The organism is Cribrihabitans pelagius (genome assembly GCF_048820915.1).
Classification (GTDB): domain Bacteria; phylum Pseudomonadota; class Alphaproteobacteria; order Rhodobacterales; family Rhodobacteraceae; genus Cribrihabitans_A; species Cribrihabitans_A pelagius.
Window position 1 is genome coordinate 53,663 of record NZ_JBMERR010000004.1, and the last position, 47,653, is coordinate 101,315.

The window sequence follows — 47,653 nt, forward strand, 5'->3', positions numbered from 1 at the left end:
CGCGGCAGGAACCGGCACAGCGCCAGGAACCGCCACGGACCGCCCAGCTCCCGCAGCACCGCCGCCACCGCATCCAGCCGCTGAAATACCCGGCCCTGCGCGGCCACCAGCATGGTGTCGAACGACTCCGTCGCCAGTCCCTCCGCCCGGTAGAGCCGCTGCCCGGCGGGCGACTGCGCCAGCGCGAAGGAGAATCGCTCCGCCCGGTCATGGCGCAGCACGAAGCGGAAGAAGCCGCAGCAAAGCACGCAGTCGCCGTCAAAGACGATGAGGCCGCCCGCGTCATTTTTTGGCTTCCACATCGGCCTAGCTCTCCAACCGAACCCTCAATCTTCGAGTTTGACCGAGCGCCAATCGAATGCGAGCACGCGAGCTTGCGCAGCTCTCAATCCAGGCCAGCCGCCGTACTTTTCCAGTGCCTTAGGAGAAGGACTGATTTCGCCGGTTCTTAGACTTTGCTGATCAACCACAACAGTTGTTACGTCAGGAAGGTTTGCCTGCTCGCAAATTGCGCGAACCAAGTCGAGTGGGTTCCCAAGCAACCGATGCTCGCCCTTGCGTCCAATACTCTCAGCCAGCTCGCCGTATGTCACGAGAACCTTGTCACTAGACTGCCGTAGCTTGACGTATTCCGAAATTATCCGCTTTGCCCAATACTCGTTCGTCGCCATGAACTTCCCTCTAGTAGAATGAACTCCTTGCGCCAACCTACCGCAATTTGGGAAGCGTCAGGAAACCCTGCTGTAGCCGGTAAATCCTTCCCTGCGCGGAACAAAGCAGCAGGCCGCCGCGCATCGCCGGCGCGCCTCCACACCGTGGCGATTTGGCTGAGGCTGGGCGGTCCCCCGAGAGGACAGACGGATTTGGCGGGCATGAACTGCCAGCCGCTCAGGTCAAGATCGCCCGCGCGCGTCTTCGGCGCACGGCTTCGCTCTGTTGTTGGAACACCCGCCTCGATTTCCGACCTAAGAAAAGAAATGGCCGCGCACAGGGCGCGGCCATGGCTATCCGGATCAAGCCGGATCACTGGTCCAGGAACGATCGCAGCTTGCGCGAGCGGCTCGGATGCTTGAGCTTCCGCAGGGCCTTCGCCTCGATCTGGCGGATGCGCTCGCGGGTCACGCTGAACTGCTGGCCAACCTCTTCCAGCGTGTGGTCGGTGTTCATGCCGATGCCAAAACGCATCCGCAGCACCCGTTCCTCGCGCGGGGTGAGCGATGCCAGCACCCGGGTCGTGGTTTCCTTGAGGTTTTCCTGGATGGCGCTGTCCAAGGGCAGCACCGCGTTCTTGTCCTCGATGAAATCGCCGAGCTGTGAATCTTCCTCGTCCCCGATCGGGGTTTCGAGCGAGATCGGCTCTTTGGCGATCTTCATCACCTTGCGGACCTTCTCCAGCGGCATCTGCAGCTTTTCGGCCAGCTCCTCGGGCGTCGGCTCGCGGCCGATCTCGTGCAGCATCTGGCGGCCGGTGCGGACCAGCTTGTTGATGGTCTCGATCATGTGCACCGGGATCCGGATGGTGCGCGCCTGATCCGCGATCGAGCGGGTGATCGCCTGGCGGATCCACCAGGTCGCATAGGTCGAGAACTTGTAGCCGCGGCGGTATTCGAACTTGTCCACAGCCTTCATCAGGCCGATGTTGCCTTCCTGAATGAGGTCAAGAAACTGCAGCCCGCGGTTGGTGTATTTCTTGGCGATCGAGATCACCAGCCGGAGGTTGGCCTCGACCATTTCCTTCTTGGCCTGGCGGGCCTCTTTTTCGCCCTTCTGCACCTGCTGCACGATGCGGCGGAATTCCGAGATATCCAGACCGACATACTGGCCGACCTGGGCCATGTCGCCGCGCAGCTCTTCCACCTTTTCGGTGGAGCGTTCGATAAACATCTGCCAGCCGCGGCCCGGCTTTTCGCCCATCTCGCTGAGCCAGTTCGGGTCCAGCTCGCGGCCGCGGTAGGCCTCGACAAATTCCTTGCGGTTGATGCGGGCCTGGTCGGCCAGCTTCACCACGGCGCTGTCGATCTGCATGATCCGGCGGTTGATGCCGTAAAGCTGGTCAATCAGCGCCTCAATCCGGTTGTTGTGCAGGTGCAGACCGTTCACCAGCTCCACAATCTCGGACCGCAGCGACTGGTAGCGCACCTCGTCATCGGCGCTGAAGGAGCCATCCTCGTTCAGCGTCGCCGAGATCCGGCTGTCCTGCATCTCGCTCAGTTCGGCAAAATCAGTGGAGATCCGCTCCAGCGTGGTCAGCACCCGGTCCTTGAGCGCGGCCTCCATCGCGGCGAGCGACATGTTGGCCTGCTCGTCCTCGTCCTCGTCCTCCTCGCGGGAGATCGGGTTGCCGTCCGCGTCGAGCTCGGGGCCTTCCTCCTTGGCGGGCTTGGCCGCCTGCACCGCGGAAGTGTCGACCACCGGCTCCTCGACGCCGCCCTCTTCATCGAGCTGGTTGCCGAAGGTGGCTTCCAGGTCGATGACATCGCGCAGCAGGATGTCCTCGGACAACAGTTCGTCGTGCCAGATGGTGATCGCCTGGAAAGTCAGCGGGCTTTCGCAAAGCCCGGCGATCATCGTGTTGCGGCCGGCCTCGATGCGCTTGGCGATGGCGATCTCGCCCTCGCGGCTCAGCAATTCGACCGAGCCCATCTCGCGCAGGTACATGCGCACCGGGTCATCGGTGCGGTCCAGCTTCTCGGCCGCGGCACCGGCCAGGGCAACCTCGCGCGGGCCCTCGGTGGTGACCAGATCGGTCGAGCCCTTGTTGTCTTCTTCCTCGGCTTCCTCGTCCTCGATGATGTTGATGCCCATTTCGCTGAGCATCGACATCACGTCCTCGATCTGTTCCGAGCTGACCTGATCCGGCGGCAGCACCTGGTTGAGCTGATCATAGGTGATGTAGCCCTTCTCGCGGGCTTCCGCGATCATCTTCTTGACCTGAGTCTGGCTCATGTCGAGGGAGATTTCGGGCTCCTGATCGTCAGGCTTGCGGTCGTCGGTGTCTTTGGCGGCCATTCATTGCTCCTCATCAGGGGCTGCGGGGCGATTCGGGTCGCGCGAATCATTAGCGCGATGTTCTGATTCGTCACCCGGTTTACTCAATTTTCTTTTGCTCTTCCTTAGCAAAACGCAGAATCACGCACTGCATGTCATTTGCCGGAAAAGCCGATCCGGTCCAGAAGGGCGCCAAAGGCATCGCGTTCCTCGCGGTTGAGGCGCGCGCCGTTTTCACCCACATCATACTGCGCCTTGTCCTCATTTTCGCTGCGCACCGCCCGGTTGCGGGCCTCCGCGGCCTGACCCAGGCGCCAGGTCAGGGCTTCGTCGGCCAGCCCGCTCAGATCCTCCGTGGCCTCCGCCAGTTCCGCATCCAGCCCGCGCCCGGCTTCCAGTTTCGCGAATTCTTCCGCCAGGGTCATGGCGGCCAGTTCGGTGTCGCCGGGTTTGCGCAGGCTGGGGATGATAGCCACATGGCGCAGCGCATAGAGGTTTTCAAGAGCGTGCGGGCCCAGCGCCCAATCTATTTCCTCGCGCAGCCGCTCCGGCGCCTCGATCCCCACCCGCAGCGCCAGGTCGCGCAGCGCCGCCAGATCCGGGTCGGCGCACTGCAGACGCTCCAGCCGGGGTTCAAATTCCACGATCACCGCGGGCGTGGTAATGGCAGTCGCCAGGATCACCGCCTCGCGCATGCGGGCAAAGGCGCCCTCATCCGCCGCCGCCACCAGCGAGGCACGGGTGGTGGCGCGCGGCTGCGGCACCGGGCCGGCAAAGCCCTTGCCGCGCCAGGGCGCGCGCACGCCATCGCGGAATCCGCCGCCGCCGCCGGGCTTCAGCTGGTAGCCGCCCTTGCCGCCGCCGCTGGCATTTCCCCCGCCGCGATTGCTGCGGAACAGCTGCCAGCGCAGCTCCTTGATGTCGTCGCCGTAATGCTTTCGGATCGAAGGATCGCGGATCAGCCGGATCTTGTCGCGCAGGCTCTTGTCCAACGCCGCCTTGCGCTCGGGGCTGTCAAAGACCTTGCCCGCGGTCTCGCGCTGCCACAGCAGCTTCACCATCGGCATCGCCTGGTCCAGCACCGCCTGCACCGCCTCCGCGCCTTCGCTGCGGATCATGTCGTCGGGGTCCTTGCCCTCGGGCATCAGCGCAAAGCGCAAACTCTTGCCCGCCTCCAGCAGCGGCAGCGCCAGGTCGATGAGCCGCATCGCCGCGCGCAGGCCCGCGGTGTCGCCATCCAGCGCGATGACCGGCTCGTCCGAGATCCGCCACAGCATCTGCAGCTGGTTTTCCGTGATCGCGGTGCCGAGCGGCGCAACGGAGGACTGGAAGCCGCCCTCGGCCAGGGCGATCACATCCATGTAGCCCTCGGCCACGATCAGCGGCGCACCCCGCCCGGAGGCCGCCCGCGCGGGCCCGTGGTTGTAGAGGCTGCGGCCCTTGTCGAACAGCTCGGTCTCGGGCGAATTCAGGTACTTGGCGTTGTCATTCGGGTCCATCGCCCGGCCGCCAAAAGCAATCGCGCGCCCGCGCGCATCGCGGATCGGGAACATGATCCGGTTGCGGAAGGTGTCGTAAGGCTTGCCGCCCTTGTTCGAAGGCTTGCCGAGGCCCGCGCCGAGGATCAGGTCCTCAGCCACCCCCTTGCCGCGCAAATGGTCCCAGAGGTTCTGCCAGCCGTTCGGGGCAAATCCGATCTCCCAGCGGTCCAGCGCCGGCGGCATCAGCCCGCGGCGCTGAAGGTAGGCGCGCGCCTCCTGCGCCGCACCGGTCTTCAGCTGCAGGCGGAAGAACTGCACCGCCTGTTCCATCACATCGGCGAGCAGCGCCCGGCGGTCCTGTTTCTCCTGCGCCCGGGGATCGCGTTTGGGCATCTCCAGCCCCGCCTCCCCCGCCAGGATCTCCACCGCTTCCATGAAGCTGACGTTTTCCGTCTCCTGCACGAACTTCAGCGCATCGCCCTTCGCATGGCAGCCGAAGCAGTAATAGAACCCCTTGCGGTCCTCGACGTGGAACGACGCCGTCTTCTCGTGGTGGAAGGGGCACGGGCTCCAGTAATCCCCCTTGCCCGGCTGCGACTTGCGCTGATCCCACATGACCTTGCGCCCGACAACGTCAGACAGGCTGACCCGGGTGCGCAGTTCATCAAGGAAGCCGGGCGGCAGGGACATGTCAGTTCGACTTCAGCTGTTTTTGCATTTCCTGGATCCGGTCCCAGTTCTCCAGGCACTGCTGCTCAAAGACCGCGCCCAGATCGGTGCCGCGCAGGTCGCGCCGCTTCATCGCGTAGACATGCGCGGAAAGCTGCGGGATCGCGCGGGTGTAGACTTCCGGCCATTCCGGCTCACTCGCCAGAATCGCCTGCTCCACGTCGTCCTGCGGCACCCGGTCGAGGCGCGCCTGCTGGACCGCGGCCATGACCTGGCCCTGATACTTGCAGCTTTCTTCTTTGGTTTCGGATGCATAGGCCGGCGCCGCCAGCAAGGCAGCGGCGAGGAAGATGCGGATCATGGATCAGCTCCGGGAATCAGTTCGTGATCCACGGAGGTTACCCCCGCGCCGCCAGAGCTTCCATCGCTGTTTTCAGATCATGCACCAGCGTCTGCGTCATCGAGCGGAACACCATGATGCGGAAAGCATCCGGGCCCACGCGCGTAACCGAGGCCATCATGTGCTTCAGTTCACTGCGCAGGGTGCGGCCTTGCGCAAACTGCCGCGCCCTCAGATCCACCGGCACCAGCCGCGCCAAGACATCTTCGGCGCCCGCCCCCTCCAGCCGCACCACCGCCCAGGCGTCGCTCTGATCGGTGAGTGCCGCATGTTCCGCAAGGCTTGCGTCCGGCGCCGCCCCGATCAGGAGCGCCATCTCCCGTCCAAACCACAGCGCCTCCACGCCCTGGCCCTGCAACGCGCGGTTCGGATCGGGAAACCCAACACCATGCGCCGCCTCCATCGCCGCGCCCAGCGCCTCCCGCCGCCCCTTGTAGGGCGCGATACTCCACATCGTGCCCAAATGTTCCTCGCTCAGGCGCATCCCGCCAATTGCGGCGGGCAGCAGCCCCAAGCAAGCACTCTTAGCCGTCAGCTCAGCCACGCGCCCTCCCTCCCTCAGGGTCAAAGAATACCGGCGGCACCACCTCGCACAGCGTGTCCGCCCCGCGCATGTGATCGACCAGCCGCACCGTTTCGCCAATCCGCTCCGGCCCCTCCTTCAGGAAGCCAAGCCCGATGGGATGCCCTAGCGCGGGCGAGAAACAGGCGGAGGTCACATAACCCTGATCCGCCGCGCGCTCGACCGGATCGCCGGGGGTGAAGAGATGCGCGCCCGCGGTGATCTCTTGCGCCGCGCCCGCGGGCTTCAGCCCGACGAGCCGCATCCGGTCCTCTGCCACCAGGCCCTCACGCGCCGCCATCGCCTTGCCGATGAAAGGCTTCTTCTGCGACATCATCCCCTGCAGCCCAAGGTCGTGCGCCGTGACCGTGCCGTTGATCTCGGCATGGGTGATCAGCCCCTTCTCGATCCTGAGCACATTGAGCGCCTCCATCCCGTAAGCTCCGCCGCCCAGCGCCTCGGCCCGCTTCAACAGCTCCCGGTACAGGCTCTCGCCATAGCGCGCGGGCACCGCGATCTCATAGGCCAGCTCGCCCGAGAAAGAGATCCGGAACAGCCGCCCGTTGACGCCCAGCACGGAGACCTCTCCACAAGCCATGAAGGGCCAGCTTTCACTGCCGAGCTCCTGCTCCAGCAGCGCACTCAGCAGCTCCCGCGATTTCGGCCCGGCCACGGCAAACTGCGCCCAGTGCTCGGTGACCGAGGCAAAACGCACGTCCCACTCCGGCCGCAGCACTTGGGAAGCAAACTCCAGATGCGCCATCACCTCCCCCGCCGCGGCGGTGGTGGTGGTCATCACGTAGTGGGTGTCCCCCAGCCGCGCGGTGGTTCCGTCATCCATGACAAACCCGTCCTCGCGCAGCATCAGCCCATAGCGCACGCGCCCCTGTTTCAAGGTGCTGAAGGTGTTGGTGTAGACGAAATCCAGCAGCCTGCCCGCGTCCGGCCCCTGGATGTCGATCTTGCCGAGGGTGGAGACATCGCAGATCCCCACCGCACTGCGCACCATCGCCGCCTCGCGGTCGCAGGACTGGCGCCAGTGGGTCTCCCCCGCCTTGGGGAACCAGGCCGCCCGGTACCACAGCCCGGCCTCTAACTGCTCGGCGCCCCGCGCCTCGCTCTCCCGGTGCGAGGTGAGGAAGCGCTGCGGCTTGAACCCCGCCTCCGTGGCCCCCGCCCCCATCGCCCCGAGCGCAACCGGCACAAACGGCGGACGGAAAGTGGTGGTGCCGGTCTCGGGGATTGTCCGGCCCGTGGCATCTGCCAGCACCGCCAGCGCCGAGACGTTCGAGATCTTGCCCTGATCGGTCGCCATGCCTTGCGTGGTGTAGCGCTTCATGTGCTCGACCGAGCGGAAGTTCTCCGCCGCCGCCTGTTTCACGTCCTTCACGGTGACATCGTTCTGGAAGTCGAGCCAGGCGCGCCCGCGGCCCGGCACTGCCCACAGCGGCGTGATGCGGTAGGGATCATCCTCCGCCTCGAGCAGGTCCGCTGCGGGGGAGTGCCTGCCCAGCGCCTCCAGCACCTGCCCCGCCGCCGCCGCGCCCTCGCGCAGGCAGGCGGCGGTGGAGAAGGCGCCATTGCAGGCCCCCGCCGTCACCATTCCCGGCACCGCGCCTTCCGCTGGCACAAAAGCCGCCAGCTCGCGCCGCCAGACCGGCCGCGCGTTCAGGTGGCAGGTCAGATGCACCGAGGGGTTCCAGCCGCCAGACATCGCCAGGCAGTCGGTCTGTATCCTCTCCTCGCCGCGGACCGAGCGCAGGGTGATGCTCTCCAGCCGCCGCCGCCCCGCCGCGTCGCAGACCTGGGCGCCACGGATCACCGGCCAGTCACCGTTTTCGGGGCCATCATGGCGGCTGTCGATCACCGCCGCCACATGCACCCCCGCCGCCGCCAGATCGCGCGCGGTGCGGTGCGCCTGGTCGTTGTTTCCAAAGACAGTGACCCGCTCCCCGGGCGCCACCCCCCAGCGGTTCAGATAGGTGCGCACCGCGCCCGCCATCATGATCCCCGGCCGGTCGTTGTTGCGGAAGGCAACGGGCCGCTCGATGGCCCCCGCCGCCAGCACTGCGTGTTTGGCCGCGATGCGCCAGAAACACTCGCGCGGCAGGAGGCTCCCCTCCGGCGAAGCACTGCGCGGCAGATGGTGCGAAACACGCTCCAGGGCGCCATAGGTGCCCTGGTCGTAGGCACCGGTGACGGCGGTGCGCGGCATCAGGCGCACGTTCTCCATTGCGCGAAGCTCCGCCACAGCTTCCGCCGCCCAGAGATGCCCCGGCTTGCCGCCGACCTCCTCGCGCTCGGCCAGCAGCCGCCCGCCCATCTGGCTGTCTTCCTCGCAAAGGATCACATCGGCGCCCGCCCGGCCTGCCTGCAAGGCCGCCATCAGCCCCGCAGGCCCGGAGCCGATCACCAATACGTCGCAGAAGGCATAGGCCTTCTCGCAGGTGTCCGCGTCCGCCTCACCCGAAAGCGCGCCCAGCCCGGCCGCCCGGCGGATCACGGGCTCATAAAGCTTCTCCCAGAACCCCGCGGGCCACATGAAGGTCTTGTAATAAAACCCGGCGCCAAGGAAGGGCGCGGCGAGGTCGTTCACCGCCAAGAGATCCCTCTCCAGCGACGGCCAGCGGTTCTGGCTGCGCGCCTCCAGCCCCTCGTACAGCTCCTGCCGGGTGGCGCGCACATTGGGGTCCTGCTGCCCGCCGCGGCCGATGGTGACCAGCGCGTTCGGCTCCTCGCTGCCCGCGGTCAGCACGCCCCTCGGGCGGTGGTACTTGAAAGACCGCCCCACCAGATGCACCCCATTGGCCAGGAGCGCCGCCGCCAGCGGCTCGCCCTCCAGCCCCATCATGTGGCGCCCGTCAAAGGAAAAGCTCACCGGCCGCGCCTCCGGGTTCAGCCCCTTGCCTGCCAGCCTCATGCCGCCCCTCCCAGTCCGGCATCCGCTGCCAGCCGCACCGCCAGAACCGCGTGGCTCACGGTATCGCGCGTCACCACCAGCCAGGCGCCGCAGCCCATTTCGTGATACCACAGCTCCTCCAGACGCCCGGCCGGGTTCTCACGCAGGTGCAGATAGCCGTGCCAGGCGTCCAGCCCCGCGCCATCCGGCGGCCGCAACGCTGCCGCCCCCTTCACGGTAAACTCCCGCCGGTCCCGCTCGCCGCAGTGCGGACAGCTGATCCTCATGTTTCCCGCTCCTTCATCTTGCCGGAAATACTCCGGGGGTGAGGCCGCCAGGCCGAGGGGGCAGCGCCCCCTGCCACGCCTGCCACAAAGTCAATGCAGGTTGTGCTGGGCACCGGTGCCCTCCTCGTCCATCAGCCCCCGGCCGGTGCGGAACCTGTCCAGCCGGAACTTCTCCGCCGACGGGTGCGGGCGGTCCGTGGCAATCAGATACGCATACGCATGACCCGAACCGGGCGTCGCCTTGAAGCCGCCGTAACACCAGCCGCAGTTCAGGTAGAGCCCGTCGACGGGTGCATGATCGATGATCGGCGAGCCATCCGGCGTCATGTCCATGATGCCGCCCCAGCTCCGCAGCAGCCGCGCCTTGCCGATGGCGGGCAGCATCGCCATGCAGGCCTCCATCGTGTGCTCCGCCATCGGCAGGTTGCCCCGCGCCGCGTAAGACGCGTAGAAATCCAGGTAGCTGCCAAACACCAGCCCGCCCTTGTCGGACTGGCTGATATAGAGATGCCCCTCGGCAAAGGTGATCACGTGGTCGATCAGCGGCTTCAGCCCTTCGGTCACGAAGGCCTGCAGCACGTGGCTTTCAATCGGCAGGGTGAGGCCGGCCATCGCCGCCACCTGGCCGGAGCGCCCGGCCGCCGCCAGCGCCACTTTTCGCGCGCGGATCACCCCGCGGGAGGTCTGCACGCCGGTGACCCTGCCGTCCTCCACGTTGATGCCGGTCACCTCGCAGTTCTGGATCAGGTCCACCCCGCGCATGTCCGCGCCGCGGGCATAGCCCCAGGCCACTGCATCATGGCGCGCGGTGCCCGCCCGGCGCTGCATCAGCGCGCCCCTGATCGGGAAGCGGTTGCTCTCGTAGTTCAGAAACGGCGCCAGCCTGCGCAACTGTTCGCGGTCCAGCAGCTCGGCATCGTCGCCCTGGTTCACGATGGCATTGCCCCGCCGCACCGCGGCGTCTCGCTGGCCGTCGTTGTGAAAGACGTTGAGGATACCGCGCTGCGACATCATCGCGTTGTAGTTCAGATCCTGCTCCAGCCCCTCCCAGAGCTTCAGCGAATGCGAATAAAACTCGGAATTGCCGGGAAGGTAGTAATTGGCGCGCACGATGGTGGTGTTGCGCCCGACGTTGCCGCCGCCGAGATAGCCCTTCTCCAGCACCGCCACATTGGTGATCCCGTGCTCCTTGGCGAGGTAATAGGCGGTCGCCAGCCCATGCCCGCCGCCGCCGATGATCACCACGTCATAACTGCGCTTGGGCTCCGGGTCGCGCCACTGCGGCCGCCAGCCCTTGTTGCCGGTCATCCCCTCGCGCAGCACGCGCCAGCCCGAAAACCGCATGCCATTTCTCCCCGTTAGACAGCCACCCGCCCCGCAGCGCGGCTGGCGGCAGGACATACGAACTGCGAATATCTGTCCAGTCCAAAATCACCGCCCAGCGCACGCGGCGCAGCAAACAGGGCACACTCAATAAGCAGGCAGCGGTTCAGTTTGCCCAGTGGCAATCTTCAAGAAAATTCCAGGGAGAGCCACGATGCGCCGCTGCACAGTAATACTGATTTCGCTGCTCACATTGGCGGTGCCGGCTAAAGTCTGGGGTGAGAAAGCTGCAGGTATCCTTAGCCCCGCGGACATCCAGGAGCGCTATCAGGAAGCTGCGGACGAATGGCCCGAAATTCCGGAATGGGTGCTTCTGGCCTTCGCCGCACCGCTGGACCGCCGTTTCTTCGACAAGAAGCCGCACTTCTCAAGAGTTACGGGCACTGTGACGGGCTGGCACGTTCAGCCGGGGGCAGGACGGCTGCAAAGTTATGCAACGGCCTATATCATCGGGCAGGCCCTGTCGCATCACCAGATCCTGACCTGGCACGTGAACCAGGTATTCCTCGGCCAAGGCTGCTTTGGCGTTTCCGGCGCTGCCATGGCCTACTTCGGCAAGACAGCCGAGGAACTGACCCTTGGGGAAGCGGCCTATCTCGCAGGCCTGCCCATAGCCCCTGCGGTCTTCCATCCTTTCAGATCGTATGAACGCGCGGTTCAAAGGAGAAACTTCGCGCTTGGGGAAATTCTGAAAGCAGGATTTATTATTAAATCCGAAGCGACAGCGGCAATGGGGAAGCCGCTGATTGTCCGCGACCCTCTGGGCACCTGCGGCAGCCGCGGCTAGCCGGCCGCGGCAGGAACGCGAAGCGCAATGGCGGAGGCGCCGCCGCAGCGCATCCCGGACGGGTCAGACAGTATTGCGGCCCGCGCTCACCCGCAGCAGTCCTTCCCCATTTGCACCGGCGGGCAAGCCACGGTGCCGTAGGAGCAATAGACGCAGCAGTCGCCCGGCTTGGGCCGCAGCAGCGCCTTGCAGGAGGGACATTCATAGAACCACTGGCAGGAGTCGGTTGGCATCGTGCCGGTCTCCGCATGCCCGCATTCCGGGCAGGTCACCTTGCTTTCCAGCACCACGGATTGCTCTGTCATCTTACATCCACGTAATCAAATAATCGTTAATCCGGGCTTCGTTCACCACAACACCCCACGCCAGGCCGGTCACTGCGGCGCTCCCCGCAAGCCACCATTTCAGCTTCGCAACCGCGCCGTGCCGGTAAGACACCCACCACGACACCGCAACCAGCAGGGTCGAGAGCGCCAGCACATAATAGCTGGCCGCCGCAATTTTCCCAAACATCGCAAAGCCGCCGCCCCCCAGGCCCAGCAGCATCATCGTCATCGGCAAGACACAGCAACTTGCCGCTCCAAGCGCAGATACTGATCCCAAGCAGCTCACTCCCAGGTGTTTCTCCATTGCTTTCCTCCGCTGGCATCGTTTCGCCGCATTGCAGCTCCTGTGCCTGAGGGTATAACTTCTGTAGCGGCTACAGGATCAAGAGAAACGGTATCACATGATTGCGATAGGAGAGGCGTCCAGGCAGAGCGGGGTCGGCATCGAAACAATCCGCTATTACGAGCGGGAAGGAATCGTGCCCAGGCCGGCGCGGGCTGCGAACAACAGGCGCCTTTATTCGGCGCAGGACGTGGGCAGGCTGCGCTTTCTGAAACGGTGCCGCGATCTCGGGTTTCCGCTTTCAGACGCGAAGACACTGCTCGCCCTTTCCGAAGGGGGCGGCGAAGACTGCCGGGCCGTGCGGGAAATGGCAGAGCTTCACATTGCCGGCATACGCAACAAGATCGATGAACTCAGGCGCCTGGAAGCCGCGCTGAAGGAACTTACGGCCAATTGCGTTCGGGGAAACCTCTCCTGCCCGTTGCTGCACGAGTTGCGCACCGTGCTGGACTGAACGCGGTCTCATCGAAAAAGGGCGGAAGGTTGCCCCTCCGCCCCGCCGTTCCATGCTCCAAGCGCCGCTTACAGGCCCTTGGCGTGGTAGCTCTTGGCGACCTTGTCGATCGACACCAGATAGGCGGCGGTGCGCAGGTCGGTGACGTCGTCGCGGCTGTGCCAGACCTCGCGCATCGACTGGTAGGCCACCCGCATGGTGTCATCGAGACCGGAACGCACCAGTTCCAGCTCGCCCGCGCCTTTCAGGTACTTGTTTTTGAAGTTCGGGGACATCGACCAGGTTTCGCCCATCACATCGTCCAAGCGTTGCAGCTCGTCGATCACCAGCTGGTGCCGCGCCTCTTCCTGGCGCCGCTGCATGCGGCCGAACCGGATGTGGGAAAGGTTCTTGACCCATTCGAAATAGGAGACGGTCACACCGCCGGCGTTGGCGTACATGTCCGGGATGATCACGCAGCCCTTCTTGCGCAGCACCTCGTCGGCGCCCGCGGTGACCGGTCCGTTTGCGGCCTCGATGATCAAGGGCGCGGTGATCCGCTCGGCGTTGCCGAGGTTGATCACCCCTTCCAGCGCCGCCGGGATCAGGATGTCGCATTCCTCTTCCATCAGCAGCGCGCCGTCTTCGACAAAGCGTGCATCCGGGTAACCGGTGATGCCGCCGTGCTTGACGATCCAGTTGTGCACCGCCTCCACGTCGAGCCCGTCGGGGCTGAACAGCCCGCCGTCCCGCTCGATGATGCCGGTGATGCGGGCGCCGTCTTCCTCGGCCAGGAAGGAGGCCGCGTGATAGCCCACATTGCCAAGCCCCTGCACGATGACGCGCTTGCCTTCCAGCGAGCCGGTCAGCCCGGCGGCGGCCATGTCGTCGGGATGGCGGAAGAACTCGCGCAGGGCGTATTGCACACCACGCCCCGTGGCCTCGACCCGGCCCGCGATGCCGCCGGCGTTCAAGGGCTTGCCGGTGACGCAGGCCTTGGAGTTGATGTCGGTGGTGTTCATCCGCGCATATTGGTCGGCAATCCAGGCCATTTCGCGCTCGCCGGTGCCCATGTCGGGCGCGGGCACGTTCTGGGAGGGGTTGATCAGGTCGCGCTTGGCCAGCTCATAGGCGAAGCGGCGGGTGATCAGCTCCAGCTCGTGCTCTTCATACTCGCGCGGGTCGATGCACAGGCCGCCCTTGGAGCCGCCAAAGGGCGCTTCCACCAGGGCGCATTTATAGGTCATCAGGGCCGCCAGCGCCTCCACCTCGTCCTGGTTCACCGCGGGGGAATAGCGGATGCCGCCCTTCACGGGCTCCATATGTTCCGAATGCACAGAACGGTAGCCGGTGAAGGTATGCATGCTGCCGCGCAGGCGCACCCCGAACCGCACCGTGTAAGTCGCGTTGCAGACCCGGATCTTCTCCTCCAGCCCGGGCGGGAGATCCATCAGGGAAACGGCTCTGTTGAACATCAGGTCCACGCTTTCGCGAAAACTGGGTTCTGTGCGGCTGCTCATGTAAACTTCTCCGTACTCAAACATCGACTCGGTGCCGAATGTGCCCTCACTTTATGCAGAGACGATTACCGAGTGCGACCTTTTTGACCCTTTCCCGGCGCAAAGAATCGGCCTCCGACCGCAAATTTTTGATTCGCGTCCCGCCCGCCCGGGAGTGATGCCCGACCGCGGAGCACGCCAGGGCCGCCGTGCCGGAGCCGCCGGAACCGGAACAATTGTACGCATTGCGGCCCGCCTCCGCCCCATTTCGGCCATGTTCACCAAGCATTAACAGTTGCGAATTGCGCAGCCCGCCTTGCGCCGCGCAGCGCTCTGCCGCCCGGGGGATGTCCATATGTCTGCACGCCATCGCAATACCACCGTCCTCAGCAGCCGCCTGCTTGCGCAGGCCCGCGCCTTCCGACGGCAGGAGGAGGGCGTCCTGGCCAAGCCGCTGGTGTTCTTCTTTCTGTCGATGCTGGCGGTCGGCGGCATCGGCGTCGACCTGATGCGGATGGAGCGCGACCGCACGGTACTGCAATACACCCTCGACCGCGCGGTGCTGGCGGCAGCCGACCTCGACCAGCCGAAGGCACCGGAAGTGGTAGTGCAGGACTACCTGAGCAAAGCGGGGCTCGAAGACTATTACCAGGCACCGGTCGTGCAGGAGGGGCTCGGCTACAAAAGCGTGGAGAGCACCATCGACACCACCTTCCCTGCGCATCTCCTGAAGTTCGCGGGCGGCGACAACCTGCCGCTCTACGCCAACGCCCGGGCCGAGGAGACGATCGGCAGTGTGGAGATTTCGATGGTGCTCGATATCTCCGGCTCGATGCGCTCGAACAACCGCCTCACCAACCTGAAGACCGCAGCGCACAGCTTCGTCGACCAGATCACCCAGAATACGGACGTCAGCAACCTGTCGATCTCGATCATTCCCTACGCCACGCAGGTGAACGTCGGCGAGGCCCTGCTGAGCAAGTACAACGTCTCGCAGGAGCACAATTACTCGTTCTGCGTGAACTTCATCAAGGACCAGTTCAGCAAGCACACGCTCAGCCGCACAGAACCGCTGGAGCGCACCGCGCATTTCGACACGTTCACCTATTCGGAGAACATGATCTCTTCGCCCGTCTGCCCGACGCGCGCGGGCTCGCAGATCCTGCCGTTCACGAATAATGCGGCGACCCTGCATGCCTACATCGATACCCTGTCGGCAAACGGCAACACCTCGATCGACATCGGCATGAAATGGGGCAGCGCCCTGCTCGACCCGACCGCGCGCAGCGTTGTCAGCGACCTGATCGCCGAAGGCGAAATCGCCGCGGCCTTTTCCGGCCGCCCCACGGACTACGGCAGCGGCGACACGCTGAAGATCATCATCCTGATGTCGGACGGCCAGAACACCAACCAGTACATGCTGAACCCATCGCGCCGCGAGGGCTTGTCGGACGTCTGGCATAACCCGGATGCCAACACTTACCCGGGCAACGACGGCTCCGGCGCTTACTCAGTGTACCACTCGAACGGGCAGAAGAGTTATTACTGGGCGCATATGAACCGGTGGGAGGATCACCCCTACGGCAACGGCACATATGAAATTTGCGATAGTTATGGGTGTGAAACGGTGCAAGAAGAAGGCACGGCAACCCGCCTCGAATACCCCGAGCTCTTCGCCCGCGCCTCGCTCGCCTGGATCGCCCGCTACATCTACGAATTCAGCAGCAGCGCCTGGTCGGACTGGTTCACCGCGGGCCGCTACTTCCATAACCGGACCGCCAAGGACCAGCACACCAAGGCCATCTGCGGCATCACCAAGGACCAGGGGGTGATCATCTATTCGGTGGGTTTCGAGGCGCCGTCCAACGGCATGAGGGTGCTGGAGGACTGCGCCAGCTCGCCTGCCCATTTCTTCGACGTCGAAGGGCTGGAGATCAGCGATGCCTTCTCCTCCATCGCCACTTCCATCCGCCAGCTGAGGCTGACCCAATGATCGCCCGCGCATCTGGGACGCTGCGCCGGTTCCGGTCCCGCGAGGACGGCAATGCCACGGTCGAATTCGCCATCGTCATCCCCGCCTTCCTGATGATCCTGATGTCCACGGTCGAGCTGGGCCTGATCAACATCCGCCACTCGCAGCTGGAGCGCGCGCTGGACGAAACCGTGCGCAGCATGCGACTGAGCACCGGGGCCGACATGACTCACAACGCGATCCGCGACGAGGTCTGCACCCGCTCCGGTTTCATCGAGGATTGCACAACCTCCTTGCGGCTGGAACTGCTGCAGATGGATCCATTCGCCTGGACCGGAATCGATCCGGTGCCGGACTGCGTCGACAAGATCGAGGATGTCCAGCCGGTGCGAAATTTCCAGAACGGGCGCTCGAACGAGCTGATGGTTGTCCGCGCCTGTATGAAGTTCAAGCCGGTCTTTCCGGCCTGGGGCCTGGGCGGCAGCCTGGGCAAGGACGCGGACGGCCGCATCAGCCTCACCGCCGCTTCCGCATTCGTTCACGAGCCGAGGTAGACCATGCTGACAGCACCCACGCGAAGCACGTTCCGAACCACGTTCACGCGGGCGCTGGGGCGCCGGATCGGCGCTTTCGCCCGCGACACCCGCGGCAACGTGTCGATCGAATTCGCCTTCTATGCCCCTTTGCTGCTTGGGCTGTTTGCGGCGATTTACACCTTCTTTGACGCCTTCCGGCAGGAAAACGTGAACCTGAAGGCCGCCTATACGATCTCGGATCTCATTTCGCGGGAAACCAATTACGTGAACGAGGCCTACATCGACAGCATGCATGCGCTGGCGGGGCTGCTGGTGCGCGGCGGCACCTCGCTGTCGACCCGCATCTCGGTGGTCCGCTGGGACGAAGCCGGCAACCGCTACTACGTCGACTGGTCGAAGGTGCGCGGCACCGCCTATACCGAATGGGCCGATGGCGACATCAACAATATTAAGGAAAAACTGCCCGCAATGCCCGATCAGGAGCGGGTGATCCTGGTCGAGACCAAGAACAGCGTCGAGCCCGCCTTCAACATCGGTCTGCCTTCAATGGCGATAGAGAACTTCATTTTCACCCGTCCGCGTTTCGCGCCGCAAGTGGTCTTCGTCGAAAGCAAGGGCAATGGGAACAGCCACAACGATGATGCCGAAAAGGTGAAATGACCCGCGGTCCGGCTCAGCCGCGTTTGGCGATCATGATGGCGAGGATTTCCGACATCGTCTTGCTCTGCGCGCCCGGGGTGACGCCGCCGATGCCGATACGGCGGCCGGCCCGCCACCACAGGCCCGGCATCCAGGCCCGCGGGCCCGGCGTGCTGGTGCGGATCAGGAAGCCGTTCGAGGGTTTGAACGCGAAGACGCCGCGGTCCACCGCCTCGATCTCAGCCACCGGCGCGATCACCGTGCCGTCGGAGCAGCGCAGTTCTTCCTCGGTCAGTTCGATCCGGTGCCGGGTCGCCTGCCACAGCCGCACCGCCATCCACAGCGCGCCGGTGCCCGCGGCCAGCAGGAACACGATCCACAGGGGTGCCGGCGGCACGGCCAGCGCCACATAGACCAGCACCGCGCCCACCGTGCCCAGCATCACCGTGCCCATCACCCGGCGCGGGGCCGAGGCCTCCACCGTTGCCAGAATCTCGCTGCTCATGTCCTGCTCCCCTCAGCCTGCCGGCTGGGGCATAGCTTGAATTTGCCGCGGAATACAGCCCCCGCCGGGGCTATTGCCCCGCGGCGCGGCGGACCTGCACCTCGTAACCCGGCTCCTCCGGCTCGTCATCCGTCATCTCCGCCGGGAAACCGGGCGCAAGGATGTCGAGCCCCGTCGCCTCCTCCAGGCGGCGGATGATGTTGGGCGAAAGTTCGCGCTCGCCGTAGCGCGCAATGCCGTCGTCGAAGATCTTCACCATCAGCGGGCTCACTTCCAGCGGCACGCCCGCGCGCTCCGCCACCTCCTGGAACAGGCCCACGTCCTTCTTCACCAGGTCCATGGTGAAGGAGATGTCGCGGCTGCCGTTGAGGATCACCTGGCTTTCGGTCTCATGCGAGAAGGAATTGCCCGAGCTGATCCGGATCGCCTCAAAAGCCACGTTCAGATCCATCCCCGCCGCCTTTGCCGTCACCAGCGCCTCGGCATTGGCGACCAGATGCACGGTGGCGAGGTAGTTGGTCACCACCTTCAGGACCGAGGCGCTGCCCAGATCGCCGGTATGCAGGATGCGCCGCCCCATGGTGGTGAGCAGCGGCAGGATGGTCTCGAAAGTCTCGCGCCCGCAGCCCGCGAAGATCGAGATATTTCCGGTATCCGCCCGGTGGCAGCCGCCCGAGACCGGGCAGTCCACCGCCAGCCCGCCGCGCGCGATCACCTGCGCGCCCAGCCGCTGCACTTCCGCCGCGTCGGTGGTCGACATCTCCATCCATATCTTGCCCGCGGTAACTTCCGGCAGCATCTGCTGCAGCACCGCGTCCGAGGCCGCGGGCGACGGCAGGCAGGTGATCACCGCATCGCACTCGCGCATCATCTGCGCGGGGCTTTCCCCGGCTCGCGCGCCCCTGGCGCAGAAGCGCTGCATCAGATCGTCATTCAGGTCATGAACACGCAAGTTCACCCCGTTGCGCAGCAGGCTCCCCGCCAGCTTGCCGCCCACATTGCCCAGACCGATGAAGCCCACTTTCAGATCACTTGCCACCAGATCGCTTGACACCGCGCGCTCCTCCCCGTTTGCGCCTCTTTGCCCCATCGCTAGCTTGACCCGATGCATAAATGAAACGAATAATAACGCCATCTGACCTCCGGAATTTTTGTGATACATGCAGGGCCTTCCCAATCTTGTCTGGCTGCGCGCGTTCGAGGCCGCGGCCCGGCTGCAGAGCTTCACCGCCGCCGCGGGTGAACTGGGGCTGACCCAGGCCGCGGTGAGCCACCAGGTGCGCAGCCTGGAGCAGAGCTTTGGCGTGTCGCTGTTTCACCGCCGGGCGCGGCATCTGGAACTCACCGATCTGGGCGAAGCCTATTACCCGGCGGTGGCGCAGGCGCTGACCGGCATCACCTATTCCACCCGCGGCCTCTTGGGGCCGGGAGAGGCGCGCACGGTGACGCTGCGGGCGCCGGTCTCCACCGCGGTCCTGTGCATCGCGCCCGCGCTTGGCGCCTTCCACGCCGCCCACCCGCAAATCCGCATCCGGCTGGTCTCCGCCGTCTGGGCAGGCAGCGCGCAGGATGCTGAGGTCGATGTCGACCTGCGCCTCGGCCCGCCCGGCCGCTACCAGCGCAGCGCGCATCTGTTGTCGGCGGAGCGTGTGATCGCGGTGGCAGCACCTGAGGCGGCGGCAGGCATCACCGGACTGGAGCAACTGGCCTCGCAGACGCTGATCCACATTCACGGCTACCAGGACCACTGGCTGCGGCTGTCGCAGCAGGAGGGGCTGGCGCTGGCGGATCAGGCGCCGCCGGTCTCCGTTGATACCTCGCTTGCGGCGATCGAGATTGCCGCCGCGGGCGGCGGGGTGGCGATGCTGATGCGCCGCTACGCCGCGCTGCCGCTCACGCAGGGGCGGCTGGCGCAGGTGCCCGGCGCGGAAATACCGATGGGCCAGAGCCACTATCTGATGCCTGCCCCCGCCAGTGCCGGCGGCAGCCCCGAGGCCGCCCTGGTGCGCGACTGGATCACCGCGCTGTTTGCTCACGGCTGACTGCCGCGCAGCACGCAAACAGGAGATTCTCCCGCCCGTCCGCGCCGCCTGCGGCATCGCGTCCCGTTGGGCCGGGCGCCGGGCTGACGCCCGGCGGCGGCGCCCCTCGCCAGCCTCTGTTCATACGCGCACAGGCAGCGTGACCCCCGGCCCCTTTTCCGGCCGCGCCCGCAGCTCCTATCTTCCTTTCAACGCAACCCATACCGGAGATAGGCCCATGTCGCTCAGACCCATCGCGGGCATCCGCACCGCCCAGCCGCATATCGAAGGCGCCGGCGTTAAGCTGCACCGCGCCTTCGGCTTTCAGGATCCCTCGGAGCTGGACCCCTTCCTGCTGTTCGACGACTTCCGCAACGAAACCCCCGAGGACTACCTGCGCGGCTTCCCCTGGCACCCGCACCGCGGAATCGAGACCATCACCTACGTGCTCTCCGGCACTGTCGAGCACGGCGACTCGCTGGGCAACCGCGGCACGCTGGGCGCGGGCGGCGTGCAGTGGATGACGGCGGGTTCCGGCATTCTTCATCAGGAAATGCCCGCGGGCAACGCGCAGGGCCAGATGCACGGCTTCCAGCTCTGGGGCAACCTGCCGTCGAGCCAGAAAATGTGCGCGCCGCGCTATCAGGACGTGCAGGGCACCGATATTCCGGAGGTGACAGACGACGACGGTACCCGCGTGAAGGTGATCACCGGCGAGTTCTGGGGCAAGCGCGGTCCGGTGGACGGCATCGCGGCCGATCCGCAGTACCTCGACATCCACGTGCCGGCGGGGGTGAAGAAGACCTTCCGCATCGACACCTACCGGCGCGCCTTTGCCTATGTCTTCGAAGGCGCTGCCGCCTTTGCGGATGCCTCCGCGCCGCAGGGGGTGCTGTTGGAGAAGGAGGTCGCGGGCCAGGAGCTGAACATCCGCGACATGTCCGGCAACCGCAGCCTGATCCGCTTCGGCACCGGGGACGAGATCACCCTGCAGGCAGGCCCCGAAGGCGTGCGCTTCCTGCTGATTTCCGGCGCGCCGATCGAGGAGCCGGTGGCCTGGCACGGGCCGATCGTGATGAATACCCAGGCCGAACTGCAACAGGCCTTCCGCGAGCTGCGCAACGGCACTTTCATCAAGCCTGCGCACTAGCCGCGCCCTCAAAACGCCGGAACGGCAGGAAAACCTGCCCCGCCGCCTGATCAGAGGCACCGCTTTGTGCTATACTCCCCCCATGTGATTGAAGCATGGGGGGAGCAATGATTATCCGCGTGTTCCGCGCCACGGTCCGCGATGACAAGATCGACGCGTTCAAGACATTCCTGAAGGATACTGCGGTGCCGCATGTGCGCCGCCAGAAGGGGCTGGTCTCGGTTACCGCCGGGCTGCCGCGGCCGGAGGCTCCAGCCACTTTCTGCGTCGTGATGGTCTGGGAAAGCATCGCCGCGCTCAAGGCCTTTGCGGGCGAGGATTGGGAGCAGCCGCACGTGCTGCCCGAGGAAGACCCGATGGTGCTCAGCCGCGAGATCGAGCATTTCGATATGATCGGCCTTTTGACCTGACCCGACCCGCCCGCCGCCGCGCCGTCGCCGTCCGCACCGGCCGGGAGCTGCCGGTTGTCAGCCGCCGGATGTGTCCGCGGTCCAGCTGTAGACGGTCTCGCCGTCCTGCGCCTCGGCGCTGAACCCAGCGCGCGCCAGCACCCGGGCCGAGGCCGCGTTGGCCTGCATCACCCCGCCGCGCAGGGTGGCGCCGCTGCCGCGGAACTGCGTTTGCAGAGCGGTGAGCAGCTCCCCGGCCAGCCCCTGCCCCCAGACGTCTTCCACCAGCAGGTAGCCCAGGTTGCGGGTCCGGCTGCGCGGCTCGGGATGCGACAGGATCACCAGCCCCGCGCCGTGGCCATCCCTGCCGAACAAGGCAGCCACCTCCGCCTGCTCTGCCAGTGCGCCAAGGAACGCCCTCTGCGCCGCAGCCTGCGAAAGCCCCTGGAACCCGGGCGGCAGCCAGCGCACCACCGGCTTGGCAAACAGCGCCGCCAGATCACCCTCCGCCAGATCCTGCCAGCGCCCCGCCCGCAGCCGCGGCGTCTGCAGGTCCAGCAAGCTCACGCGCTCACCGCCTTGCGCACCATTTCCCAATAGACCCGCTCCACCTCATCCAGCGACAAGCGACCCTCGGAGCGGTACCAGGTGTTGACCCCGTTCAGCATCGCAATCACCGCCAGCGTCGCGATCTTGGTATCGGCGATGGCAAAGGCGCCTTCCTCCAGCCCGGCCTTCAGGATCGCCTCCAGCCCGTTTTCGTAGTCGCGGCGCAACCCCTCGATCAAAGCGAAGTTCCCGTCCGTCAGGTTGCGCAGCTCCATATAGGCGATGAACACCGCATCCGGCCGCTGCAGATGAAACCGGATGTGAAAGCGCACGAAGTCCTGTAACTGCGCCCGCGCATCCGGCGCCCGCGGCGTTCCGGCCCAGGCCGCCTTCAGGTCCGCCATATGGCCTTCCATCAGGCTGAACAGCAGGCTTTGCTTGTCCGGCGTGTAGTTGTATAGCGCACCGGCCTGCACCCCGACCTCGCGCGCGATCTGCCGCATCGAGACCGCGGCATAGCCATGCTGGGCAAACAGCCTGAGCGCCGCCTCGCGGATGCGCGGCCCGGTGATGTCGGAATGGGAACCTTGGGTGCGTGCCATGGCCGGACGATAACTGAACAACTGTTCAGAAAAAAGATCAAATATTGCGTCAGGCGGCATCGGCGGGATTTCATTTGTGCCGCCCCGGGGAAGCGCCTAGAACCGGCAAGGAATACGCCGCCGCCCGCGGCAGGACATGCCGAAGGGAGGGACGCGACCATGCGCAAGCTGCTGCAACTGACAGGTTTTCTCGCCCTCGCCGCGGCCGCCGCCTGCTCCCGCGTGCCCGAGCTGGAAGACCGGCTGACCCCGGACCTGCGCAATGCCCCCTACCCCGACCTGCTGCCGCTCGGCACCGCGCTGGAAACGCTGCCGCCGCCCCGTCGGCAAAGCGAGGCACTGGAGGCGGAGCTCGGCGCCCGCAGCAGCCGGCTGCAACAGCGCGCCAGGGCGCTGCCGGCGCCTGCGCCGCAAAGCCGGGCGGCGGATCAGGACCTGGAAGCCCGCAGCAGACGGCTCCGGCAGCGGGCAGAGGCACTCAGAAACGCCGAATTCTAAGCGCTTTGCGCCGCCGCCCGCCCCTTGCCGGCGCCGCCTGCCGCTGCGGCGTTGCACGCTGGGGCCGAACCGGCTAAGGCGGGGCCTTGAACCTACCGGAACAGAGGACCTCCAGCTATGACAGAACCGCTTCGCCTTGGGATCGCAGGTTTGGGCACGGTTGGCATCGGCGTGGTCAGGATCATCCGCCGCCATGCCGCGCTGTTGGAGGCGCGCACCGGCCGCCCGGTGGTGATCTCCGCGGTCTCTGCCCGCGACGCCACCAAGGACCGCGGCGTGCCGCTGAAGGACTACGCCTGGGAGACCGATCCGGTGGCGCTGGCGACCCGCGATGACGTCGATGTGTTTGTCGAGCTGATGGGCGGACACGAGGGCGCGGCCAAGGCCGCAACCGAAGCCGCGCTGGCCGCGGGCAAGGACGTCGTCACCGCCAACAAAGCGCTGCTGGCGATCCACGGCCAGGCGCTCGCCGAGCAGGCCGAGGCCGCGGGCCGGGTAATCCGCTTCGAGGCCGCGGTGGCGGGCGGCATCCCGATCATCAAGTCGCTGACCGAGGGCCTCGCCGGCAACGAGATCACCCGCGTGATGGGGGTGATGAACGGCACCTGCAACTACATCCTCACCCAGATGCAGGCCACCGGCCAGGGCTACAACGCCCTGTTCGAGGAATGCGGCCGCCTGGGTTACCTGGAAGCCGACCCCAACCTCGACGTCGGCGGCATCGACGCGGGCCACAAGCTGGCGCTGCTGGCCTCGATCGCCTTCGGCACCCGGCCTGCTTTCGGCAACGTGCAGCTGGAAGGCATCCAGCGCATCCAGCTCGAAGACATCAAGGCCGCCGCGGACATGGGCTACCGCATCAAGCTCTTGGGTGTGGCGCAGCGCTCGCCCCGCGGGCTGGAACAGCGCATGTCGCCTTGCCTGGTGCCCGCCGACTCGCCGCTCGGCCAGCTCGAAGGCGGCACCAACATGGTGGTGATCGAAGGCGACGCGATCGACCAGGTGGTGCTGCGCGGCCCCGGTGCGGGCGAAGGCCCCACCGCCAGCGCGGTGATGGGCGACGTCTGCGACCTGGCCCGGGGCCTGCGCATCGCGACCTTCGGCAAGCCCGCACATCTGCTGGAGGAAACTCCGGCGGCCCAGACCGGCCTGCCCGCGCCCTTCTACCTGCGCATGGGGCTCCTGGACAAACCCGGCGCGCTGGCCAAGGTCGCCTCGGTGCTGGGCGAGGCCGGCGTCTCGATCGACCGGATGCGCCAGTACGGCCATTCCGCGCCGGTTGCCCCGGTGCTGATCGTGACCCACAAGTGCACCCGCGCGGCACTGGATGCAGCCCTCGAAGGGCTGGCCGCCACCAACGTGGTCGATGGCGACCCGGTGGCGCTGCGGATCGAGGAAGTCTGACCCGCCCCGGCAGGTCACACTCCGCCCCGCCCCCCTGCTCCGGCGCAGGCCGAAAGCCGCACTTTTGCAGCCGCGGCGAGGCTTTCCTGCCGCGGCCGCCGCCATCGCCCCTTGCGAGCTGCCCCCCGGGCGCGCTATTCGGCATTAAACGCAGATACTCCCATTCCCCGTTGCAACAGGATTTCCGGTATGACTTCGAACACCTCCGACGCGCCCTTCCATGACCGCATGCTGTCGCTGGGCCTGGCCCGGGTTGCCGAGCAGGCCGCCCTGGCCTCGGCCTCGCTGATTGGCCGCGGCGACGAGAAAGCCGCCGACCAGGCCGCCGTGAACGCCATGCGCGAGCAGCTGAACCTGCTGGATATCGCAGGCGTCGTGGTGATCGGCGAGGGCGAGCGCGACGAGGCCCCGATGCTTTACATCGGCGAGGAAGTCGGCACCGGCAACGGCCCCGGCGTCGATATCGCGCTGGACCCGCTGGAAGGCACCACGCTGACCGCCAAGGACATGCCCAACGCGCTTACCGTGATCGCCATGGGCCCGCGCGGCTCGATGCTGCACGCGCCCGACACCTACATGGACAAGCTGGCGATCGGCCCGGGCTTTGACGACGGCGTAGTGACGCTGGAGATGTCCCCGCGCGAACGCGTCGAGGCGCTGGCCAAGGCCAAGGGCTGCGCCCCCTCCGACATCACCGTCTGCATCCTGGAGCGCCCGCGTCACGAGGCGATGATCGCCGAGGTGCGCGAAACCGGCGCCTCGATCCGGCTGATTACCGACGGCGACGTCGCGGGCGTCATGCACTGCGCCGAAGCCGAGACAACGGGTATCGACATGTACATGGGCCAGGGCGGCGCGCCCGAGGGCGTGCTGGCAGCCGCGGCGCTGAAATGCATGGGCGGGCAGATCTTCGGCCGCCTCCTGTTCCGCAACGACGACGAGAAGGCCCGCGCCGCCAAGGCCGGCATCACCGACCTCGACCGCATCTATGCCCGCGACGAGATGGTAACCCAGGACGTGATCTTTGCCGCCACCGGTGTCACCGGCGGCTCGCTGCTGCCGCGCATCAAGCGCCAGCCCGGCTGGGTCGAGACCACCACCCTGCTGATGCGCTCGAAAACCGGCTCGGTGCGCCGCATGTCCTACCGCACGCCGCTGGCCCCGCATCACATGTGAGCGCCGGATGCAGACCGAACGCCCGGGAAGCGGCTTGCGCCGCTGCCTCCGGCGGGGATATTGAAGGCCAGAAGAAGGGCCGGATCCGATTGGGTCCGGCCTTTGCGTATGGGGGCAGATGATGAGCTTTTTGGGTGTTGAGCAATCCTTGAGCGGGCGCCGCTGGGTCGGACCCGGGGTTGAGACGGACCGGGCCGCGGAGATGATGGCGCAGCAGACCGGCTTGCCGCGCGCGGTCTGCCAGGTGCTGGCGCGGCGCGGCGTGCCGCCGCATGAGGCGCAGGCCTTCCTGGAGCCCAAGCTGCGCGACCTGCTGCCGGATCCGCGCGGCATGAAGGATATGGAAGCCGCCGCGGAGCGCTTCCTCTTGGCGGTGCGCCGCAAGGAGCGGATCGCGGTCTTTGCCGACTACGATGTCGACGGCGGCAGCTCGGCGGCGCTCCTGCTGGTCTGGCTGCGCGAGATGGGGCTTGCCGCGACGCTCTACATCCCCGACCGCATCGACGAGGGTTACGGCCCCAATGTGCCCGCCATGCAGGAGCTGGCGGCGGCGCATGACCTCATAATCTGCGTTGACTGCGGCACCCTCAGCCACGAGCCGATCGCGGCGGCCAGGGGCGCTGACGTGATCGTGCTGGACCACCACCTGGGCGGCGAGACGCTGCCCGACTGCGTTGCCGTGGTGAACCCCAACCGGCAGGACGAAAGCGGCGATCTGGGCTATTTCTGTGCTGCTGGCGTCGTCTTTCTGATGCTGGCCGAGGCCGGCCGGCAGCTGCGCGCCGCAGGGGCCCGCGGCCCGGACCTGATGCAGCTTCTCGACCTGGTGGCACTGGCCACAGTGGCTGACGTCGCGCCGCTCATTGGCGCCAACCGGGCGCTGGTGCGCCAGGGGCTGAAGGTGATGGCCGCCCGCAACCGCCCCGGGCTGGTCGCGCTGTCGGATGTGTCGCGTATGGATTCGGCGCCCGCCGCTTATCACCTCGGTTTCCTCCTGGGGCCGCGGGTCAACGCGGGCGGGCGCATCGGCAAGGCGGATCTGGGCGCGCGGCTCCTGGCCACGGCTGATCCGCAGGAAGCACAGGGCCTTGCCGCGCGGCTGGACGAGCTGAACAGCGAACGCCGCGAGATCGAGAACGCGGTGCGCGCCGCGGCGCTGGAGCAGGCCGAGGCCCGCGGCCTTGAGGCTCCCCTGGTCTGGGCCGCAGGCGAAGGCTGGCACCCCGGCGTGGTCGGCATCGTTGCCTCGCGTCTGAAGGAAAGCGCCAACCGCCCCGCCGTGGTGATCGGCTTTGACGGCGACGAGGGCAAGGGCTCGGGCCGCTCGGTTTCGGGTGTCGATCTCGGCGCCGCGATCCAGAAGCTTGCTGCCGAAGGCCTGCTGGTCAAGGGCGGCGGCCACAAGATGGCGGCAGGCCTCACCGTGATGCGCGACAAGCTGGAACCGGCGATGGAGCGGCTCTCCGAACTCTTGGCGAAACAGGGCGCGGGCCTGGGCGGTCCGGCCGATCTGAAGCTGGAAGGCACCCTGATGCCCGGCGCCGTGAGCGTCGGGCTGATCGAGCAGGTCGAACAGGCCGGCCCCTTCGGCGCCGCCGCCCCCGCTCCGCGCTATGCCTTGCCCAGCCTGCAGGTGCGCTTTGCCAAACGGGTCGGCGAGAGCCACCTGAAACTGTCGCTTAGCGACGGTATGGGCGGCGGTGTGGACGCGATCTGCTTCGGCGCCTTCGACAGCGCCCTGGGACCGCGGCTGCTGGAGCATGGCGGCGCCCGCTTCCACTTCGCAGGCCGTCTGGAAGTGAACACCTGGGGCGGCCGCCAGAGCCCCCAGCTGCGCCTGGAGGACGCCGCCGAAGCGTGATTTATCAAGGGTTTGCGGCCTGTGGATAAGAAAAATCGCAATTCTGTGATTTTCCTCTTGCGAGCCGCAGCCCTTGCCACTAAACACCCGCTCACGCACAGAGTGGCCCGTTCGTCTATCGGTTAGGACGCCAGGTTTTCAACCTGGAAAGAGGGGTTCGATTCCCCTACGGGCTGCCACTTCCCCCCAGAGTTATCCACGCCGCGCCGCCGCTTTAGCTGGCGGTTTTTCTATTTGCGTCTCAGGGATTTAGCCAATTTTGCGGCGTGAGAAAAACTTCGGATTCCGGCAAAAATCCTCTTGCGCCCGCCCCGCGCAATCAGTAGAACCCGCCTCACAGAAAGAGTGGCCCGTTCGTCTATCGGTTAGGACGCCAGGTTTTCAACCTGGAAAGAGGGGTTCGATTCCCCTACGGGCTGCCACTTCCTCCCTAAAACCCCTGTTTTACAGGCATTTTCGATAGGAAGTGTCCCACGTTTTACGCGCCGTGGGACACCGGCTGCTCAGCCAGCCCGGCTCCGGCGCCTGGCCGCCTGTTTCGCAAGGCGGGCCCGATCTACTTTTTTTGGTATAGATCTCAGCGGTTCTCACATCGCTGTGCGAGAGAAGAGCCATCACCTCATAAACCGAGCCGCCCTGCTCCGCGATCTCCTCAGCTCGCGCCTTGCGGACCCCATGCTGTGAGCGGGTGGCTTTCTTCACCTTTTCACCAGCGGAGTTGGTTTCGATGGTGCAAAGGCCGGCTTGGATAATCCATTTTCTCACCCGGTTGCCGAGGCTTCCAGCCGATGCGAACGGTTTGCCCCGTTCGGTGAGCAGGTAAGCAGGTAAGCAGGTGCGTCCTCGGGAAGCCCCGAGAGCTCAACCATCAATTCCGCACTCATTGGTACTTGCACCGGCTGCGCTCCCTTCTTTCCGGGCTGCCAGGAAATTATCTGATTGTCGCCTTCGAAGAGTTCATTGGCAGGGCCAAGAAGGTGCGTGTCCCCGATCCGCCCTGCTGTATCATTGGCAAGCAAGAACCAGCGGCGCGCCATTGTTCCGGGCCCGTGACGCTTCAGGAATGCGGCCTTATCCTCCGCTGTCCAGGGCACGGCCCCACCTTTGGATACGTGCGGATTTTTTACGTCATACACATGACCTTCGTGGTGAAAACCGCATTCCGAACCCCACCGGTATGCCGCCCGCAAGGCCTTGAGGCAGGTAGCCGCGGCCCCAGTCCGGGCCCCGAAAGAATCCCGGATGTGCGTGAAGGCCTCCATAGGCATCGACACTTTTACTGCCCCCATGCGAGCCTTGCGATTTCGGGTCAGGCAATCACAGGCTTGGCGCAGGCCGCGCTCACGGCTTTCCAACGTCTTCTTGTCGAGGTTGCCCGCCTTCACTTGAACTCGCATCCAGGCCACATACCGCTCCCTCAACTCATCCAGCGAGCCTCCAACTGGTTTGGAAACGTGATCCCGTCGCAATTTCTCACCAAACCGAGCGGCGTCGTAGTGCAGCTGAAAATCCGGATGATCCGGCCCCACAGGGATCGTGATCTTCCGGCGTTTCTCGCCCTCGACGCGCACGCGCCAACGCACGTTGCCTGCAGGCGTTTCCTCTTCGCAAAGGCCGGGGAAGTGGACATTGATCTTCATGCCACGTCCTCCCAGGTCAGTGCCGCGTCATTTGCCGCCGGGTTCCGGTCAGCGGCCACGACAAGGGAGTCCGCGATAATAATATCCACGTGAAATCCGCCATCTGCATCGACGTGGACTGCCCCCGGTATGAGGTCAGCCGCGACGATGGCTTTAATGGTGTTGGCGATGGAAGCTTGGGAAGGCTTTGCTGCGGGCATTTTTTGCCCCTTTCTTCTTCCTTTTCGCGGATATTCGCGAACGGTTTCCGTTGCTTGCGAGCGACGACTGCGCCTCGCGAGCAGGAACTCGGTTCATTCTGAAAATCGGAAAATTTGTTTGTTTGATACTCTATCGCAGAGGCGTCAAACGCGGGTGCCGCCGTCCCCGGCTTCCCAGTAACGGCGACCTGGTTGGTCTCACCCAAACCTATCGGCTATTTTCCGCGCCTGCCGGAGATCCAGCACGTGTTGGCGCGCATGCTTGAAGCATTTCCATTGCTCGATGAGATAACGGCCCTCTCGAAGCGTCGGGCAAAGAATATCATCGCCGCTGACATCCAATCGAATGGCCCGGCTACCATACCCTTCCCGAATGTCATTCACGTGCCGGACAATGGCCTTTTCGAGAATTTCCAGAACAGACACGTCCTGAAAATCGAAAAGCACACCGTCGTCGAGGCGTTCGAGCGTTGCCGCGATCTGGCGGAGCTTCAACTCCGGGATCTCAACTGAAGCTTCTCGCCATTCCGTTACGAAGAGCCTCGCATACCGGATGGCTCGAAGAGCAGCCCGCTCCTGAGGAGTTTCTGGTTCGTAACCTGTGTCGTATTGCATCTGAACCTCCCTCATGCAGCCAAATCGAAGACCGGCAGATCCGACGCAGCATCGATGGCGCGCATGTGATCTTCCAGGCGGTCTGTCAAAAGACAGATCTCTTCAACCATCGGATCCATGGGATCGATTTCTGCGAAAAGCGCGGTTTCGAGGCGCAGCGGGTCACCAACGTATTTCAGGGTGAACAGCTCGTGCAGGGCGACGAGATCGAGACGGGCACGGCGGCTCAGCTGCCGGCTCAATCCGAGATGATCCGCCAGATACTGAACGCGTTTCAGGGCCTTTCCGCCGCCCAAAACGAGGGCAGCATTCTGCAGGCCCTCATTGTTCTCGGAAAGAAAGAGAAAAAGGGCCTGAACGGCAGGTGAAGGGGATGTGTGCATAGCGCAACTCCTTTTTAGTGGTTTGCTGCCATTCAGGGCAGCTCAAGAAGGGGGCGGAGCGTCGCTGTGTTGTTCCTTTTCAGTTTTCGAATGACTTTGTGTTCTGCGCGGTCTCAACCTGAGGACTGCGCGGAAAACAAAGGTCTTCGATCTCTTCGTGATTGTGGGTTCGGCCAGATAATCAAATTCTCCTTCGGCATCATCACCATTCAAGCCTCATTCCTTGCTTTCCCTGATCCCTGCCAGCCAAGCCCGGGCCAGTTTGGCCGCATCGTCACCTGCGCGATGAACCGTCGCTTCATTCGCCAGATGGCTGTACACGTCGTGCAGACGTCCTGGAGCAATCTGACCGTCCATTTCCGAAAAGGCCCACCAGACCGCACGATCAAAGTCGTCGAGCGTGATATCCGGTGCTCCACCGATGGATTGCATCAGACGGTCGAGCCAACGCTGATCGAATTCCGGCGCATCGCTGACAACGCGTTTTCCTTGGAGCTTGCCCCGAAGCCACATTGCTACGCTTCCCGCCGTTTCCGCCTCATTCAGAGCGCTCCTAAGGATGCCGTGCACCTTCTCGCTTGCCGGATGCCAGTCATCCATCGACCAAGACGGCTCCGGACGGATGAGTTTCGCCTCGTCAGCAACCCGTCCGCTGTCCACCCAAGCGATACCAACCTCGATGGGCCAGCTTTTGGCCGCCAGACTTGACGCTTCGAAATCGATGAAAACAGGTTCCATGGTTATTCTTTTTTTCAGGGTTGGAGGACGCTTTTCAGCGCATTCTCAACTCGAGGGATGCGCTGAAAAGCTCGCCTCCAAGCCCGTTTCAGGTGAATTCAAAGAGCTTCAAGTTCACGCCGCCGACCATATCCTCAAAGGATTTCTGCCCCTGCAGGCGCTGTGCTTTTGCAACCATTTGGTCTTGGTAATCCGCAGCTGTCCGTGGTGATTTCTGGCCGTTGGCCGCCAGGGCCATGTCCGTTCCGGCAGCCCCCAACTCAACACCCAGAAAGGTATGCAGGATGGTCCGGGCAATATGCTCGCCGGTTCCGAAAACACTGCGCCAGCAATCAGAGATATAGTTGTAGCCCACACCTGCCCCGTCGTTTCGAACGAAGAGCGGCCGATTGGACTTCAGGCAGCCGTTGCGCATCTGGTCGAGCCAGGCCTCGTCACACCCCCTGAGGATCAGTGCATCAATGAATACATTCAGCCGGGGATCAATTTCCGCGTCATAAGTCTCATCATCCTTGGACAGGGTGATGTGCAGCTCATATCGCCCTTGCCGCCACGACAGGTGCTCCCCGAATACAAGCCGTGTATCCGCCAAGCGGACCGGCAGCACAGAAAACAGCGCCAAAGCAGCGGCGGTGTTTCTCAACGCCTGGCGCGAGCGTGGGCATGTCAGGCTTTCCGCCTCCTTCAGAAAGTCCTCCGCGCGGCCGATGATCGCTACCGGCGAATATCCGGTTTTCTGCAGCTTTTCATACTTCTTCTTTGGTGCTTTGCGGGCTTGATCCTCAGCATTTCGCAGGAGCTGCGACAATAGCTCCTGCGCCTCCTGGTCGGCGCCGACATAGCGGGCACATTTCTTCAATGCAGAGAAAGAGGCCAGCTGTGTCGCGGCGGCCAGCCCGCGTCCACGCATGTCGCGGGTGAAGGCCTTCACTGCCTCAACCGAGATTTCCTCCGGCACCCCGGCCTTTCTGGCCGAACAGGCCAGCTGCCTCAGCTTCATTCTGTATGTCGGGATCATTTTTGGAGACGGTGCGATGACACCGTACCCATCAAAGCCTGCCGCCATGTCTGCCAGCGCGTTTTTCCAATGCTCTGGCAATTCCTCCTCCGGAATCGACACCCTGAGCGTGCGCTGCCTTGGCGCCGTGGCCACCGGTTTCCGGGTTTGCGCCTCTTTCCGACGGATGGCGTCAGTCAGAACGAGGATGGCGGGCTGGGCCGGGAAGACAGCCTGCATCGCCTTTTTCAAGGCGCGCAAGCGGTTGGCGGACCGATACCCGGCATCGAATGACAGGCAGTCCGAAACCGAAAGTTCCCATATCGAAGCAATCTGCCTGCCTTCGATGAAGGCGAGGAAATCATCGAGGACACGCAATTGCGGCGCGGTGACAGCCCTCATGTCCAGCTTAGCGGCCAAGGGATCCCAGCGCTGATGCTGCAGGATTTTCTGGACGGTCCGGCGATCAGGTTTCTTCATACCTTCAGCCTCGTCAGATCGAGCACGTATTTCTGCACCTCGAAGCGCTGCACGCGTTTGTTGATCCAGCCATAGTTTTTCCTGGCAGTGCCGACGGTGTCGTCGAGCAGCCGCTCGAGCAGGTCCCACCTTCCCGGGTTGGCTTCGATCAGCAGCGAGGCCAAGCCGTGGCGGAAATTATGCGGGGTCATCGGCAAGCCGGCAGCACGGGTTTCGCGCTTGAACCAGCCGAGAAAGGTCTCATAGGGCAGATTGCCCTCCGCAATAATCCCCGGGAACAGGAAATCGCTGCTATCCGCACCCGGATACAGCGGACGGATCGTTTCCATGTGCCATTCGATCACTTCGAGCCCGTTCAGGTTGCCGCGTTCGATCGGCGCCCAGATCTCGTTGTCGTTCTTGGTGTGCTCCGGCGACAGCGCGATTGTCGCGTGATCGGTCATCCTGCCCGGCAGGTGGAATGTGATGTTATCGCCGCGGATTGCCAGCGCCAGCGCGTTTTCGATGCGGATCGGTGCGCCGCGGGTTTCGAGAGCGCAGACGGCCGCCACCGAACCGATGGAACGCACCTCCTCGATCTCTCTCGAGGTCATTGCCCGCTCATCCGCCGTGAAGTTGTTGAGGAGCTTTTGGGCCCGGTTGCGCAACTGCACGTGCAGGGAAAGGAAGGTCAGGGTCAGTTTCTGCGATCCCAGCAGAGTTTCACAGAAGGTCCTCGCGCAGGGTGACATATGGCTGCCCTGCTTCTTCCCCTGCTTCAAAAACCGGTTGTTTGCGAGCTGCGCCTTCATCGCATCCGGTGACAGGCCATTGCGCGCCATCACGACGTAGATGGCTTTGAGGTAGTCATGTGCCGTCCGGGCGGCGATCTTGCCGGCCCCATCCATGTTGGACGACCACCTGCGCACGACCTGCACTGCATAGTCAGGAGAAAGGAGTTCCCTCAGCCCAAGGTCCGCCACAGGATCAGCGCATTCCGACAGGGTGCTGACAAACTTGCGCAACGCTGCTGTCTTGAAGGACTTGTCATCCTCAGAGGTCCCTTCCTCGTATCTATCTTCGACCGGATCGTATTCTCCACTCGTCGCGTTGAGCACCCAGTCATTGATCTCAGCTGCGACGTGAACCGGGATACCAGGCAGGATGTTGGCGCGCAGAACCGCGGGTTCGGCAAACGGCTCAGGCGGAAGCAGCGGCCGGACCGAAGACAGGTACCGGAAATGATTCAGTTGCCGAAGAGCGGATTGCAGGGATTTCCATTCATTTGATCCCAAACGTGTCCGCAGCCCGCACAGCCATTCCTGGGAAATTTGGCTGGGGCCTTTGCCATGCTGCCGGGCAAGATCGGCCAGCTTCCGGATTGGGATCAGCACTTGGTGCGGATACATCGCCTCTTCGGGCATGCCGGTGAGCGGCTCCACAGCATCGATCAACTCCGCCCAGGCGTCTTGCCGCGCCCGGCGCTCCTGTTCTTCCTGCAGCTGCCCGGTGGCTCCTTTGATGGCGGCGGACACTTTCCGGCGCCAGGCCTTGTAGGCCTTCTCGGTCTTGAAATGCCGGGGATCGAAACCGCCCAGCGGAAAGCGTCGCTTAAATTCATCCAGATCGGCCGGAATGTCTTGCAGGTGCCGGTTCTTGTACAACTCACTGCACCGCATGACCGGGGAGACGTAGTCTTTCTTGTCTTGCGCGATGGTCCAGTCCAGCACGTTCTGCATGGTCACCGGCGCGATGGGTGTGAAAAAGCTCATGAAGGTCTCTTTTCTTGTCCGCTGAATGACAAATTGGCCGTTATTCCAAAAACCGAAGCCGAAAATGACAAATAATCCTCCACTTTCCGCTCCCGAAAATTCGGGGGCGTTTGTCATTTTGTCCGCTCGGCCTGTCATCTGTCCGTTGTTCGGCCAATTCCCTGCCCAGGTGTCATTGTCGCGGGAGTGTTGCTGATAAAATGGGCATGGCGGCACCCTGCTGACAGACAAAAGAAAACCTCCTTTCCGGGTGCGGAAAGGAGGTAGGTCCCGGGAGGAGCTTCGGGAAACTCCGGTTTTGGTTCAGCCTGATTTGGGCGGTACCATGAACAAGGCAGCTGTTGAGGGTGAAGGAGACAATGTGACCTCGGCCTCTCTGCGTGCTGCTTTGCGCGCTCCAGTTCTTTTTGTCTGTCCAGGGATGAACGACAGGTTCTTCTGTTCCCGGCCGAAGGGCAGCTGTTCCCCCAGAAGCCAGCTTTCGATCTCTGCCGGAAAAAACAAGCGCTTTCGGGGACCAAACTCGATATACGCCGGAATGGATTTATCCCGGTGTTCACCATTGCTGCGACGGCGCGTTGTCTTTGCGCTCTCTCCCAGCTTTGCGGCCACCTGTTTCAGCTCCGCCAATGGGTTTTTGAGATCTTCCGGGTCTTTCACAGTTTCGAGGTCGATACCAAGAGCGACCCAAATTCTGATCCAAGGATAGCCTGCGCCGCGCTTCGGGATCCCCATGGTCGTCATGACATCCGGTACAGCAGTGCGATCTATCCGAAAGAATTCGGCAAGATCCTTGACCATTGCCAGATCCAGCTTCCAGTTTGGTTCGTCTGATTGTTCCATCTGCGCTCCATTTCTGGTGGGAAGATGGGTTCAGATCTGTTTTCAAGGAAATGGTTTCAGGTTCGGTCTACAACACCGCACAGGGAAGGATGGGCGGTTTCCGGACCTTCCTTGCGTCTTTTGATGGTAGCTCAAAGTCCAGTTAAGCTGACATTCAGAATAGTCAGTTGCAGAGCCCCCCGAAATTCTTATGCCGGTATCTTACCATGGCGCAGTGGCAGTGGGTTGCTATCGGTTTCAAGCAATACGCTCTTTTGCAAATTTCGCCAGACGCTAATCAGCCAGTGGCCTGCGCCGCAAACCGCCTCGCTGGAGCAAAATGTTGCTTCCGGGCTATTGCTGGTGATTGTATTGGACTGCCAAACCCTTGCTTTGAAAGGCCCCGATGCATGGACAAGTTCAGCCTTGATGCGACTGATATTCGTATCCTCAGCGCAGTCCAGAAGCACGGCCAGCTTAGCAAAACCAAGCTGGCGGAGATCGTCAACTTGTCGCCGACCCCGTGCTGGGCCCGGCTTACGAAATTGAAGGCAGCCGGGTTCATCCGCGGCTATCACGCCGACGTTGCACTCGACCGGGTCTGTGATTTCACGCAGGTGGTTGTGACCGTCTCTCTCACACATCACCGCAAGTCTGATTTTGACCGTTTCGAGGGCCATATCCGAAAGCTGGACGAGGTCACCGAATGCATCGCCACAGGCGGTGGCATGGATTACGTCATGAAGGTCTTTACACCAAGCCTGGCAGCATTTCAGGAGTTGATGGAAACCCTGCTGGCGGCCGAACTGGGGATTGACCGCTACATGACTTACATCGTGACGCGCCACGTCAAATCCGCCCAGCCGAATCTTTCCGGGTTGGCGGCCAGGTCCGGCAAATGACCGGAAGCGTCTGAACGGTCTGCAAGCCTGTCTGACATCAGTCCGTTTGGTCTGCCCAGGTCTTGTTTTTCAGTCCGCTCCCGGCCCGCCTGTGCGGGTAATCCTTCACCCAGTTCAAACAGTCCGCGGCTGATCGGGCCGCCGGTGCAAAGGGTGAAAGACATGACGCAATCAAACAGTTTCGGGTTCGGCACACAGATCCGCAAATCCCCCTATTTCGACGCCACCGTGCGCTGGGGCGCCAAGGGTTTCTCGGTGTACAACCACATGTACATCCCGCGCGATTTCGGCGATCCGGAGCAGAACTTCTGGAACCTGGTGAACGACGCGATCCTGTGCGATGTGGCGGTCGAGCGCCAGGTGGAGATCACTGGTCCGGATGCGGCGAAATTCGTGCAGATGCTGACCCCGCGCGACCTGTCGAAAATGGCGGTGGGCCAGTGCAAATACATCCTGATCACCAATGCCGATGGCGGCATCCTGAACGACCCGATCCTCCTGCGGCTGGCGGAGAACCACTTCTGGATCTCGCTGGCAGACAGTGACATTCTGCTGTGGGCGCAGGGCGTGGCGGTGCATTCCGGCATGGATGTCACCATCGGCGAGCCCGATGTTTCGCCGCTGCAGCTGCAGGGGCCGAAATCGGGCGAGATCATGCGCGCGCTGTTCGGCGACAGCATCATGGACCTGAAATACTACTGGCTGCGCGAAGCCGAGCTGGACGGCATCCCGCTGATCGTGTCGCGCACCGGCTGGTCCAGCGAACTGGGCTATGAGCTCTACCTGCAGGACGGGTCGCGCGGCGACGAGCTGTGGGAAAAGATCATGGCGGCAGGCAAACCCTTTGGCCTGCAGCCGGGCCACACCTCCTCGATCCGGCGGATCGAAGGCGGCATGCTGTCCTATCACGCTGATGCCGACATCCACACCAACCCCTTTGAGCTCGGGCTTGACCGGCTGGTGAACCTCGACATGGAGGCCGATTCCATCGGCAAGGCAGCGCTGCGCCGCATCAAGGAGAAAGGTGTCAGCCGCAAGCAGGTGGGGCTGGTTATCGAGTGTGAACCGCTGAAAGGCCCCAACACCACTTTCTGGCCGGTCACCAAGGATGGCGGCACTGTCGGCAAGGTGACTTCGGCCGTCTACTCGCCGCGCCTTGAGAAGAATATCGCGCTGGCGATGGTCTCTGCCGGAAGTTCGGAACTGGGCACCGAAGTCGAAGTGAAGACTGCCAATGGCCCGGCAAAGGCCAAGATCGTCGAAATCCCCTTCTACGACCCCAAGAAATCGCTCGCAGCAAGCTGAACGCCGGAACGAGGATTTACGGAAATGTCGGATATTTCGATCGATCTGCACTGGCACCGCATTGAGCCCGAACTCAAGCCCGGCGCCTACACGGCGGAGCATACCGTTCAGCTCAACAACGGCTACGACGTGCAGGTGGACGCCGCCCCCGATTATGGCGGCGATCCAAACTGCACGAACCCCGAACAGGCGCTCGCCTCGGCGCTGTCCAGCTGCCACATGCTGACCTTTCTTGCTCTGGCCGCCAAGGCCGGGTGGCCGGTGGCCAGCTACCATGATCACGTGGTGGCGCATCTGGGCAAGAACCCGAAAGGCAAAATGTCGGTGACCCGCTTGGATATGCACCCGCTGGTGCGTTTCGACACCGGCTTTCAGGTCAATGAGGCGGAACTGGCACAGATGCAGGACCGGGCGCACCGCTACTGTTTTATCGCCAATACGCTGGCCGACTTCGTCGAGATCAACATTCGCTGAGCCTCAAAACAGGAGAAAGCCCCGTGCAAGACACCGATATCCTGCTGCGCGACCTGGATGACGATGGCATCCTGCGCCTGACCCTGAACGATGCCGGGCGGCGCAATGCCCTGTCCGAGGCAATGCTGGCGGCGCTGGCCGAAGCCTTTGCCGAAGCGGGGGAAAACCCGCAGGTGCGCGTTATCGTCCTGGCGGCAAACGGCCCCGCTTATTGCGCCGGGCATGACCTCAAGGAGATGACCGCCGGGCGCGCGGCTGCGGATGGCGGCCGGGCCTATTTTGCCAAGGTGATGGCGATGTGCTCTGCCACCATGCGGGCCATCGTCAACTGCCCCAAGCCGGTGATTGCCGAGGTCACCGGGATCGCCACCGCGGCGGGCTGCCAGCTGGTGGCCAGCTGCGACCTGGCCATTGCCGCGGAGACTGCCCGGTTCAGCACGCCGGGGGTCCATATCGGCCTGTTCTGCTCGACACCGATGGTGGCCCTGTCGCGTAATGTTGCCAGCAAACACGCGATGGAGATGCTGCTGACCGGCGACATGACCCCGGCCCGGCGGGCAGAAGAAATCGGCCTGATAAACCGGGCCGTTCCGCCTGCGGAGCTGCAGCAGGCCACGATGGAAATGGCCCGCAAGATCGCGTCCAAGTCGGTGATGACCCTGGGCACCGGCAAACGCGCCTTCTACGCGCAACGGGAAATGCCCCTGGCCGACGCCTATAACTATGCTTCCGGCGTGATGGTCGACAACATGCTCGCCCGCGATGCCGAAGAGGGCATCGGCGCCTTCCTCGAAAAACGCCGCCCCCAATGGCAGGATCACTGAGACCATGACGGAAAACCCGTACAACACCGGTCTGGACCGCACTCCGGCGAACTATCAGCCGCTGACGCCGCTAACTTTCCTGGCACGCGCCGCCAGCGTCTTTCCGGACCGCACGGCGATCGTGCATGGGTCCCTACGGCGCAGCTATGCAGAGTTTTATGCCCGGTCGCGGCGGCTTGCCTCGGCCTTGGCCAAGAAAGGGATCGCCCGCGGCGACACCGTGTCGGCGCTGCTGCCCAATACCCCGGCAATGCTTGAGTGCCATTACGGCGTCCCGATGTGCGGCGCGGTGCTGCACTCGATCAACACAAGGCTGGATGCAGCGGTCATTGCGTTCCAGCTCGACCACGCGATGTCGAAACTGGTGATCGTGGACCGGGAATTCATGCCGCTGATGCAGGATGCGCTGGCGCTTGCCACGGTCTCGCCGGTTCTGATCCAGTATGATGACCCAGAGTATGACGGTGTGCCGGCAGATGCAGAGGCCGCCGACTACGAGGTGTTTCTGACCCGCGGCAAGCCGGATTTCGCCTGGCTGATGCCGGAGGACGAATGGGATGCGATCTCGATCAACTACACCTCCGGCACCACCGGCGACCCCAAAGGCGTGGTTTCGCACCACCGGGGCGCCTATCTGCTGGCGCAGGGCAATGCGCTGACCACCTCGATGCAGAAGCACGCGGTCTATCTCTGGACCCTGCCGATGTTCCACTGCAACGGCTGGTGCTTCCCATGGACACTGTCCGCCATCGCAGGCACCCATGTGTGCTTGCGGCAGGTGCGGGCAGAACCCATCTGGAACGCCCTGGCGGACGAGGGCGTGACCCACCTGTGCGGCGCCCCCATCGTGATGTCGCTGCTGATCTCGGCACCCGCAGAAGCCAAGCGTGAACTTTCCCAGCCGGTGCAGTTCTTTACCGCCGCCGCACCGCCGCCGGAAAGCCTGCTGGCGGACATGAAGGCCGCAGGCTTTGAGGTGACCCACCTTTATGGGCTGACGGAAACCTACGGTCCTGCGGTGGTCAATGACTGGCACCACAGCTGGTCGGACCTGCCGCCTGCCGAACAGGCCGCACTGAAGGCGCGCCAGGGCGTGCGCTACCTGCCTCTTGAGGGGCTGGACGTACTGGACCCCGACACGATGCTGCCTGTACCGCGCGACGGCCAGACCATGGGCGAAGTGATGTTCCGCGGGAACGTCGTGATGAAGGGCTATTTCCGCAATCCCAGGGCCACCGAGGAAGCCTTTGCCGGCGGCTGGTTCCACTCCGGCGATCTGGGTGTCATGCACCCCGACGGCTATATCCAGCTCAAGGACAGGTCAAAGGACATCATCATCTCGGGTGGTGAGAACATCTCCTCGATCGAGGTCGAAGAGGCGCTTTACCGCCACCCGGCGGTTGCGGTTGCTGCCGTGGTGGCAATGCCGCATGAGAAATGGGGCGAAACCCCCTGCGCCTTTGTCGAGCTTGCCAAGGGCAAGCAGGCCGATGCGCAGATCCTGCGCAGCTGGTGCCGCGGCCGCCTGGCGCCCTACAAGGTTCCTGGCAAGTTCGTCTTTTCGGAGATCCCCAGAACCTCGACCGGCAAGATCCAGAAATTTGCCTTGCGCGAGCAGGCAAAGGAAATCGCGTCATAACCAGGGGAGCAGCGCTCCGCAGGCTTAAGTGCTGCTCCTGTTACCTTCAAGGCAGCTGCGGGTGTTTTGCAAATACAGCGAATGTCCGAAATGACGGACAGCGGTGTATCATGCGATATAAGCATGAGCGGCAGCTAAGGGCCGGTATCGCATGTGAGGTTCCTGATGTTCTAAGAAACCGGCCCCAACCTCACCTCGAACCCATCGATGACTTGGAAGGGGTAACCCATCTCGCGCGCCACTTCCTGCATCGCATTTGCGTAGCGCAACCAGTACGCAGAGCCCGTGGATCGTTTATCAAGATCATCGAGAAATGCCATGATCGTGCTCTTATGGAAATCCAACGGAAGGTCCTGGGTGACCGCCAAATCAATAAACCTGAACATTCCATTGAGAGCAGGTTTATGGAGGTATCGTTTCACGCCGGTTTCCCCAGATTCAATCGCCCTGGCCTGAGTTACAAACTTCTCTGGTGCTTCCATCGCGGCGAGCCGTTCGCTGATCCGCCCGGTACGCACGAATTTCCCCGTCTGTTTTTCCTTTACCTTTGTCTTTCTTTCCCCTTCCTGGTTGCACCAGCTGTGGATTCCATTGGTGGAGGAAAGGCAGGATTTTAGAGAAGTATTCCTTTTTCATACCTGGTTTGAGCTGAAGACCTTTTGTCTTGTCCGCGATCTCGGCGATTTCCTCTAACACGATCTGGCGTGCGAGTTTGGCACTTTCCGGGTTAAATTGGCCTGGGAACGCCACAACAAAGCCACGCCAAAACCAAGCGACCGCAAACCGGTACTGGCGCAGAGTTGCCTCCGCCACGGGTTTACGCCGCCGCCCCCGGAACCCGATAGGCTCCCCAGCAACCAGCAGGCCGACCCATTCCTCAAAGTCCGCCTTGAAGCGCGGCGGCAAGGGCTGATCTTCGTTAGGCGAAGGTTTGAACTGGAGCCGTCCAATCTGTGTTTCAGTCAGACCGAACTCCTCACGAATTTCAGGATGAGCGCGAGCTTTTTCAAAAGCGCCGACACCAGACCTGAACAAGGCGCGCTGAGACTGCTCCAAGCCTTGTTGCACCTTCTCTGCCCAGTCTTGGGTCACTCCTGCAGGTTCGATAGCAAGCCTAAGGGCAATCCGGCGCAGCGCCAGAAGGTTGTTCTCATGCACGTAACCAAAATCCCGTTCCCTGCACCAGTCACGCAGCCGTAGCCAATCGTCCTTCGCCTCTTCTTGAACTGCTGACTTTCGGGAAATTTGTCCGGAATACGCTTCCAACCCGGAAATCAGAATACTCCGCCAGGCTTGGTACTGTGCCGGATTGCTGAAGTGCGCTGGCACATCCTTCAGATTGTGAGGCCAGGTGTCCTCGAAATCATGGGGATGAACGATGTTCGCAAGATCGCCATTGCATACGAAGGTTTCGTGGAATTCAATCGCGGCCTTCAGTCTTGGCCAGTTCCCTTCGGGAAGTCCGTTAGCCTCGCCCCAGGATTTCAGTTGTTGAAACATCGTTCTGCCACTCCTTTATAAAGGAGATTGGCCGGTTTTGGGTTTTCCAAAGCGGTTTTCTGACATCTTTTTCGTCAGGCCTTCATTTGCAAGGATTGCTGGGCTTCGCCGGCTTCCGGGGCCAGAGAAAATTGCCTGGTCCGGGGTGGAAACTTATCAATGCGCCCGGATGGCCATTTCGTCTTTTCGTGCTGAATGCGAATGGCCACCGAGGTGTACCCAGGTGCCTTGCCCTCCTGCAGGTAGCCGACGACAAAACGATAACCGGTGAGATCCGCCAGACGCTGCAAACTGCTCATAAGCTTTCGATCGACATCCTTGAGCTTGAATGGCACGGGTTCTTCACCACGGCCTTGAAAACCCTGATCGAGAATCCGGAATTCCGGGCGCTGCATTTTATGATGCAGTACGACCTGAAGGAAGACATCCATGTCCAAATCTGTCCGGGGGGTTTTTAGCCTTTCTGCAATCAGCAAAGCGTATCTGTCCATCTCGGACATCATTGCGAAGCTGAATTCCGAAAACCGCCATCGGACATGCCGGTGATCCTGCGTCAAGGCGATGTCATCAAACAGCACCCTTTCCTCCTGCCAGAACTCTGTTACCGCTTGAAAAGACCTTGCATCGTTGGATCTGGGAGCGCAGCCAAGGCTGCGGTGGGCCTTCAATGGCATCCAGTGTTCCTGATCGCGGGCTGCACCCCAATCGATGCTCGGCCAGTCGCCGAGCAGGTGCTGAAAATGGATGGTGGCAAGCAGAAACCTCTGATCTCTCAACGCAAGCCGACTGGCGCGAAGGTATTCGATCATCATTGCCGACACTCTGAATTTTCCATTGTCTGCTACCATTCCAGGCTTCCTTATCGCTGTGTTCGGAAGACCTGGGGCCGGAGCTGGATATCGAAACCAGGTTTGATTGCCCTCGACCGTTTTCCAGGATGTTGATCCCGTCTCAGCGGGCCTTTATCCCGTTTTCGAGAGAAAAATCCCGTTCCTGAGCGGCGCAGGCGCGTCAGCACGCTGTAAACGCAGCATTTTTCACTATGCAAATTAGGGAAATCCCCAAATCTTGAAATCACATTGGTTCTGTAGGTGTTTGGCGGCTGACCCCTTCCGCCTGTTCGCGGCGACCCCACTGCATCGATGCGACGATGAAGACCCGCACACGGGATGATGCTGGAAGCAGCAATCAAACCCGGTTTGTTACCGCAAAAATGATAAACCCAGTTCCCTGTCAGTCTCCGGGACGAGCCCGTTTTCCTGATCGAAACACCAATTTATCAAATCATTCGTCAAATCGGATTTGACAAATTCCCATACAGCAAGGGGAAACCATGACTACGAAAACAAACGCAGGACGCCCGAAATCCTACAACCAAGACCAAGTTGCCACGGCGCTCAAGGATTCGGCGGGGCGTGGGATTGAACCTTCAGTTGAAGCCGTGAAGCGTCATCTGCGCGAAGAACAGCACCTCCAAATCAACCCGAGACCCGAGGCGTTGCAAACCATGATTGACGATATCCTGGCCCGGGAAGCCGAAGAACGTAAGCACCCGATTTGTACCGCCTTACTGGCCCCGTTTTCAGATCTTAGCCTACGTCGCTATGGACGTCATTTTCGGTGTCCACGAAGATGGAGGTTTTCATGCGACACGAGGTTTTCACAGGCCCTGAGCGGCGGCGACGGTAGACTGTCGAGGAGAAGCTGGCCATCGTCGAGGAGGTTGGCGTCAACGGCTGGACGGTGTCCGATGTCTGAGCTACCCCCCGAAATTCGGACACTGACATAAGCTACGATTTGCAGTCAGCTGATCTTCGACGAGAAGGAGATCAGAGATGTCGAAACGGAAGTAGCACGCGCCTGAGTTCAAGGCGAAGGTCGCGCTGGAAGCCCTGAAAGGGGAGGAGACGGCCGCCGAGCTGGCAAGCCGGTTCGGGGTTCATCCGACGATGATTCATCAATGGAAGCGAGCCCTGCTCGAAGGTGCCTCCGGCGTGTTCGAGCGCGGGAGCCGCAAGAAGCCGGAGATTGACGAGGAGCAGGTGAAGGAACTCCACACTAAGATCGGGGAGCTGGCGGTGGCCAACTTTTTTTCGAACGAAAGCTGAAGCCCTGGGGCGGGAAGTGAGGCGCGGCATGATCGAGCCGGACCACCCGGACCTGTCCATTGGGCAGCAGTGCAAGCTGCTGTCGATCGCGCGCTCGTCCTATTACTACGAGCCGAAGGGCGAGACCGAGCAAAACCTTGGCCTGATGCGGCGGATTGACGAGCAGTTCCTGGAGACCCCGTTCTTCGGTGTCCGGCAAATGACCTGGCGCCTGCGCAACGACGGACACCTCGTGAAGGAGAAGCGCATCCGGCGACTGATGCGCCTCATGGGGCTCATGCCGATCTACCAGAAGCCCAACACCAGCAGGCCGACGAAGGGGCATAAGACGTATCCCTATCTGTTGAGAGGTCTTCGGGTGGAACGTCCGAACCAAGTCTGGTGCTCGGATATCACCTACCTGCCCATGCGGCGCGGGGTCCTCTACCTCGTGGCGATCATGGACTGGCACACCCGCAAGGTTCTGGCCTGGCGGATCTCGAACACGCTCGAGGCCGACTTCTGTGTCGAGGCGCTGAACGAGGCCATTCACAAATTTGGCCCGCCCGAGATCATGAACACGGATCAGGGAAGCCAGTTCACGTCCTTCGCCTGGACGGATCGGCTCCGCCGATCTGGCGTGCGGATCTCGATGGATGGGAAAGGTCGGTTCCTCGACAATATATTCATCGAGCGGCTATGGCGAACTCTGAAATACGAGTGTGTCTACCTGCATGCATGGGAGACCGGATCAGAAACGAAGGCGGCCATCCGGAAATGGATGACCTTCTACAACCACCAGCGCCCTCACTCGGCCCTCGGCGGCAAGCCTCCGGCGCTGGTCTATTGGCAGAGAAATGATATCAACCAACCCGATCAGCAGGTGCAACGAGTAGCTTAAATTACGCCAGATCCTGTCCAAACATTGGGGAGTAGCTCAGTGGTGTCACGGTGTGCCGTTTGGCAAAGGCGGCATGAGCCGCGCTTTCTGCATCGAAGTGGTCGTTCTTTCCGCGTCGGCGTCGGTCATGTTTGTCAGGGGCAGTGACCTCCAGAACCTCGACACCAGCCGCCTGCATGTAACGCAACAATCCTGCGCCATAGCTGCCCGAGCATTCGATGCCAAACCTTGATGTCCATCAGATGCTCCTCTCTCCACCTATGCCCGCCACGGTAGCAGCGGGTTGGTGGGAAAGCAGTTCATCCCATTAGCTCAGTCTGTCCGGGGAAAGGGGAACCCCGGCCATCAGCCAATTTGTGCAACATGTATAACCGCCCCTTGCGCAAGAGGGTTTTTGAGCAATTTGGCGCGGTGTCGGGTGCTGACATGTATCCGGCCTCGTGATGCGGCTATCGTCATGCCGCGGGCCCGCATGGTGTTCGCGGGGCGGAACCAAATCAAAGCCGCGTGCTCGATGGCACTCTGTTGCACTCTGGTTCTTCCGACCCCGTCTCACGACCGTTGCGCCAAGCTGCTCTCAGCCCTCCTCCGCTCCGACGACCTCGCGACCGCTGGCGGACCTTAAGCCGCCATGGCCGGAGACCGGTAGATATCACCGCTCTTCATCAGCGCCCAGACGATCCGCGCCATTTTGTTGGCGAGGGCGACCCGGACCAGCATCGTCGGCTTCCGCTCCAGCATTCCCGCCAACCACGTGCCCGGACGAGCCGAAGCGTGGCAATGCCGCTTGATGATAACGCTGTTGGCCCCGATGATCAGCAACCGGCGCAAAGAGCGCTCGCCCATCCTTGTCGTGGCGCCGAGCCTCTGCTTGCCGCCTGTCGAGTGCTGCCGCGGCGTGAGGCCGAGCCATGCCGCGAAGTCTCGTCCCCTCCGGAAAGCTTCCAGCGGCGGAGCCAGAGTGGCGATGGCCGTGGCGATCAACGGGCCGATGCCAGGGATCGTCATCAGGCGCCGGGCAACCTCATCCGTCTTGGCTCGCCGGTCGATCTCGGCATTCAAGGTCTCGATCTGACTGTCGAGCTGGGCAAGCGTTGCAGTCAGGACCGTCAGGGAGGCCCGCGCCGTGACGGGCAGGCCTGAGGCCTCGTCTGCGACAAGGGAGACCAGGCGCCGGGCATTCGTCGCCCCCTGTGGCACGACCCAACCGTACTCGGTGAGGTGTCCGCGGAGCGCGTTGACGGCCTGGGTGCGCTGCCGGATGAGCAATTCTCGGACGCGGAAGACGCTGGCCGCCCCTTGCGTTTCCTCGCTCTTCACCGGCACGAAGCGCATATTCGGTCTCTGCGCCGCCTCGCAGATAGCCTCAGCGTCCGCCACGTCACTTTTTTGCCGCTTGATGAAGGGCTTCACATAGGCGGGCGGGATGAGTTTGATGTCGTGACCGAGCTTGGCCAGCTCCCGACCCCAGAAATGCGCGCCTCCGCAGGCCTCCATCGCCACCAGGCAGGGCGGCAACTTAGCGAAGAATTCAAGCACTTGGGCCCTTCTGAGCTTATTGCGTAAAACAGCACTGCCATTGCTGTCAGCACCATGGACCTGGAACACATTCTTCGCCAGATCCAGTCCGACCGTGATAATCTCCGACATGACCGCCTCCCAATATGGATTGTTGCGATCCCACCTTGGCACGTCGATGCCGTCGGGGGGCGGTTACAGCATCAGAGCCCACAGGGGCAGGCAATTGGCCGATCAACGGTCAATAGCGGACCAAAACCTGAACAGAGCGAACAAATAAACGCGGACTCCGCGGGGAGCAGGTCAACCGTAGCCCGCCTCAACTACGATCCATCGATTGCGGCGTCGCCGTTTACGTGTTTTAGGCCCACACGGCACCGTCCGCAGACCCAATAACCGGGCGGTTACCGGCCTATGGGCTGCGAGATTCCCAAGGGGGTTTCAGTTTGCTGCGTTACTGAAGCGTGAACACGGCAGATTGTCCGTCTGGGCGGGTCATAGTGACTTGGTCGCCTTCGATTGTAAAATCACGGCAGGCTGTTCCAGAAAACTTTGCCGGTTTTTCTAAAGTCCGACACCATTGGTTGCTTTTGATTGCCCAAGTTCCGATGATTTCGTTTCCATTCGGGGCAACTCCCTTTAGCTGGCCGCTCTGCAGCAACGTCATTGTGATGTCCGGATGAACAAGTGTTTTCCCAGCCAGTATTGCACGGGCGTCTGTGGGGGCCGTGTCATTAGTCATAGTAGCGCCTGGGGGATTCATTCCACAGGCTGCCATGATCGCAATTGCAGGCAGTATCGACGTGAATTTAATAAGCTGCATAGCTTTCTCCATAGTTATGACAAAGAACCGGACCGTTCATTGGGGGTTGATCGTCAAAGAAGATCGTTAGGGTCAGTGATACCAAGAACACCTGTCAGTTCAGCAGACGAGCCGTCAGCAAATGCAATGAAGGTGCTGTCATTCCCAGCGACAGCATCCGTATCTATTTCGCTGATGCCGTCGATTGTCTGACCGCCATTGAGAACGAGAACATCTGTACCCACCACGAAGTCCGTAATGGTATCCTGACCTTCCCCAACATTGAAGATGAAGCTATCTGCGTCTGCTCCGCCGGTCAGAACGTCGTTTCCAAATCCGCCAGAGATTTGGTCATCACCGGCGCCGCCATCGATCTGGTCTGCACCGTTTTCGCCGCTGAGCGTATCATTGCCTCCTTCACCAGCGATGGTGTCGTCTCCGAAAAGGCCGACTATGGAGTCGTCTCCGGCAGTTCCAGCGAAAGCACCGCCGTTCACCCCGCCGCCGTCAGGCTGATACCCCTCGCCGGTGCCAAGATCGACAAGGAAGTTGGCGTCGGTGAAATCCGCAAGGCTGGTTCCTTGGAACCTGACCAGCCCGAGATAATTGTCGCCGCCGCCATTCAGGTCGGCTTCCAGCAGCACGTCGGCGCCGTCTTGGACCAGGCGCATGAAGCCCGCCCCGAAGGGGTTGGAGGCGCCGTCCCAGCCACTGAG

At 63.0% G+C, this 47,653-nt stretch carries 48 protein-coding genes, 2 tRNA genes and 1 pseudogene (1 of these 51 only partly in view); 20 read left to right on the forward strand and 31 right to left on the reverse strand.

The window, feature by feature from the left end:
- The 9 genes from ACOHX0_RS04905 to ACOHX0_RS04945 form a co-directional block, all read right to left on the reverse strand.
- Positions 1-302 carry the 5' portion of a thiol-disulfide oxidoreductase DCC family protein gene (locus tag ACOHX0_RS04905; protein WP_420675572.1) on the reverse strand. Its footprint begins 172 nt before the window's first position, so the window shows 302 of its 474 coding nt (coding positions 1-302); its start codon is at positions 300-302; its stop codon lies off the left edge, out of view.
- A gap of 24 nt (positions 303-326) precedes the next feature.
- Positions 327-671, reverse strand: coding sequence for a hypothetical protein (locus tag ACOHX0_RS04910; protein WP_420675573.1), 345 nt, complete (start codon positions 669-671; stop codon positions 327-329).
- A 352-nt stretch (positions 672-1,023) separates the two neighbouring features.
- Positions 1,024-3,009: an RNA polymerase sigma factor RpoD gene (gene rpoD / locus ACOHX0_RS04915; protein ID WP_420675574.1), complete on the reverse strand. Its 1,986-nt coding sequence runs from the start codon at positions 3,007-3,009 to the stop codon at positions 1,024-1,026.
- A 134-nt stretch (positions 3,010-3,143) separates the two neighbouring features.
- A complete protein-coding gene (gene dnaG / locus ACOHX0_RS04920) occupies positions 3,144-5,159 on the reverse strand; it encodes a DNA primase (protein ID WP_420675575.1) in 2,016 nt (671 codons plus the stop codon).
- A gap of 1 nt (position 5,160) precedes the next feature.
- Complete coding sequence (locus ACOHX0_RS04925; RefSeq protein WP_420675576.1) at positions 5,161-5,499, reverse strand: hypothetical protein; 339 nt, start codon at positions 5,497-5,499, stop codon at positions 5,161-5,163.
- Positions 5,500-5,536: 37 nt separating this feature from the next.
- Positions 5,537-6,082, reverse strand: a complete 546-nt coding sequence (locus ACOHX0_RS04930) for a sarcosine oxidase subunit gamma (RefSeq protein ID WP_420675577.1) — start codon at positions 6,080-6,082, stop codon at positions 5,537-5,539.
- Positions 6,075-9,020 (reverse strand): sarcosine oxidase subunit alpha family protein, encoded by a 2,946-nt coding sequence (locus tag ACOHX0_RS04935; RefSeq protein ID WP_420675578.1) that lies wholly within the window; start codon positions 9,018-9,020, stop codon positions 6,075-6,077. The genes ACOHX0_RS04930 and ACOHX0_RS04935 overlap by 8 nt, the downstream gene beginning before the upstream one ends.
- On the reverse strand, positions 9,017-9,286 hold the full coding sequence (locus tag ACOHX0_RS04940) for a sarcosine oxidase subunit delta (RefSeq protein WP_420675579.1): 270 nt from the start codon (positions 9,284-9,286) through the stop codon (positions 9,017-9,019). The genes ACOHX0_RS04935 and ACOHX0_RS04940 overlap by 4 nt, the downstream gene beginning before the upstream one ends.
- A 90-nt stretch (positions 9,287-9,376) precedes the next feature.
- Positions 9,377-10,630 (reverse strand): sarcosine oxidase subunit beta family protein, encoded by a 1,254-nt coding sequence (locus ACOHX0_RS04945; protein WP_420675580.1) that lies wholly within the window; start codon positions 10,628-10,630, stop codon positions 9,377-9,379.
- A gap of 193 nt (positions 10,631-10,823) precedes the next feature.
- Between ACOHX0_RS04945 and ACOHX0_RS04950 the strand changes: the two genes are divergently transcribed.
- A complete protein-coding gene (locus ACOHX0_RS04950; protein ID WP_420675581.1) occupies positions 10,824-11,456 on the forward strand; it encodes a transglycosylase domain-containing protein in 633 nt (210 codons plus the stop codon).
- Between the two features lie 86 nt (positions 11,457-11,542).
- On the opposite strand, the gene ACOHX0_RS04955 is transcribed toward ACOHX0_RS04950, so the two are convergent.
- Both ACOHX0_RS04955 and ACOHX0_RS04960 read right to left on the reverse strand, forming a co-directional pair.
- The gene (locus ACOHX0_RS04955; RefSeq protein WP_420675582.1) at positions 11,543-11,761 is read right to left on the reverse strand and encodes a GDCCVxC domain-containing (seleno)protein; all 219 of its coding nucleotides are present in this window, start codon (positions 11,759-11,761) and stop codon (positions 11,543-11,545) included.
- A gap of 1 nt (position 11,762) precedes the next feature.
- Positions 11,763-12,086 (reverse strand): hypothetical protein, encoded by a 324-nt coding sequence (locus ACOHX0_RS04960; RefSeq protein ID WP_420675583.1) that lies wholly within the window; start codon positions 12,084-12,086, stop codon positions 11,763-11,765.
- 97 nt (positions 12,087-12,183) lie between these two features.
- Between ACOHX0_RS04960 and ACOHX0_RS04965 the strand changes: the two genes are divergently transcribed.
- Positions 12,184-12,579, forward strand: a complete 396-nt coding sequence (locus tag ACOHX0_RS04965; protein WP_420675584.1) for a MerR family transcriptional regulator — start codon at positions 12,184-12,186, stop codon at positions 12,577-12,579.
- A 68-nt stretch (positions 12,580-12,647) separates the two neighbouring features.
- Here ACOHX0_RS04965 and ACOHX0_RS04970 read toward each other — a convergent pair whose 3' ends face one another.
- Entirely contained in the window at positions 12,648-14,078 is a 1,431-nt protein-coding gene (locus ACOHX0_RS04970; RefSeq protein WP_420675586.1) for a Glu/Leu/Phe/Val family dehydrogenase, read from the reverse strand.
- Positions 14,079-14,412: 334 nt separating this feature from the next.
- Between ACOHX0_RS04970 and ACOHX0_RS04975 the strand changes: the two genes are divergently transcribed.
- The 3 genes from ACOHX0_RS04975 to ACOHX0_RS04985 are packed head-to-tail and all read left to right on the forward strand — an operon-like array spanning position 14,413 to position 17,225.
- Entirely contained in the window at positions 14,413-16,050 is a 1,638-nt protein-coding gene (locus ACOHX0_RS04975) for a TadE/TadG family type IV pilus assembly protein (RefSeq protein ID WP_420675587.1), read from the forward strand.
- Positions 16,047-16,583 carry a TadE/TadG family type IV pilus assembly protein gene (locus tag ACOHX0_RS04980; RefSeq protein WP_420675588.1) on the forward strand — a complete coding sequence of 179 codons (537 nt, stop codon included), beginning with the start codon at positions 16,047-16,049 and terminating at the stop codon, positions 16,581-16,583. The genes ACOHX0_RS04975 and ACOHX0_RS04980 overlap by 4 nt, the downstream gene beginning before the upstream one ends.
- Positions 16,584-16,586: 3 nt before the next feature.
- Positions 16,587-17,225: a TadE/TadG family type IV pilus assembly protein gene (locus ACOHX0_RS04985; protein WP_420675589.1), complete on the forward strand. Its 639-nt coding sequence runs from the start codon at positions 16,587-16,589 to the stop codon at positions 17,223-17,225.
- Between the two features lie 13 nt (positions 17,226-17,238).
- Here ACOHX0_RS04985 and ACOHX0_RS04990 read toward each other — a convergent pair whose 3' ends face one another.
- Positions 17,239-17,709 carry a hypothetical protein gene (locus ACOHX0_RS04990; protein WP_420675590.1) on the reverse strand — a complete coding sequence of 157 codons (471 nt, stop codon included), beginning with the start codon at positions 17,707-17,709 and terminating at the stop codon, positions 17,239-17,241.
- Positions 17,710-17,779: 70 nt separating this feature from the next.
- Positions 17,780-18,736, reverse strand: a complete 957-nt coding sequence (locus ACOHX0_RS04995; protein WP_420675726.1) for an NAD(P)-dependent oxidoreductase — start codon at positions 18,734-18,736, stop codon at positions 17,780-17,782.
- Positions 18,737-18,869: 133 nt separating this feature from the next.
- Here ACOHX0_RS04995 and ACOHX0_RS05000 point away from each other — a divergent pair, with 133 nt between their 5' ends.
- The 3 genes from ACOHX0_RS05000 to ACOHX0_RS05010 all read left to right on the forward strand — a co-directional run bounded on the left by ACOHX0_RS05000 (position 18,870) and on the right by ACOHX0_RS05010 (position 21,290).
- A complete protein-coding gene (locus ACOHX0_RS05000) occupies positions 18,870-19,751 on the forward strand; it encodes a LysR substrate-binding domain-containing protein (RefSeq protein WP_420675591.1) in 882 nt (293 codons plus the stop codon).
- Between the two features lie 217 nt (positions 19,752-19,968).
- Positions 19,969-20,880 carry a pirin family protein gene (locus ACOHX0_RS05005; protein WP_420675592.1) on the forward strand — a complete coding sequence of 304 codons (912 nt, stop codon included), beginning with the start codon at positions 19,969-19,971 and terminating at the stop codon, positions 20,878-20,880.
- Between the two features lie 107 nt (positions 20,881-20,987).
- Positions 20,988-21,290: an antibiotic biosynthesis monooxygenase family protein gene (locus tag ACOHX0_RS05010; RefSeq protein ID WP_420675593.1), complete on the forward strand. Its 303-nt coding sequence runs from the start codon at positions 20,988-20,990 to the stop codon at positions 21,288-21,290.
- A gap of 57 nt (positions 21,291-21,347) precedes the next feature.
- Here ACOHX0_RS05010 and ACOHX0_RS05015 read toward each other — a convergent pair whose 3' ends face one another.
- Both ACOHX0_RS05015 and ACOHX0_RS05020 read right to left on the reverse strand, forming a co-directional pair.
- Entirely contained in the window at positions 21,348-21,836 is a 489-nt protein-coding gene (locus tag ACOHX0_RS05015) for a GNAT family N-acetyltransferase (RefSeq protein ID WP_420675595.1), read from the reverse strand.
- A complete protein-coding gene (locus tag ACOHX0_RS05020) occupies positions 21,833-22,420 on the reverse strand; it encodes a TetR/AcrR family transcriptional regulator (protein WP_420675596.1) in 588 nt (195 codons plus the stop codon). The genes ACOHX0_RS05015 and ACOHX0_RS05020 overlap by 4 nt, the downstream gene beginning before the upstream one ends.
- Positions 22,421-22,579: 159 nt before the next feature.
- Here ACOHX0_RS05020 and ACOHX0_RS05025 point away from each other — a divergent pair, with 159 nt between their 5' ends.
- The 6 genes from ACOHX0_RS05025 to ACOHX0_RS05050 all read left to right on the forward strand — a co-directional run bounded on the left by ACOHX0_RS05025 (position 22,580) and on the right by ACOHX0_RS05050 (position 27,781).
- Complete coding sequence (locus ACOHX0_RS05025; RefSeq protein ID WP_420675597.1) at positions 22,580-22,918, forward strand: hypothetical protein; 339 nt, start codon at positions 22,580-22,582, stop codon at positions 22,916-22,918.
- Positions 22,919-23,035: 117 nt separating this feature from the next.
- Positions 23,036-24,322 carry a homoserine dehydrogenase gene (locus ACOHX0_RS05030; protein ID WP_420675598.1) on the forward strand — a complete coding sequence of 429 codons (1,287 nt, stop codon included), beginning with the start codon at positions 23,036-23,038 and terminating at the stop codon, positions 24,320-24,322.
- Positions 24,323-24,511: 189 nt separating this feature from the next.
- Positions 24,512-25,498 (forward strand): class II fructose-bisphosphatase, encoded by a 987-nt coding sequence (glpX, locus tag ACOHX0_RS05035; protein WP_420675599.1) that lies wholly within the window; start codon positions 24,512-24,514, stop codon positions 25,496-25,498.
- Positions 25,499-25,619: 121 nt separating this feature from the next.
- A complete protein-coding gene (gene recJ / locus ACOHX0_RS05040) occupies positions 25,620-27,359 on the forward strand; it encodes a single-stranded-DNA-specific exonuclease RecJ (protein WP_420675600.1) in 1,740 nt (579 codons plus the stop codon).
- Positions 27,360-27,463: 104 nt separating this feature from the next.
- Positions 27,464-27,538, forward strand: a tRNA-Glu gene (locus tag ACOHX0_RS05045).
- A gap of 168 nt (positions 27,539-27,706) precedes the next feature.
- Positions 27,707-27,781: transfer RNA gene (locus ACOHX0_RS05050), tRNA-Glu, on the forward strand.
- 339 nt (positions 27,782-28,120) lie between these two features.
- Here the strand turns inward: ACOHX0_RS05050 and ACOHX0_RS05055 are convergent.
- From ACOHX0_RS05055 to ACOHX0_RS05090, 8 genes are all read right to left on the reverse strand, one after another.
- Positions 28,121-28,999, reverse strand: a complete 879-nt coding sequence (locus ACOHX0_RS05055) for a hypothetical protein (protein WP_420675601.1) — start codon at positions 28,997-28,999, stop codon at positions 28,121-28,123.
- Positions 28,996-29,199, reverse strand: coding sequence for a hypothetical protein (locus ACOHX0_RS05060; RefSeq protein WP_420675602.1), 204 nt, complete (start codon positions 29,197-29,199; stop codon positions 28,996-28,998). The genes ACOHX0_RS05055 and ACOHX0_RS05060 overlap by 4 nt, the downstream gene beginning before the upstream one ends.
- 198 nt (positions 29,200-29,397) lie before the next feature.
- Entirely contained in the window at positions 29,398-29,814 is a 417-nt protein-coding gene (locus ACOHX0_RS05065; protein WP_420675603.1) for a hypothetical protein, read from the reverse strand.
- 11 nt (positions 29,815-29,825) lie between these two features.
- Positions 29,826-30,197, reverse strand: coding sequence for a hypothetical protein (locus tag ACOHX0_RS05070; protein WP_420675604.1), 372 nt, complete (start codon positions 30,195-30,197; stop codon positions 29,826-29,828).
- 216 nt (positions 30,198-30,413) lie between these two features.
- Positions 30,414-30,935, reverse strand: coding sequence for a 3'-5' exonuclease (locus tag ACOHX0_RS05075; RefSeq protein WP_420675605.1), 522 nt, complete (start codon positions 30,933-30,935; stop codon positions 30,414-30,416).
- A gap of 88 nt (positions 30,936-31,023) precedes the next feature.
- A complete protein-coding gene (locus tag ACOHX0_RS05080; protein WP_420675606.1) occupies positions 31,024-32,412 on the reverse strand; it encodes a hypothetical protein in 1,389 nt (462 codons plus the stop codon).
- A complete protein-coding gene (locus ACOHX0_RS05085) occupies positions 32,409-34,280 on the reverse strand; it encodes a site-specific integrase (RefSeq protein ID WP_420675607.1) in 1,872 nt (623 codons plus the stop codon). The genes ACOHX0_RS05080 and ACOHX0_RS05085 overlap by 4 nt, the downstream gene beginning before the upstream one ends.
- Positions 34,281-34,466: 186 nt before the next feature.
- Positions 34,467-35,006, reverse strand: a complete 540-nt coding sequence (locus tag ACOHX0_RS05090; RefSeq protein ID WP_420675608.1) for a hypothetical protein — start codon at positions 35,004-35,006, stop codon at positions 34,467-34,469.
- Positions 35,007-35,395: 389 nt separating this feature from the next.
- On the opposite strand from ACOHX0_RS05090, the gene ACOHX0_RS05095 reads away from it, so the two are divergent.
- The 5 genes from ACOHX0_RS05095 to ACOHX0_RS05115 all read left to right on the forward strand — a co-directional run bounded on the left by ACOHX0_RS05095 (position 35,396) and on the right by ACOHX0_RS05115 (position 40,129).
- Positions 35,396-35,887, forward strand: coding sequence for an Lrp/AsnC family transcriptional regulator (locus ACOHX0_RS05095; protein ID WP_264212267.1), 492 nt, complete (start codon positions 35,396-35,398; stop codon positions 35,885-35,887).
- A 162-nt stretch (positions 35,888-36,049) separates the two neighbouring features.
- Positions 36,050-37,192 carry a glycine cleavage T C-terminal barrel domain-containing protein gene (locus ACOHX0_RS05100; RefSeq protein WP_420675610.1) on the forward strand — a complete coding sequence of 381 codons (1,143 nt, stop codon included), beginning with the start codon at positions 36,050-36,052 and terminating at the stop codon, positions 37,190-37,192.
- 24 nt (positions 37,193-37,216) lie between these two features.
- Positions 37,217-37,666 carry an OsmC family protein gene (locus ACOHX0_RS05105; protein ID WP_420675611.1) on the forward strand — a complete coding sequence of 150 codons (450 nt, stop codon included), beginning with the start codon at positions 37,217-37,219 and terminating at the stop codon, positions 37,664-37,666.
- A gap of 23 nt (positions 37,667-37,689) precedes the next feature.
- Complete coding sequence (locus ACOHX0_RS05110; RefSeq protein WP_420675612.1) at positions 37,690-38,490, forward strand: enoyl-CoA hydratase; 801 nt, start codon at positions 37,690-37,692, stop codon at positions 38,488-38,490.
- A gap of 4 nt (positions 38,491-38,494) precedes the next feature.
- A complete protein-coding gene (locus ACOHX0_RS05115; protein WP_420675613.1) occupies positions 38,495-40,129 on the forward strand; it encodes an acyl-CoA synthetase in 1,635 nt (544 codons plus the stop codon).
- A 170-nt stretch (positions 40,130-40,299) separates the two neighbouring features.
- On the opposite strand, the gene ACOHX0_RS05120 is transcribed toward ACOHX0_RS05115, so the two are convergent.
- The 3 genes from ACOHX0_RS05120 to ACOHX0_RS05130 form a co-directional block, all read right to left on the reverse strand.
- Entirely contained in the window at positions 40,300-40,551 is a 252-nt protein-coding gene (locus ACOHX0_RS05120) for a hypothetical protein (RefSeq protein ID WP_420675614.1), read from the reverse strand.
- 16 nt (positions 40,552-40,567) lie between these two features.
- Positions 40,568-41,629, reverse strand: a complete 1,062-nt coding sequence (locus ACOHX0_RS05125; protein ID WP_420675615.1) for a hypothetical protein — start codon at positions 41,627-41,629, stop codon at positions 40,568-40,570.
- Positions 41,630-41,703: 74 nt separating this feature from the next.
- On the reverse strand, positions 41,704-42,477 hold the full coding sequence (locus ACOHX0_RS05130; RefSeq protein WP_420675616.1) for a hypothetical protein: 774 nt from the start codon (positions 42,475-42,477) through the stop codon (positions 41,704-41,706).
- A gap of 1,035 nt (positions 42,478-43,512) precedes the next feature.
- Here ACOHX0_RS05130 and ACOHX0_RS05135 point away from each other — a divergent pair.
- Positions 43,513-44,617 (forward strand): IS3 family transposase gene (locus ACOHX0_RS05135; protein ID WP_420675727.1). Its coding sequence is split into 2 segments (ribosomal slippage): positions 43,513-43,718 and positions 43,717-44,617, totalling 1,107 coding nucleotides; the frame shifts between segments, so codons are not numbered across the junction.
- 40 nt (positions 44,618-44,657) lie between these two features.
- On the opposite strand, the pseudogene ACOHX0_RS05140 reads toward ACOHX0_RS05135, so the two are convergent.
- The 4 genes and pseudogenes from ACOHX0_RS05140 to ACOHX0_RS05155 all read right to left on the reverse strand — a co-directional run.
- Positions 44,658-44,846: pseudogene (locus ACOHX0_RS05140) on the reverse strand (IS110 family transposase); the annotation flags it as partial.
- A 392-nt stretch (positions 44,847-45,238) separates the two neighbouring features.
- Entirely contained in the window at positions 45,239-46,267 is a 1,029-nt protein-coding gene (locus tag ACOHX0_RS05145; protein ID WP_420675617.1) for an IS110 family RNA-guided transposase, read from the reverse strand.
- Between the two features lie 322 nt (positions 46,268-46,589).
- On the reverse strand, positions 46,590-46,958 hold the full coding sequence (locus ACOHX0_RS05150) for a hypothetical protein (RefSeq protein ID WP_420675618.1): 369 nt from the start codon (positions 46,956-46,958) through the stop codon (positions 46,590-46,592).
- 53 nt (positions 46,959-47,011) lie between these two features.
- Positions 47,012-47,653, reverse strand: a 642-nt coding sequence (locus ACOHX0_RS05155; RefSeq protein ID WP_420675619.1) for a calcium-binding protein, incomplete at its 5' end; no start/stop codon positions are given.

Excerpts from the sequence above, each read along its gene's own strand:
- ACOHX0_RS04985 (WP_420675589.1), top strand. The coding sequence starts at position 16,587 with ATGCTGACAGCACCCACGCGAAGCACGTTCCGAACCACGTTCACGCGG.
- ACOHX0_RS05125 (WP_420675615.1), bottom strand. The coding sequence starts at position 41,629 with ATGTTTCAACAACTGAAATCCTGGGGCGAGGCTAACGGACTTCCCGAA.
- ACOHX0_RS05080 (WP_420675606.1), bottom strand. The coding sequence starts at position 32,412 with ATGAAGAAACCTGATCGCCGGACCGTCCAGAAAATCCTGCAGCATCAG.
- ACOHX0_RS05005 (WP_420675592.1), top strand. The coding sequence starts at position 19,969 with ATGTCGCTCAGACCCATCGCGGGCATCCGCACCGCCCAGCCGCATATC.
- ACOHX0_RS04945 (WP_420675580.1), bottom strand. The coding sequence starts at position 10,630 with ATGCGGTTTTCGGGCTGGCGCGTGCTGCGCGAGGGGATGACCGGCAAC.
- ACOHX0_RS05100 (WP_420675610.1), top strand. The coding sequence starts at position 36,050 with ATGACGCAATCAAACAGTTTCGGGTTCGGCACACAGATCCGCAAATCC.
- ACOHX0_RS04925 (WP_420675576.1), bottom strand. The coding sequence starts at position 5,499 with ATGATCCGCATCTTCCTCGCCGCTGCCTTGCTGGCGGCGCCGGCCTAT.
- ACOHX0_RS05060 (WP_420675602.1), bottom strand. The coding sequence starts at position 29,199 with ATGCCCGCAGCAAAGCCTTCCCAAGCTTCCATCGCCAACACCATTAAA.
- recJ (WP_420675600.1), top strand. The coding sequence starts at position 25,620 with ATGAGCTTTTTGGGTGTTGAGCAATCCTTGAGCGGGCGCCGCTGGGTC.
- ACOHX0_RS04935 (WP_420675578.1), bottom strand. The coding sequence starts at position 9,020 with ATGAGGCTGGCAGGCAAGGGGCTGAACCCGGAGGCGCGGCCGGTGAGC.
- ACOHX0_RS05095 (WP_264212267.1), top strand. The coding sequence starts at position 35,396 with ATGGACAAGTTCAGCCTTGATGCGACTGATATTCGTATCCTCAGCGCA.
- glpX (WP_420675599.1), top strand. The coding sequence starts at position 24,512 with ATGACTTCGAACACCTCCGACGCGCCCTTCCATGACCGCATGCTGTCG.
- ACOHX0_RS05090 (WP_420675608.1), bottom strand. The coding sequence starts at position 35,006 with ATGGAACAATCAGACGAACCAAACTGGAAGCTGGATCTGGCAATGGTC.
- rpoD (WP_420675574.1), bottom strand. The coding sequence starts at position 3,009 with ATGGCCGCCAAAGACACCGACGACCGCAAGCCTGACGATCAGGAGCCC.
- ACOHX0_RS04990 (WP_420675590.1), bottom strand. The coding sequence starts at position 17,709 with ATGAGCAGCGAGATTCTGGCAACGGTGGAGGCCTCGGCCCCGCGCCGG.
- ACOHX0_RS04950 (WP_420675581.1), top strand. The coding sequence starts at position 10,824 with ATGCGCCGCTGCACAGTAATACTGATTTCGCTGCTCACATTGGCGGTG.
- ACOHX0_RS04965 (WP_420675584.1), top strand. The coding sequence starts at position 12,184 with ATGATTGCGATAGGAGAGGCGTCCAGGCAGAGCGGGGTCGGCATCGAA.
- ACOHX0_RS05085 (WP_420675607.1), bottom strand. The coding sequence starts at position 34,280 with ATGACAAACGCCCCCGAATTTTCGGGAGCGGAAAGTGGAGGATTATTT.
- ACOHX0_RS05030 (WP_420675598.1), top strand. The coding sequence starts at position 23,036 with ATGACAGAACCGCTTCGCCTTGGGATCGCAGGTTTGGGCACGGTTGGC.
- ACOHX0_RS05105 (WP_420675611.1), top strand. The coding sequence starts at position 37,217 with ATGTCGGATATTTCGATCGATCTGCACTGGCACCGCATTGAGCCCGAA.
- ACOHX0_RS05010 (WP_420675593.1), top strand. The coding sequence starts at position 20,988 with ATGATTATCCGCGTGTTCCGCGCCACGGTCCGCGATGACAAGATCGAC.
- ACOHX0_RS04955 (WP_420675582.1), bottom strand. The coding sequence starts at position 11,761 with ATGACAGAGCAATCCGTGGTGCTGGAAAGCAAGGTGACCTGCCCGGAA.
- ACOHX0_RS05115 (WP_420675613.1), top strand. The coding sequence starts at position 38,495 with ATGACGGAAAACCCGTACAACACCGGTCTGGACCGCACTCCGGCGAAC.
- dnaG (WP_420675575.1), bottom strand. The coding sequence starts at position 5,159 with ATGTCCCTGCCGCCCGGCTTCCTTGATGAACTGCGCACCCGGGTCAGC.
- ACOHX0_RS04975 (WP_420675587.1), top strand. The coding sequence starts at position 14,413 with ATGTCTGCACGCCATCGCAATACCACCGTCCTCAGCAGCCGCCTGCTT.
- ACOHX0_RS05075 (WP_420675605.1), bottom strand. The coding sequence starts at position 30,935 with ATGGAACCTGTTTTCATCGATTTCGAAGCGTCAAGTCTGGCGGCCAAA.
- ACOHX0_RS05065 (WP_420675603.1), bottom strand. The coding sequence starts at position 29,814 with ATGCAATACGACACAGGTTACGAACCAGAAACTCCTCAGGAGCGGGCT.
- ACOHX0_RS04960 (WP_420675583.1), bottom strand. The coding sequence starts at position 12,086 with ATGGAGAAACACCTGGGAGTGAGCTGCTTGGGATCAGTATCTGCGCTT.
- ACOHX0_RS05070 (WP_420675604.1), bottom strand. The coding sequence starts at position 30,197 with ATGCACACATCCCCTTCACCTGCCGTTCAGGCCCTTTTTCTCTTTCTT.
- ACOHX0_RS05130 (WP_420675616.1), bottom strand. The coding sequence starts at position 42,477 with ATGGTAGCAGACAATGGAAAATTCAGAGTGTCGGCAATGATGATCGAA.
- ACOHX0_RS05025 (WP_420675597.1), top strand. The coding sequence starts at position 22,580 with ATGCGCAAGCTGCTGCAACTGACAGGTTTTCTCGCCCTCGCCGCGGCC.
- ACOHX0_RS05020 (WP_420675596.1), bottom strand. The coding sequence starts at position 22,420 with ATGGCACGCACCCAAGGTTCCCATTCCGACATCACCGGGCCGCGCATC.
- ACOHX0_RS05150 (WP_420675618.1), bottom strand. The coding sequence starts at position 46,958 with ATGCAGCTTATTAAATTCACGTCGATACTGCCTGCAATTGCGATCATG.
- ACOHX0_RS05055 (WP_420675601.1), bottom strand. The coding sequence starts at position 28,999 with ATGAAGATCAATGTCCACTTCCCCGGCCTTTGCGAAGAGGAAACGCCT.
- ACOHX0_RS05000 (WP_420675591.1), top strand. The coding sequence starts at position 18,870 with ATGCAGGGCCTTCCCAATCTTGTCTGGCTGCGCGCGTTCGAGGCCGCG.
- ACOHX0_RS04940 (WP_420675579.1), bottom strand. The coding sequence starts at position 9,286 with ATGAGGATCAGCTGTCCGCACTGCGGCGAGCGGGACCGGCGGGAGTTT.
- ACOHX0_RS04970 (WP_420675586.1), bottom strand. The coding sequence starts at position 14,078 with ATGAGCAGCCGCACAGAACCCAGTTTTCGCGAAAGCGTGGACCTGATG.
- ACOHX0_RS04980 (WP_420675588.1), top strand. The coding sequence starts at position 16,047 with ATGATCGCCCGCGCATCTGGGACGCTGCGCCGGTTCCGGTCCCGCGAG.
- ACOHX0_RS04910 (WP_420675573.1), bottom strand. The coding sequence starts at position 671 with ATGGCGACGAACGAGTATTGGGCAAAGCGGATAATTTCGGAATACGTC.
- ACOHX0_RS05145 (WP_420675617.1), bottom strand. The coding sequence starts at position 46,267 with ATGTCGGAGATTATCACGGTCGGACTGGATCTGGCGAAGAATGTGTTC.